61 protein-coding genes and 2 tRNA genes (2 of these 63 cut by a window edge) are annotated in these 55,523 nt (G+C 55.7%); 27 read left to right on the top strand and 36 right to left on the bottom strand.

Going from position 1 to position 55,523, the window contains the following annotated elements:
- From ABLV76_RS08965 to ABLV76_RS08930, 8 genes are all read left to right on the top strand, one after another.
- Nucleotides 1-658, top strand: the 3' portion of a protein-coding gene (locus ABLV76_RS08965; protein ID WP_017899903.1) for a biotin-independent malonate decarboxylase subunit beta. Its footprint begins 272 nt before the window's first position; 658 of the gene's 930 nt are visible here — the last part of the coding sequence; the start codon falls outside the window, past its left edge; its stop codon occupies nt 656-658.
- Complete coding sequence (gene mdcE, locus ABLV76_RS08960) at nt 658-1,539, top strand: biotin-independent malonate decarboxylase subunit gamma (protein ID WP_017899904.1); 882 nt, start codon at nt 658-660, stop codon at nt 1,537-1,539. Before ABLV76_RS08965 ends, mdcE begins: the two co-directional genes overlap by 1 nt.
- Before the next feature lie 16 nt (nt 1,540-1,555).
- The gene (locus ABLV76_RS08955) at nt 1,556-2,659 is read left to right on the top strand and encodes a hypothetical protein (RefSeq protein WP_048325837.1); all 1,104 of its coding nucleotides are present in this window, start codon (nt 1,556-1,558) and stop codon (nt 2,657-2,659) included.
- Nucleotides 2,656-3,360: a malonate decarboxylase holo-[acyl-carrier-protein] synthase gene (mdcG, locus tag ABLV76_RS08950; RefSeq protein ID WP_048325840.1), complete on the top strand. Its 705-nt coding sequence runs from the start codon at nt 2,656-2,658 to the stop codon at nt 3,358-3,360. Before ABLV76_RS08955 ends, mdcG begins: the two co-directional genes overlap by 4 nt.
- Before the next feature lies 1 nt (nt 3,361).
- Entirely contained in the window at nt 3,362-3,580 is a 219-nt protein-coding gene (locus tag ABLV76_RS08945) for an acetyl-CoA carboxylase biotin carboxyl carrier protein subunit (protein WP_064187868.1), read from the top strand.
- Between the two features lie 246 nt (nt 3,581-3,826).
- On the top strand, nt 3,827-4,207 hold the full coding sequence (gene madL, locus ABLV76_RS08940; RefSeq protein ID WP_025999210.1) for a malonate transporter subunit MadL: 381 nt from the start codon (nt 3,827-3,829) through the stop codon (nt 4,205-4,207).
- Between the two features lie 19 nt (nt 4,208-4,226).
- The gene (madM, locus tag ABLV76_RS08935; protein ID WP_017899909.1) at nt 4,227-4,997 is read left to right on the top strand and encodes a malonate transporter subunit MadM; all 771 of its coding nucleotides are present in this window, start codon (nt 4,227-4,229) and stop codon (nt 4,995-4,997) included.
- A 44-nt stretch (nt 4,998-5,041) separates the two neighbouring features.
- The gene (locus ABLV76_RS08930; protein ID WP_348878281.1) at nt 5,042-5,473 is read left to right on the top strand and encodes a HutP family protein; all 432 of its coding nucleotides are present in this window, start codon (nt 5,042-5,044) and stop codon (nt 5,471-5,473) included.
- Here the strand turns inward: ABLV76_RS08930 and ABLV76_RS08925 are convergent.
- From ABLV76_RS08925 to ABLV76_RS08865, 13 genes are all read right to left on the bottom strand, one after another.
- Nucleotides 5,436-6,377 (bottom strand): LysR family transcriptional regulator, encoded by a 942-nt coding sequence (locus tag ABLV76_RS08925; protein WP_348878280.1) that lies wholly within the window; start codon nt 6,375-6,377, stop codon nt 5,436-5,438. The genes ABLV76_RS08930 and ABLV76_RS08925 overlap by 38 nt on opposite strands.
- Before the next feature lie 101 nt (nt 6,378-6,478).
- Nucleotides 6,479-7,723 (bottom strand): tryptophan permease, encoded by a 1,245-nt coding sequence (gene mtr / locus ABLV76_RS08920; RefSeq protein WP_004206167.1) that lies wholly within the window; start codon nt 7,721-7,723, stop codon nt 6,479-6,481.
- A 143-nt stretch (nt 7,724-7,866) separates the two neighbouring features.
- A complete protein-coding gene (gene deaD / locus ABLV76_RS08915) occupies nt 7,867-9,798 on the bottom strand; it encodes an ATP-dependent RNA helicase DeaD (protein WP_004206168.1) in 1,932 nt (643 codons plus the stop codon).
- On the bottom strand, nt 9,791-9,871 hold the full coding sequence (gene yrbN, locus ABLV76_RS08910; protein ID WP_085903200.1) for a protein YrbN: 81 nt from the start codon (nt 9,869-9,871) through the stop codon (nt 9,791-9,793). Before yrbN ends, deaD begins: the two co-directional genes overlap by 8 nt.
- A 104-nt stretch (nt 9,872-9,975) precedes the next feature.
- A complete protein-coding gene (nlpI, locus tag ABLV76_RS08905) occupies nt 9,976-10,860 on the bottom strand; it encodes a lipoprotein NlpI (protein WP_004206169.1) in 885 nt (294 codons plus the stop codon).
- Nucleotides 10,861-10,968: 108 nt separating this feature from the next.
- Nucleotides 10,969-13,104 carry a polyribonucleotide nucleotidyltransferase gene (pnp, locus tag ABLV76_RS08900; protein WP_004206170.1) on the bottom strand — a complete coding sequence of 712 codons (2,136 nt, stop codon included), beginning with the start codon at nt 13,102-13,104 and terminating at the stop codon, nt 10,969-10,971.
- Between the two features lie 242 nt (nt 13,105-13,346).
- Nucleotides 13,347-13,616 carry a 30S ribosomal protein S15 gene (gene rpsO, locus ABLV76_RS08895; RefSeq protein ID WP_002918244.1) on the bottom strand — a complete coding sequence of 90 codons (270 nt, stop codon included), beginning with the start codon at nt 13,614-13,616 and terminating at the stop codon, nt 13,347-13,349.
- Between the two features lie 148 nt (nt 13,617-13,764).
- Nucleotides 13,765-14,709, bottom strand: a complete 945-nt coding sequence (gene truB, locus ABLV76_RS08890; RefSeq protein ID WP_043520985.1) for a tRNA pseudouridine(55) synthase TruB — start codon at nt 14,707-14,709, stop codon at nt 13,765-13,767.
- Complete coding sequence (rbfA, locus tag ABLV76_RS08885; protein ID WP_002918248.1) at nt 14,709-15,110, bottom strand: 30S ribosome-binding factor RbfA; 402 nt, start codon at nt 15,108-15,110, stop codon at nt 14,709-14,711. The genes truB and rbfA overlap by 1 nt, the downstream gene beginning before the upstream one ends.
- 102 nt (nt 15,111-15,212) lie before the next feature.
- Nucleotides 15,213-17,903, bottom strand: a complete 2,691-nt coding sequence (gene infB, locus ABLV76_RS08880) for a translation initiation factor IF-2 (RefSeq protein ID WP_004206173.1) — start codon at nt 17,901-17,903, stop codon at nt 15,213-15,215.
- Between the two features lie 24 nt (nt 17,904-17,927).
- Complete coding sequence (nusA, locus tag ABLV76_RS08875; RefSeq protein WP_002918252.1) at nt 17,928-19,415, bottom strand: transcription termination factor NusA; 1,488 nt, start codon at nt 19,413-19,415, stop codon at nt 17,928-17,930.
- Nucleotides 19,416-19,442: 27 nt separating this feature from the next.
- On the bottom strand, nt 19,443-19,895 hold the full coding sequence (rimP, locus tag ABLV76_RS08870; RefSeq protein ID WP_002918364.1) for a ribosome maturation factor RimP: 453 nt from the start codon (nt 19,893-19,895) through the stop codon (nt 19,443-19,445).
- Nucleotides 19,896-20,103: 208 nt separating this feature from the next.
- A tRNA-Met gene (locus tag ABLV76_RS08865) sits at nt 20,104-20,180 on the bottom strand.
- A gap of 307 nt (nt 20,181-20,487) precedes the next feature.
- On the opposite strand from ABLV76_RS08865, the gene argG reads away from it, so the two are divergent.
- From argG to ABLV76_RS08850, 3 genes are all read left to right on the top strand, one after another.
- Nucleotides 20,488-21,831 (top strand): argininosuccinate synthase, encoded by a 1,344-nt coding sequence (gene argG, locus ABLV76_RS08860; protein ID WP_004144895.1) that lies wholly within the window; start codon nt 20,488-20,490, stop codon nt 21,829-21,831.
- Between the two features lie 173 nt (nt 21,832-22,004).
- Complete coding sequence (locus ABLV76_RS08855; RefSeq protein WP_004206175.1) at nt 22,005-22,634, top strand: winged helix-turn-helix transcriptional regulator; 630 nt, start codon at nt 22,005-22,007, stop codon at nt 22,632-22,634.
- A gap of 353 nt (nt 22,635-22,987) precedes the next feature.
- Complete coding sequence (locus tag ABLV76_RS08850) at nt 22,988-23,539, top strand: YfaZ family outer membrane protein (protein WP_032456656.1); 552 nt, start codon at nt 22,988-22,990, stop codon at nt 23,537-23,539.
- A 41-nt stretch (nt 23,540-23,580) separates the two neighbouring features.
- Here the strand turns inward: ABLV76_RS08850 and ABLV76_RS08845 are convergent, their stop codons facing one another.
- From ABLV76_RS08845 to rlmE, 7 genes are all read right to left on the bottom strand, one after another.
- Nucleotides 23,581-23,829: a hypothetical protein gene (locus tag ABLV76_RS08845; protein WP_072206933.1), complete on the bottom strand. Its 249-nt coding sequence runs from the start codon at nt 23,827-23,829 to the stop codon at nt 23,581-23,583.
- 297 nt (nt 23,830-24,126) lie between these two features.
- Nucleotides 24,127-24,213: transfer RNA gene (locus ABLV76_RS08840), tRNA-Leu, on the bottom strand.
- A 9-nt stretch (nt 24,214-24,222) separates the two neighbouring features.
- Complete coding sequence (secG, locus tag ABLV76_RS08835; RefSeq protein ID WP_002918369.1) at nt 24,223-24,552, bottom strand: preprotein translocase subunit SecG; 330 nt, start codon at nt 24,550-24,552, stop codon at nt 24,223-24,225.
- 229 nt (nt 24,553-24,781) lie between these two features.
- Entirely contained in the window at nt 24,782-26,119 is a 1,338-nt protein-coding gene (gene glmM / locus ABLV76_RS08830) for a phosphoglucosamine mutase (protein ID WP_004206179.1), read from the bottom strand.
- The gene (gene folP / locus ABLV76_RS08825) at nt 26,112-26,960 is read right to left on the bottom strand and encodes a dihydropteroate synthase (RefSeq protein WP_004206182.1); all 849 of its coding nucleotides are present in this window, start codon (nt 26,958-26,960) and stop codon (nt 26,112-26,114) included. The genes glmM and folP overlap by 8 nt, the downstream gene beginning before the upstream one ends.
- A gap of 96 nt (nt 26,961-27,056) precedes the next feature.
- Nucleotides 27,057-28,991, bottom strand: coding sequence for an ATP-dependent zinc metalloprotease FtsH (gene ftsH, locus ABLV76_RS08820; protein WP_004206183.1), 1,935 nt, complete (start codon nt 28,989-28,991; stop codon nt 27,057-27,059).
- 99 nt (nt 28,992-29,090) lie between these two features.
- Complete coding sequence (rlmE, locus tag ABLV76_RS08815) at nt 29,091-29,720, bottom strand: 23S rRNA (uridine(2552)-2'-O)-methyltransferase RlmE (RefSeq protein ID WP_002918373.1); 630 nt, start codon at nt 29,718-29,720, stop codon at nt 29,091-29,093.
- Between the two features lie 122 nt (nt 29,721-29,842).
- On the opposite strand from rlmE, the gene yhbY reads away from it, so the two are divergent.
- The gene (yhbY, locus tag ABLV76_RS08810; protein WP_002918374.1) at nt 29,843-30,136 is read left to right on the top strand and encodes a ribosome assembly RNA-binding protein YhbY; all 294 of its coding nucleotides are present in this window, start codon (nt 29,843-29,845) and stop codon (nt 30,134-30,136) included.
- A gap of 152 nt (nt 30,137-30,288) precedes the next feature.
- Here yhbY and greA read toward each other — a convergent pair whose 3' ends face one another.
- Entirely contained in the window at nt 30,289-30,765 is a 477-nt protein-coding gene (gene greA, locus ABLV76_RS08805) for a transcription elongation factor GreA (protein ID WP_002918375.1), read from the bottom strand.
- Between the two features lie 235 nt (nt 30,766-31,000).
- Between greA and dacB the strand changes: the two genes are divergently transcribed.
- Entirely contained in the window at nt 31,001-32,434 is a 1,434-nt protein-coding gene (gene dacB / locus ABLV76_RS08800) for a serine-type D-Ala-D-Ala carboxypeptidase (protein WP_004206185.1), read from the top strand.
- A 52-nt stretch (nt 32,435-32,486) separates the two neighbouring features.
- On the opposite strand, the gene cgtA is transcribed toward dacB, so the two are convergent.
- The 4 genes from cgtA to rplU form a co-directional block, all read right to left on the bottom strand.
- Nucleotides 32,487-33,665, bottom strand: a complete 1,179-nt coding sequence (gene cgtA, locus ABLV76_RS08795) for an Obg family GTPase CgtA (RefSeq protein WP_004206186.1) — start codon at nt 33,663-33,665, stop codon at nt 32,487-32,489.
- Between the two features lie 15 nt (nt 33,666-33,680).
- A complete protein-coding gene (locus ABLV76_RS08790; protein ID WP_004206187.1) occupies nt 33,681-34,646 on the bottom strand; it encodes a DMT family transporter in 966 nt (321 codons plus the stop codon).
- A 93-nt stretch (nt 34,647-34,739) separates the two neighbouring features.
- Complete coding sequence (rpmA, locus tag ABLV76_RS08785; RefSeq protein WP_002434222.1) at nt 34,740-34,997, bottom strand: 50S ribosomal protein L27; 258 nt, start codon at nt 34,995-34,997, stop codon at nt 34,740-34,742.
- 20 nt (nt 34,998-35,017) lie between these two features.
- Nucleotides 35,018-35,329 carry a 50S ribosomal protein L21 gene (rplU, locus tag ABLV76_RS08780; protein ID WP_002918379.1) on the bottom strand — a complete coding sequence of 104 codons (312 nt, stop codon included), beginning with the start codon at nt 35,327-35,329 and terminating at the stop codon, nt 35,018-35,020.
- 260 nt (nt 35,330-35,589) lie between these two features.
- Between rplU and ispB the strand changes: the two genes are divergently transcribed.
- Both ispB and sfsB read left to right on the top strand, forming a co-directional pair.
- Nucleotides 35,590-36,561, top strand: a complete 972-nt coding sequence (gene ispB, locus ABLV76_RS08775) for an octaprenyl diphosphate synthase (RefSeq protein ID WP_004206188.1) — start codon at nt 35,590-35,592, stop codon at nt 36,559-36,561.
- Between the two features lie 197 nt (nt 36,562-36,758).
- Nucleotides 36,759-37,031, top strand: a complete 273-nt coding sequence (sfsB, locus tag ABLV76_RS08770) for a DNA-binding transcriptional regulator SfsB (protein WP_004206189.1) — start codon at nt 36,759-36,761, stop codon at nt 37,029-37,031.
- A gap of 54 nt (nt 37,032-37,085) precedes the next feature.
- Here sfsB and murA read toward each other — a convergent pair whose 3' ends face one another.
- The 7 genes from murA to mlaF all read right to left on the bottom strand — a co-directional run bounded on the left by murA (nt 37,086) and on the right by mlaF (nt 41,892).
- Nucleotides 37,086-38,345: a UDP-N-acetylglucosamine 1-carboxyvinyltransferase gene (murA, locus tag ABLV76_RS08765; RefSeq protein WP_004206190.1), complete on the bottom strand. Its 1,260-nt coding sequence runs from the start codon at nt 38,343-38,345 to the stop codon at nt 37,086-37,088.
- A gap of 53 nt (nt 38,346-38,398) precedes the next feature.
- Complete coding sequence (ibaG, locus tag ABLV76_RS08760) at nt 38,399-38,653, bottom strand: BolA family iron metabolism protein IbaG (RefSeq protein WP_004144910.1); 255 nt, start codon at nt 38,651-38,653, stop codon at nt 38,399-38,401.
- Nucleotides 38,654-38,789: 136 nt separating this feature from the next.
- Nucleotides 38,790-39,080 carry a lipid asymmetry maintenance protein MlaB gene (mlaB, locus tag ABLV76_RS08755; protein ID WP_004206192.1) on the bottom strand — a complete coding sequence of 97 codons (291 nt, stop codon included), beginning with the start codon at nt 39,078-39,080 and terminating at the stop codon, nt 38,790-38,792.
- Nucleotides 39,080-39,715 (bottom strand): phospholipid-binding protein MlaC, encoded by a 636-nt coding sequence (gene mlaC, locus ABLV76_RS08750; protein WP_004206194.1) that lies wholly within the window; start codon nt 39,713-39,715, stop codon nt 39,080-39,082. The genes mlaB and mlaC overlap by 1 nt, the downstream gene beginning before the upstream one ends.
- 18 nt (nt 39,716-39,733) lie before the next feature.
- On the bottom strand, nt 39,734-40,285 hold the full coding sequence (mlaD, locus tag ABLV76_RS08745) for an outer membrane lipid asymmetry maintenance protein MlaD (protein WP_004206195.1): 552 nt from the start codon (nt 40,283-40,285) through the stop codon (nt 39,734-39,736).
- 4 nt (nt 40,286-40,289) lie between these two features.
- A complete protein-coding gene (gene mlaE / locus ABLV76_RS08740) occupies nt 40,290-41,072 on the bottom strand; it encodes a lipid asymmetry maintenance ABC transporter permease subunit MlaE (protein WP_004150949.1) in 783 nt (260 codons plus the stop codon).
- A gap of 7 nt (nt 41,073-41,079) precedes the next feature.
- Nucleotides 41,080-41,892, bottom strand: coding sequence for a phospholipid ABC transporter ATP-binding protein MlaF (gene mlaF, locus ABLV76_RS08735; RefSeq protein WP_004206196.1), 813 nt, complete (start codon nt 41,890-41,892; stop codon nt 41,080-41,082).
- Nucleotides 41,893-42,101: 209 nt separating this feature from the next.
- Here mlaF and ABLV76_RS08730 point away from each other — a divergent pair, with 209 nt between their 5' ends.
- From ABLV76_RS08730 to npr, 11 genes are all read left to right on the top strand, one after another.
- Complete coding sequence (locus tag ABLV76_RS08730; protein ID WP_004206198.1) at nt 42,102-43,079, top strand: calcium/sodium antiporter; 978 nt, start codon at nt 42,102-42,104, stop codon at nt 43,077-43,079.
- Between the two features lie 14 nt (nt 43,080-43,093).
- Nucleotides 43,094-44,080: an arabinose-5-phosphate isomerase KdsD gene (kdsD, locus tag ABLV76_RS08725; RefSeq protein WP_004206200.1), complete on the top strand. Its 987-nt coding sequence runs from the start codon at nt 43,094-43,096 to the stop codon at nt 44,078-44,080.
- Between the two features lie 14 nt (nt 44,081-44,094).
- Complete coding sequence (gene kdsC / locus ABLV76_RS08720) at nt 44,095-44,661, top strand: 3-deoxy-manno-octulosonate-8-phosphatase KdsC (RefSeq protein WP_023319211.1); 567 nt, start codon at nt 44,095-44,097, stop codon at nt 44,659-44,661.
- Nucleotides 44,658-45,233, top strand: coding sequence for an LPS export ABC transporter periplasmic protein LptC (gene lptC, locus ABLV76_RS08715; RefSeq protein ID WP_004206202.1), 576 nt, complete (start codon nt 44,658-44,660; stop codon nt 45,231-45,233). Before kdsC ends, lptC begins: the two co-directional genes overlap by 4 nt.
- Nucleotides 45,202-45,747: a lipopolysaccharide ABC transporter substrate-binding protein LptA gene (gene lptA, locus ABLV76_RS08710; RefSeq protein WP_102006332.1), complete on the top strand. Its 546-nt coding sequence runs from the start codon at nt 45,202-45,204 to the stop codon at nt 45,745-45,747. Before lptC ends, lptA begins: the two co-directional genes overlap by 32 nt.
- A gap of 6 nt (nt 45,748-45,753) precedes the next feature.
- Nucleotides 45,754-46,479 (top strand): LPS export ABC transporter ATP-binding protein, encoded by a 726-nt coding sequence (lptB, locus tag ABLV76_RS08705; protein WP_004206203.1) that lies wholly within the window; start codon nt 45,754-45,756, stop codon nt 46,477-46,479.
- 47 nt (nt 46,480-46,526) lie between these two features.
- Nucleotides 46,527-47,960, top strand: coding sequence for an RNA polymerase factor sigma-54 (gene rpoN / locus ABLV76_RS08700; protein ID WP_032456660.1), 1,434 nt, complete (start codon nt 46,527-46,529; stop codon nt 47,958-47,960).
- Nucleotides 47,961-47,982: 22 nt separating this feature from the next.
- Nucleotides 47,983-48,270, top strand: coding sequence for a ribosome hibernation promoting factor (gene hpf / locus ABLV76_RS08695; protein ID WP_004206206.1), 288 nt, complete (start codon nt 47,983-47,985; stop codon nt 48,268-48,270).
- A gap of 70 nt (nt 48,271-48,340) precedes the next feature.
- Nucleotides 48,341-48,829: a PTS IIA-like nitrogen regulatory protein PtsN gene (gene ptsN, locus ABLV76_RS08690; RefSeq protein WP_004144926.1), complete on the top strand. Its 489-nt coding sequence runs from the start codon at nt 48,341-48,343 to the stop codon at nt 48,827-48,829.
- A gap of 45 nt (nt 48,830-48,874) precedes the next feature.
- Complete coding sequence (gene rapZ, locus ABLV76_RS08685; RefSeq protein ID WP_004206208.1) at nt 48,875-49,729, top strand: RNase adapter RapZ; 855 nt, start codon at nt 48,875-48,877, stop codon at nt 49,727-49,729.
- Nucleotides 49,726-49,998, top strand: a complete 273-nt coding sequence (gene npr / locus ABLV76_RS08680) for a PTS phosphocarrier protein NPr (RefSeq protein ID WP_002918431.1) — start codon at nt 49,726-49,728, stop codon at nt 49,996-49,998. Before rapZ ends, npr begins: the two co-directional genes overlap by 4 nt.
- A 62-nt stretch (nt 49,999-50,060) precedes the next feature.
- Here the strand turns inward: npr and mtgA are convergent, their stop codons facing one another.
- The 4 genes from mtgA to uxuA form a co-directional block, all read right to left on the bottom strand.
- The gene (mtgA, locus tag ABLV76_RS08675; protein WP_065696777.1) at nt 50,061-50,786 is read right to left on the bottom strand and encodes a monofunctional biosynthetic peptidoglycan transglycosylase; all 726 of its coding nucleotides are present in this window, start codon (nt 50,784-50,786) and stop codon (nt 50,061-50,063) included.
- Nucleotides 50,783-51,436: an isoprenoid biosynthesis glyoxalase ElbB gene (elbB, locus tag ABLV76_RS08670; RefSeq protein ID WP_004206211.1), complete on the bottom strand. Its 654-nt coding sequence runs from the start codon at nt 51,434-51,436 to the stop codon at nt 50,783-50,785. Before elbB ends, mtgA begins: the two co-directional genes overlap by 4 nt.
- A 233-nt stretch (nt 51,437-51,669) precedes the next feature.
- The gene (gene arcB, locus ABLV76_RS08665; RefSeq protein ID WP_023319214.1) at nt 51,670-54,009 is read right to left on the bottom strand and encodes an aerobic respiration two-component sensor histidine kinase ArcB; all 2,340 of its coding nucleotides are present in this window, start codon (nt 54,007-54,009) and stop codon (nt 51,670-51,672) included.
- A 148-nt stretch (nt 54,010-54,157) separates the two neighbouring features.
- On the bottom strand, nt 54,158-55,222 hold the full coding sequence (gene uxuA, locus ABLV76_RS08660) for a mannonate dehydratase (protein ID WP_004206213.1): 1,065 nt from the start codon (nt 55,220-55,222) through the stop codon (nt 54,158-54,160).
- 297 nt (nt 55,223-55,519) lie between these two features.
- Here uxuA and ABLV76_RS08655 point away from each other — a divergent pair, with 297 nt between their 5' ends.
- On the top strand, nt 55,520-55,523 hold the start of the coding sequence (locus ABLV76_RS08655) for a Zn-dependent oxidoreductase (protein ID WP_004206214.1). It continues 1,013 nt past the right edge of the window; only the first 4 of its 1,017 coding nucleotides appear in the window; the start codon lies at nt 55,520-55,522; its stop codon lies beyond the right edge, outside the window.

Below are 55,523 nucleotides of genomic sequence, written 5' to 3'. Positions count from 1 at the left end.
GCTGGCGGACGAACTGGCGGCGCAGACCACCGACCCTGCCCGCCGCCCGATCGTCCTCATCTCCTTTGAAACCGGCGGCGTGCGTCTGCATGAGGCTAACGCCGGACTGCTGGCCCACGCCGAGTGCATGGACATGCTGCAAACCCTGCGCGGTCGCGTACCGGTGGTGGCAATGATTGGCAGCAAGATCGGCTGCTTTGGCGGGATGGGGTTTGTCGCTGCCGCTACCGACGTCATCGTGATGAGCGAATCGGGCCGCCTGGGGCTGACCGGGCCTGAGGTCATCGAACAGGAGATGGGCCGCAGCGAGTTCGACGCTTCTGACCGCGCGCTGGTGTTCCGCACCACCGGCGGTAAGCACAAGTATATCGTCGGCGACTGCAACTATCTGATTGCCGACTCGCTGGCAGCCTTCCACCAGCAGGCCGCGCTGATTGCCGACCTGCCCTGGCCGCAGATTGAAGCCATGCGCCGCATCGGCAGCGAAGCAAAAGTACGCGCCCAGATGGCGCTCACGCAAAAAATCAGCGAGTCAGAGCCATCAGATGCGCGGGATGTCTGGGCGATGGCGGGCAATACCGCGCCCCAGTCTCTGGTGGATATGGATCTCGACACGTTCCTGAGCAACGTTAAACGCCTGCCGGTGGAGGAAGCATAATGGAAAATTTACTCGGCCAGGGCCGCGCCGCTATCGATTTGATTGTTGACGAAAACAGCTTCGAAGAGAACGCGCTGGCGGATCTCGAGCTGCCTTATGAGGATTACGGACCAGGGGCCGTCATCGGCAGCGCCCGCATTAGCGGTGAAGTCTGCACCGTTATTGCTAACGACGCCATGACCTTTAACCCGCGTTTTCCGGTGGTCTACGCCGGGGTTATCGGGCTGGAAGAGGGCTACAAAATGGCGCTGGCGGTCTATCGCACGCTGGCGATGGATAAAGACAAGCCCGTCGGCGAGAAACGTCCGCTGGTGCTGATCGTCGACACTCCCGGCAACGGGCCGGGCAAGCTGGAAGAGATCATCGGCATGAATAAAGCCACCGGTGCCTATCAGCTGGCGCTGGCTGAGGCGCGCCATGCCGGGCACCCGATTATCGCGATGGTTATCGGTCGCGCCATTAGCGGCGCGTTTCTCTGCCACGGTTTACAGGCCGATCATATCCTGAGCCTGACGTCGGAATTTGGCACCATGATCCACGTTATGCCGCTGAGCAGTATCGCGCGTATTACCCGCCAGGACGTGGAGCGTCTGAGCGAACTTTCCCGAACCAATCCGGTCTTCGCGGCCGGGCCGGAGTTCTTCTGGCAACTGGGCGGGGTGGAAGCGCTGATCCAGGCGATCCCGGAGATGAAAGGGACGATCGTTCGCCATATCGCAGAAGTGCGCCAGCAGAAACAGGCGGCTGGCGTCACGGCGACAGGTCCGCAGGGGCGTGGGATCGCAGGCGAAGCGCGCGGCGGCAGAAAAATGCGCAACGTGATTCTGGCGCAGATGCGCGAGGAGTATCGGGCGGTCGCGGCGCGGTATCAACCGGCCTGATTCTGGAGTTCGCGCTATGAACGATCCCATCGCCACACTCGAATGGCTGGTTGACGCCCAGCAGGGTATCCCCACGCTGACGGAGATGCCGCGCCGCACGCTGAGCGATAAAGGCATCGCTGGCCCCACGGCGGCTCACGTTATCGAGGAGATCCATACGCCGTTGAATCTGGCGCTGGTTACCTTTACCACCGGCAGCAGCGCATTTCAAAACATCGTCGGCGTAACGCAGAACGAACTGCCGTTGCGTATCGCGGCGGGTAGGCGTGTGCTGGCGGAATGCGGCGTAACCGCAGGGCAGCATATGGTGGTGACCTACGCGCCGCTGGTGAATGTGTTCACGCGTCAGGCGCTGGACGAGAGCGGTCTGCACTGGTCTTTTTTATCCCGCTCCTGCCGGGACGCGCTGCTGATTGCCCTGTGTCGCCAGCAGCCGGATGTGGTGGTGGGAGAGTCCTCATTTTTACGCGCCACGCTCGAACAGGCGCTAAAGATGAATCTGCAGGCGTATTTACCCAAAACGCTGACGCTGATTACCGCAGGCACGCCCCTTGATGAAGCGCTGGTTCCGCTGTGTGCTTCGCTGGGTTATGGACTGCATGATGTCTACGGTTGCCAGGAATTCGGCTGGCTGATCCTGGACGGCCTTCCGCTGCGGGAAGATATTTCGCTGGTCGCCGCGCCGCAGGGCGGTGACTGGCGGGAAGTTATCGTTGGCGGCCTGCCGACCGGCGACAGCTTTCCCGTGGCGACCAACGGCCATCTGTGTAATGCGCAGGGCAAAATCCAGACCTGGAAGCGTCAGCGCACCACGCCGGAATATGACATGGTGGTGATGGCGACTACCGCCAATCACCGGGAAATTATCGAGCGGACGGCACGGACGATTTTACGTATCAAGGGGCGTGTTTGCCGGGTCAGCGCGCAGTTACAAACCCAGGCCAGCGCCACCCATATCCGCCTTTACCCCGTTACGGTTCCAGGGGAGGAAGCGGCAAAAACCGCGCCGGTCGATATTATCGGTCCGCAGGCCACCGCGCAGTTTGACGCCCTGCTGGCGGCGCAGCGAGATCTTCAGCAACAGGCGAAAAACGATCCGGCATGGAGCAAGCAGCGATGAGTGCCTTGCAACGCCATACTCTGTGCTGGCTGGACAGCGCTGAGCTGCGGCTGATTGCGAGGCAGTTGAACGGCGCGTTTAGCGCCCTCCCCGCCTCATGGCGGGAAGAGGCGCGGGACTATCTGCTCTCCGGATATCTCCCCGGCATTGTGCGCAGAGGCATTCGTGATGAAGTGAGTATTTCCCTGGGATTTTGCTTTCCGCAGCGCTGGCAAGGGCAGCGTTTACGGCTGGCGACGGTGGCTTCATTACAGGCCGTCACGCGCGTGTCAACGCCGGAGCAAACGGCCACCCTGCCTGCCGTCAGCCGTACCAGCGCGACACGTGCCTTTAACGCCCTGCGCCAGGCCTGGCGCGGGCCGGAAACCGGGCTCGGCGTGTGGGGGTCGGTGGCGCTTGAGATGGCGACGCCCTGGCTATGGACGGACAGTCGCTCCGATTTAGATATCCGCATTACGCCCTGGCACGAAATGGCGTTAAGCGATTGTTACTCATTTCTGACTGATATTGCTCAGCAATATTCAGTGCGTATTGATGGGGAAATTAATTTACCCAACGGTTTTTCTATCAATATCCAGGAATGGTTTAGCGGGAGTCTGACCCTGCTGGCTAAAGGTGAGACCGATGTCGAATTAATGACGCGACATGATGTCGCCGGGTTAATAAAACATCTTTCAATGAAATATATTAAAGGAAATTAATATGTCTGAAGTTAAATCAAAAGTACCGGGTGTGGTCGATGAAGTTAAAGCTGCAGTGGGCGACAAAATTGAAAAAGGCCAGCCGGTTGTGATCCTGGAAGCCATGAAAATGAAAATGCCTGTCGCCTCGCCGGAGGCTGGCGTATTAAAGTTACTGGCGGTGAACGCAGGCGATCGCGTAAACCCAGGCATGGTCTTATTTGAAATTGCCGCTGAGTAGACCGTCACGTTTTTAATACTAAATAAATAGTGCGGCATTCCTTTGTGATATAACCATTATGCCTGAGTCATATCAGCGATAAACATTTCGCTGATATGACAGGCAGGGTGTGTACGTATAAATTGACTGTTGACTGTCCGCATCATAAAAACAGACTGTGCTAAAAGCCCTTGTCTTACTTTATTGTCATTTCCCGGTTCGGGTAGCCTCTTATGCTTTTAGTGTGGTTATAGAAAGAGAAACATCATGATTATTTACGGATTGATGTTAATGGGATTATGCATGTTCGCCGGGTTAATTGTCGGCGATCTTTTGGGCTTGCTGCTTGGAATTTCCGCCAATATCGGCGGCGTCGGCTTTGCCATGCTGTTTTTAGTCGTTATTTCCCAGAAGCTGACGGATAAGGGGCTGTTGTCTAAACCTGCCGAACAGGGGGTTGGATTCTGGAACGCGATGTATATCCCTATTGTTGTCGCCATGTCCGCGAACCAGAACGTTGTGGCCGCGCTCAAAGGAGGCCCGGTGGCGCTTATTGCCGGCCTTGGCGCAGTGGTGATTGGTTTTCTGCTGATTAAACCACTGAGCAAAATCGGCAACAAAAGCACGATGGCACGTTCAGCAGACTAACCGGTGGAGAGTATAAAGAATGGAACAATTCACAAAGATTCTTACCAGTAACTTCACCAGCAATGCCCTGGTCACCGCTTTTGTGGTGGTTGGTATTGTCTGCTGGGTTGCGGCCTGGCTTTCAACCCACGTCTTTCGCGGTAAAATTCACAGTTCGGCGATCGCCATTGCCGCGGGTCTGCTGCTGGCCTGGCTAGGCGGCGAACTCACCGGCGGCAAAAAAGGGCTTTCCGACATCACGCTTTTTAGCGGTATTGCGCTGATGGGCGGCGGCATGTTCCGTGATTTTGCCATTATCGCCACCGCCTTTGGCGTGAAGCTTGAGGAGCTGAAAAAAGCGGGCCTCGCGGGCGCGCTGGCGCTGGTCGTCTCTACCGTGCTCTCCTTCTACCTGGGAGCGATTGTTGCCTGGGCCTTCGGCTATACCGATGCGGTCAGCATGGCGACTATCGGCGGCGGCGCAGTGACCTTTATTGTCGGCCCGGTTACCGGCGCGGCGCTTGGCGCAAGCTCGGATGTTATCGCGCTCAGTATCGCTGCCGGAGTGATTAAATCTATCGCCATCATGATTGTTACGCCGCTGGTGGCCAAACCCGCCGGACTGAACTCTCCCGCTGCAGCCATTGTCTACGGCGGGCTAATGGGTTCCACCAGCGGCGTGGCGGCAGGGCTGGCGGCGACTGACCCGAAACTTGTCCCTTATGGCGCAATGACAGCCACCTTCTATACCGGCCTGGGCTGTCTGCTGGCACCCTCTGCGCTCTATCTCTCTTTATCCCCGTTCTTTTAACCGCATGCGCCTGTTGTTTTATGCAACAGGCGCCAGGGAGACTTATGGATTCATTTCAACGTATGAAGCCCGGGCAAATTGCGATGCAGGCCTCACTGTGCACGCAGGAGGAAGAGGAGATTTTTCGGCAAAAGCTACTGGCCGATAAACCCGAACACCGAATCGGCTTTGCGTTTATCAGCGGCACTCCTGACGAACTGCGAAACAAACTTCAGCGCTCCGTCATCGGCTGTGCGTTGAAGAATCAAATCATCACCAGGCAGGAATCGGCCATTTTCACCTTATGCTCACTCCGCCGCCAGGCGCTGACCCACGCGTTAACGAATACTATCAGCGATGATCATATCCGCATGAAAATTGCCTTAGTCAGCACCCCCCGGTGGCTCGCCGTCGCCATGTACGGCGAAGCCCAGGTTTATCAGCGGATTACCCAGGAAATCATGGGGCTTTCTCTACATCGTTATTCTCCAGCATAAGCTGCCTGGCATACATACGGCATTCTGCGAGAAGAGATAGCAGTCCTGGATGATTTTCCTGGCTACGGGGAAAAACAAGCGATATCTCCTGCTCCATACGAAAGGTCTCCTGCAAAGGCAACAGGCGTATACCGCTACGAAAAAGCCCACGCATGCGCCCGGGAATAAGCGTGTAACCCACTCCGGCATTCACCATGCTCATTAACGAAAAAATATCATGCACCCGAAGCGCAATGTCAGGTTCAAATCCAGCGATACGAAACGCTTGCTGGAAACCTCTCCAGGTGGCGAACCCCTCACTCAGGGCGATAAACTTTTTACTCTGTAGCAGGGAGAGGTCAACGGGTACTGATAGAGTATCCGCATCCTGTACGGGAACCGCTAAATAAATGGAATCAGAAAATATCGTCCAGGTTTCAAATAAATGAGAATTATATTCATCGGGCGTTGAAATTAATGCTGCATCAATACTTCCTGCATTTAAAGCTTCTAATAAAACCTTATTAGAATTCATAATAAATTCTATAGAAAGTTCCGGGCGACGATTTTTCAACCCCTGAACAATCTGCGGCGCCGTTTTCAGCACCAGTGAATAGAGCAGACCTAAGCGTAATGCCGGAGAGTGATATCCTGAAGCTTCTCGCGTCATGTAAACACAGCGTTCCATGGCATCCATCACTTCTTTGGCATGCTTTTGCATCACCCAGGCCGCGGGACATGGTTGTAAATTTCGGCCATTATGCGTAAACAGAGCACAGCGTAGATTATCTTCCAGAGAATGAATGGCGCGGTGTACACTGACCGGAGATATTTTCATATTCTCTGCTGCCTTAGAAATATTCATGGTTTCCATATATCCAAGGAAAATTTCCAGTTTACGCAAAGTGATGTCTTGCTCAGGCATATAAACATCCCCTTATTTAAAATGACCTTACCTGATAATAAGAGAATGCTGGGGAATATATATTGAGCCAGATCGGTAATTCTGGCTCAGGTAGATTAAAATTACTGGTAAACCGGCAGCAGATTAACGCTCGACAGAATGTGTACAACCGCATTGCCAAGGCCAAACAGTAGGATCAGCACAATCATCGGTGTTCCGCCCCATACGCGGAACTGTGGGCTGCCGAAGCGTTTACGCGAGGCGCGAGCCAGCAGCGCCGGTACAATCGCCGCCCAGATCGTCGCCGCCAGGCCGGCATAGCCGATGGCGTAGAGGAAGCCATCGGGTTTCACCAGCCCGCCCATCATCGGCGGAATAAAGGTCAGCAGCGCAGTTTTAAAGCGCCCCAGCGCGCTGTCGTCAAAGCCAAACAGATCCGCCAGGTAGTCGAACAGCCCCAGCGTGACGCCAAGGAACGAGCTGGCGACGGCAAAGTTAGAGAACACCACCAGCAGCAGATCCAGGCTCCGGCTGTTCAGCACCCCGCTCAGGGCCTGCACCAGCACATCAATGTTGCCGCCCTTCTGCGCGATGTCGATAAACTGCGGACGCGGGATATTGCCCATCGTCACCAGCAGCCAGACCACGTACAGACCCAGCGCCAGCAGCGTACCGTAGGTTAAGCAGCGGATAATGGTGCGTGGATCTTTGCCGTAGTATTTCATCAGGCTCGGCACATTGCCGTGGTAGCCAAACGAGGCCAGGCAGAACGGCAGCGTCATTAGCAGATATGGCGCATAGGAGGCGTTCTTTTCCGCAACGTTAAACAGCGTCGTCGGCTCGACGTGCCCCAGCAGACTGCCAAAGGTCAGGAAGAAAGTGATCACCTTGGCGCCGAGCACAATAGCCGTCATGCGGCTCACCGCCCTGGTGCTCATCCAGACGATAAATGCCACCAGCAGCGCAAAGCCAAAACCCGCCGCCCGCGCCGGCACGTTCAGCGACATCTCGCTAAACGTATGATGTAGTATCGAGCCGCTGGCTGAAATATAGGCGTAGGTCAGGATATACAGCACAAAGGCGATCGACACGCCGTTGACCAGGTTCCAGCCCTTGCCGAGCAGATCTTTGGTAATGGTGTCGAAGCTGGAGCCGATCCGGTAGTTAAGGTTGGCCTCGAGGATCATCAGACCGGAGTGCAGCATGCAGAACCAGGTGAAAACCAGCGCCGCCAGCGACCAGAAAAACCACGCGCCGGACATCACCACCGGCAGCGAGAACATACCCGCGCCGATAATCGTGCCGCCGATGATCACCACGCCGCCAAACAGGGACGGACGGGTTGCCGTAGTGGTTAGTGTCGCCATTTACCGAAATCTCCAGTCAAAAATACTTTCCCACGATGGGTGTGACGCACTGTACCAGTACACGAGTACAAAAGAAATAAAAAAAGCCCCAATCATGACGATCGGGGCTGTATTATTTAGTTTACGCTAGCGGGCTGCGTTAATTATGCATCGCCACCGAAGCGACGGCGACCGGCAGAGTCATCGCGGCGCGGCGCGGATGCATCGTCACGACGCGGCGCACGGCCTTCACGACGTTCGCCGCTGAAACGACGACCATCACCACGACCACCTTCACGACGCTCGCCACCGAAGCCACGACCGCCTTCACGACGCTCACCGCCGAAGCTACGACCACCTTCACGACGTTCACCACCGCCACGACGTTCGGTGCGCGGCTGCGCATCGCCCAGCAGCTGCATGTTCATCGGCTTGTTCAGGATGCGGGTACGAGTAAAGTGCTGCAGCACTTCGCCCGGCATCCCTTTCGGCAGTTCGATGGTGGAGTGAGAAGCGAACAGCTTGATGTTACCGATGTAGCGGCTGCTGATATCGCCTTCATTAGCGATCGCGCCAACGATATGACGCACTTCAACACCGTCATCGCGACCCACTTCAATGCGATACAGTTCCATATCGCCTACGTCACGACGCTCACGCTTCGGACGATCTTCGCGATCGCCACGCGGAGCGCGATCGTTGCGGTCGCCACGACGCTCGAAGCGATCGTCACGGTCACGGAACTCACGACGCGGACGCATCGGCGCATCCGGCGGCACGATCAGCGAGCGTTCGCCCTGGGCCATTTTCAGCAGCGCGGCAGCCAGCGTTTCCACGTCCAGCTCTTCGCCTTCCGCCGTCGGCTGGATTTTCGCCAGCAGCGCACGGTACTGGTCCAGATCGCTGCTTTCCAGCTGCTGCTGGACTTTCGCGGCGAATTTTTCCAGACGACGTTTGCTCAGCAGCTCTGCGTTCGGCAGCTCCACTTCCGGGATGGTCAGCTTCATCGTACGTTCGATGTTGCGCAGCAGACGACGTTCACGGTTCTCAACGAACAGCAACGCGCGGCCCGCGCGGCCCGCACGACCGGTACGACCGATACGGTGAACGTAGGATTCAGAATCCATCGGGATGTCGTAGTTCACCACCAGGCTGATACGTTCAACGTCCAGACCACGGGCTGCCACGTCAGTCGCAATCAGGATATCCAGACGACCGTCTTTCAGACGCTCCAGGGTCTGCTCACGCAGCGCCTGGTTCATGTCGCCGTTCAGCGCCGCGCTGTTGTAGCCGTTACGCTCCAGCGCTTCAGCCACTTCCAGGGTCGCGTTTTTGGTACGGACGAAGATAATCGCCGCATCAAAATCTTCCGCTTCCAGGAAACGCACCAGCGCTTCGTTTTTACGCATACCGTAGGCAGTCCAGTAGCTCTGGCTGATGTCCGGACGAGTGGTCACGCTGGACTGAATACGCACTTCCTGCGGCTCTTTCATAAAGCGGCGGGTAATGCGACGGATCGCTTCCGGCATGGTGGCGGAGAACAGCGCGGTCTGATGCCCTTCCGGGATCTGCGCCATAATGGTTTCTACGTCTTCGATAAAGCCCATGCGCAGCATTTCATCTGCTTCATCCAGTACCAGACCGCTCAGTTTAGAGAGGTCCAGGGTGCCGCGCTTCAGGTGGTCCAGCAGACGACCCGGGGTACCGACAACGATCTGCGGACCCTGACGCAGGGCGCGCAGCTGCACGTCATAACGCTGGCCGCCGTACAGGGCAACCACGTTTACGCCGCGCATATGTTTAGAGAATTCCGTCATTGCTTCAGCAACCTGTACCGCCAGCTCGCGGGTCGGCGCCAGCACCAGGATCTGTGGTGCTCTCAGCTCAGGATCGATGTTGTTCAGCAGCGGTAAAGAAAACGCTGCGGTTTTACCGCTACCGGTCTGGGCCATACCCAGAACGTCGCGGCCGTCCAGCAGATGCGGAATGCACTCAGCCTGGATCGGAGATGGTTTTTCGTAACCCAGATCGTTAAGCGCTTCAAGGATAGGAGCCTTCAGGCCCAGATCTGCAAAAGTGGTTTCGAATTCAGCCATGTAGTACGTGTGCCTCAAAATTAATGGCGGCCAGTCTACATAACTCATCGTGAAAATTTACGGTAATTTTCATTGAAAAGTGTGAACCGGCTCAAAGTAGGTGTATTAACGAACAACAACGCCCTCACCCGCGAAGGTGATGGCAAGCAAAAAACTATGGGCTGATGTGTTCGTCAGCTATTGCTGGTCCGATTCTGCCAGGTCATCTTGCTCCTGGCCCAAGAGCGATAATTCCAACAATGCGTATCGGTGCTCAACGTAGTTATGTACGTTGTTGGCGACCGCCAGTTTGAACAGTGCCGTAGCGCTGTCCTTGTCCCCCAGACTTAGGTAGTACTTACCTAAATAGAAGTTGGTTTCACTGAGATGCTCAGCGAGCGAGGTGTTATCCGTTGCGTCTGCCTTCAGACGAGTCATCAGCTCTTTTTCGCTAATGTCGCCAAGGTAGAACTCGACAATGTTCCATCCCCATTGCTCTTTGTCCGACTTGTCTAAGCGCTCTCTGAGTGCTTCAAGCGCCCGCTTCTCGTCGAGTTTACGCTCGGCGATATAAAGCCACAGGCTACGGAAAGGATCATTGGGATCGTCTTGATAAAACGCCAGCAGATCATCTTGCGCTAACTTAGCCCGGCCGCCGTAATACAGGGCGATACCGCGGTTCAAGTGCGCGTAGTTGTAAGTTGGATCAAGCTCAAGTACAGAATCAAACGCTTCATAGGCAGCATCAAAATTGCCTGCCTGCGTTAAGTAAATACCTAAGTAATTGAATACTTCAGGCATATCGGGTCGGATTGCCAGCGCTTGTGAAAAATCATTTCGCGCTAATGCCCTCAGACCGAGACTATCATACAACACTCCGCGCTCATATAAAAGCTGTGCGCGTTCGTCATCGGATAAAGCCCGACTGGCAAGAATTTGTTCCATACGTGCCAGAATCACTTCTTGCTGTAAAGTCGGTTGCAATGGTACTGCGAGGACGGCGTCCTTACGCCAGGCGGTGCTACTGCATCCTGCCAGCGTGAGAGCTGTCGCCACGAAACACCAGCGCAAAAAAGGCTTCATTTCCCACTCCCGAAGACAACGATTGGATGAACGTCCTGTTCCCCGGCTGCAAACGAGGCGTCCTGCCCGTAAAACGCCCTCCGCAAAAGCGGAGGGCTAACGGCAACCTTACTCGCCCTGCTCGGCAGCCGGAACTTCCGGCGCTGCGGCAGACGGAGTCTGTTCAGTTGCTTCTTTGATGCTCAGACGGACACGGCCCTGGCGGTCAACTTCCAGAACCTTAACCGGCACTTCCTGACCCATCTGCAGGTAGTCAGTCACTTTCTCAACGCGCTTGTCAGCGATCTGCGAGATGTGAACCAGACCTTCTTTACCGCCGCCGATGGCAACGAACGCGCCAAAGTCAACGATACGGGTCACTTTACCATTGTAGATACGGCCAACTTCGATCTCAGCGGTGATCTCTTCGATACGACGGATAGCATGCTGTGCTTTGTCGCCGTCAGTCGCTGCGATCTTCACAGTACCGTCATCTTCGATTTCGATGGTGGTACCGGTCTCTTCGGTCAGGGCACGGATAACAGAACCGCCTTTACCGATAACGTCTTTGATCTTGTCCGGGTTGATCTTGATGGTATGGATACGCGGTGCGAATTCAGAGATATCGCCGCGCGGCGCGTTAATCGCCTGCTCCATCACGCCCAGGATGTGCAGACGCGCACCTTTAGCCTGGTTCAATGCAACCTGCATAATTTCTTTGGTGATACCTTCAATTTTGATATCCATCTGCAGCGCAGAGATACCGTCGCGGGAGCCCGCTACTTTGAAGTCCATATCGCCAAGGTGGTCTTCGTCACCGAGGATGTCAGACAGCACGACGAAGTTGTCGCCTTCTTTCACCAGGCCCATGGCGATACCCGCCACGGCGGCTTTCACCGGCACACCAGCGTCCATCAGCGCCAGAGAGGCACCGCAGACGGAAGCCATGGAAGAAGAGCCGTTAGATTCGGTGATTTCAGACACCACGCGTACGGTGTACGGGAATTCTTCGATAGTCGGCATCACGGCCAGAACGCCGCGCTTAGCCAGACGACCGTGACCGATTTCACGACGCTTCGGAGACCCCACCATGCCAGTTTCACCTACGGAGTACGGAGGGAAGTTGTAGTGGAACAGGAAGGAGTCGGTACGCTCGCCCATCAGTTCATCGATGTTCTGCGCATCGCGTGCGGTACCCAGCGTCGCGGTAACCAGCGCCTGCGTTTCGCCACGGGTGAACAGTGCGGAACCGTGAGTACGCGGCAGAACGCCGGTACGAACGTCCAGACCACGGATCATATCTTTTTCGCGACCATCGATACGCGGCTCACCGGCCAGCACGCGGCTACGAACCACGTTTTTCTCGATAGCGTGCAGGATTTCACCCAGTTCGTTAGCGTCCAGGGTTTCATCTTCTGCAACCAGCGTAGCGATGGTTTCAGATTTGATCACATCAACCTGAGCGTAACGCTCTTGTTTGTCGGTGATACGGTAAGCATCGCTCAGGCGGGATTCAGCCAGCGCAGCAACGCGCGCGTTCAGCGCTTCGTTGACGGCTTCCGGCTGCCAGTCCCAACGTGGTTTACCGGCTTCTTTCACCAGGTCGTTGATGTTCTGGATAACAATCTGCTGCTGCTCGTGGCCAAAGACCACCGCGCCCAGCATCTGGTCTTCGCTCAGCAGTTCCGCTTCGGATTCCACCATCAGTACGGCCGCTTCGGTACCGGCAACCACCAGATCCAGTTTGCTGGACTTCAGCTCTTCCTGGGTTGGGTTCAGTACGTACTGGTCGTTGATGTAACCCACGCGCGCGGCGCCGATTGGGCCATTGAACGGAATACCAGACAGGGACAGCGCTGCGGAAGCGCCGATCATCGCGACGATATCCGGGTTAACCTGCGGGTTAACGGAAACAACGGTGGCGATAACCTGTACTTCGTTAACGAAGCCTTCCGGGAACAGCGGGCGAACCGGGCGGTCAATCAGACGCGCAATCAGGGTTTCGCCTTCGCTTGGGCGGCCTTCACGACGGAAGAAACCACCCGGGATTTTACCGGCAGCGTAGGTGCGCTCCTGGTAGTTAACCGTCAGCGGGAAAAAGTCCTGGCCTGGCTTCGCTTTTTTCTGGCCCACAACGGTCACGAATACCGCAGTGTCATCCATGCTAACCATCACAGCGGCCGTTGCCTGGCGCGCCATCATGCCGGTTTCCAGGGTCACGGTATGCTGGCCGTACTGGAATTTACGAACGATCGGATTAAGCAAAATTCTATCCTTTTTATCTATAAATCACGCCATATCCACGACATAGCGTCTATTGACCCGATCCTCTGCATCCTCGCGACTAATGACAACCTTTACCCGCCCCTGCGGATGAAGCCTCTCATTAGCCGCGCGAACCTCTGCATGAAGATCATTACTAGCAACAATACATGAGTTTTGAATGAATTGCTGCCGCCCGGTCGAAAAAAGGGGCCGTCAGGCCCCTTTTTCTGAAACTCGCAGAATTAGCGACGCAGACCCAGACGCTCGATCAGCGCGGAGTAACGTGCAACATCTTTACGTTTCAGGTAGTCGAGCAGTTTACGGCGCTGAGAAACCATGCGCAGCAGACCACGACGGCTGTGGTGATCTTTTTTGTGCTCTGCAAAGTGGCCCTGCAGGTGGTTGATCTGTGCAGTCAGCAGTGCAACCTGAACTTCGGTAGAACCGCTGTCGTTTTCGCCACGACCAAACTCAGAAACGATTTTTGCTTTAGCTTCAACGCTTAGAGACATTTTAGAACTCCAGAAATTAAAAGAAAGAAAGGGTGCCGATCTCTAATTCAGCGACCCCTGATGCAACGCCCGAAAATGTTAAAACACTTTAGCGGACGTTAAGCGGCGATATTCTACTCGTAGCAGGCTTTTATCGCAAGAAAAGCGCTTACGCCGGGTATTCCACCACCAGACGACGCGGCGCCACGCGGCCTTCATCGTCAATTTCGCCCATGCCGAGAAACTTGCCGGATTCGCTTTCCATCACCCGCACCAGCCCGTTAAGCGGCGCGCCTGACTGACGTACCGGGTTGCCGTTTTTAAAGTAGACCGCGGAGGTCTCCGGGATGGTCACCAGCGGATAGTCCGAGGCCGGGCTGTCCATCGGCATCAGCAGCGGATCGAGCAACTGCGCGGCAGGAATATCCTGCGCCGCCGCCTGATCGACCAGCGCCTGCAGCTGCTCGAGGGTTACCATCCGCTCAACCGGGTATTTGCTCACCGCCAGGCGACGCAGGAAAATCACGTGCGCGCCGCAGCCGAGCTTCTCACCTAAATCATCGATAATCGTCCGGATGTAGGTGCCTTTCGAGCAGTGGATCTCCAGCTCCAGCACATCGCCTTCGTGGCGGATAAACAGCAGCTCATAGACGGTAATCGGCCGGGATTCCCGCGGGACGTCAATCCCCTGACGGGCATACTCGTACAGCTTCTTGCCCTGATATTTCAGCGCCGAGTACATCGACGGCACCTGCTGCGTCTCGCCGCGGAAGCTGTCCAGCGCCGCCGCCAGCTGTTCGTCGCTAAAGGTCAGCGGGCGCTCTTCCACCACCTGACCGTCGGCATCGGAGGTATCGGTGCGCTGGCCAAGTTTGGCGATCACGCGGTAGCGCTTATCGGAATCCAGCAGGTATTGGGAAAACTTGGTCGCTTCGCCAAGGCAGATCGGCAGCATGCCGGTCGCCAGCGGATCCAGCGCGCCGGTGTGTCCGGCGCGGTTGGCGTTATATATACGCTTTACTTTCTGCAGCACATCGTTGCTGGAGGCGCCCTGAGGCTTATCCAGCAGCAATACGCCGTGCACGTCGCGGCCGCGACGACGAGGACGACTCATCAGTCCTCCTTGCTGTCGTCCGGGTTCACACGACGCTCATCGTCGTGTTTCACCACGCTGGTGACCAGGTTGGACATGCGCATCCCTTCCACCAGTGAGTTGTCGTAGAAGAAGGTCAGCTCCGGCACGATGCGCAGGCGCATCGCTTTCCCCAGCAGAGAGCGGATAAAGCCAGAGGCTTCCTGCAGCGCTTTGATGCCCGCTTTCACCGCGGCTTCATCTTTGTCGTTGAGGAAGGTGACATACACCTTGGCGTAGGCCAGGTCACGGGACATTTCCACACCGGAAACGGTGGTCATCATGCCCAGACGCGGGTCTTTGATTTCACGCTGCAGGATAATCGCAATCTCTTTTTGCATCTCCTGGGCCACGCGCTGCGGGCGACCAAATTCTTTCGCCATAATAAATTCTCCAGAATAAAGACAAAAAAGGGGCCTAAAGCCCCTTTTTAAAATGATTGCCGGGTGGCGCTTCGCTTCCCCGGCGGCTTAGCCATCCGATGATTAATCGATGCTACGCTGGATTTCGATGATTTCGAACACTTCGATCATATCGCCAACGCGAACGTCGTTGTAGTTCTTCACACCGATACCACATTCCATGCCGTTACGGACTTCGTTAACGTCATCTTTGAAGCGGCGCAGGGATTCCAGCTCGCCTTCATAGATAACCACGTTGTCACGCAGCACGCGGATTGGGTTGTGACGTTTGATGGTCCCTTCGGTAACCATACAGCCCGCGATGGCGCCGAATTTCGGCGATTTAAAGACATCGCGCACTTCAGCCAGACCGATGATCTGCTGTTTCAGTTCCGGAGACAGCATACCGCTCATCGCCGCTTTCACTTCGTCGATCAGGTTATAGATGACGGAGTAGTAGCGCAGATCCAGGCTTTCCGCTTCGATAACTTTACGCGCAGAGGCATCGGCACGAACGTTGAAGCCAACCAGAATCGCGTTGGATGCTGCAGCCAGGGTGGCGTCGGTTTCGGTGATACCACCTACGCCGGAACCGATGATCTTCACTTTCACTTCGTCGGTAGACAGTTTCAGTAAGGAATCGGAAATCGCTTCGACAGAACCCTGTACGTCCGCTTTCAGCACGATGTTCACTTCGTGAACTTCGCCTTCGGTCATGTTAGCGAACATGTTTTCCAGTTTAGATTTCTGCTGACGCGCCAGCTTAACTTCACGGAATTTGCCCTGACGATACAGCGCCACTTCACGCGCTTTTTTCTCGTCACGAACCACGGTCACTTCGTCACCGGCAGCCGGCACACCGGACAGGCCGAGGATTTCCACCGGAATGGACGGACCCGCTTCCAGCACTTCGCGACCCAGTTCGTCACGCATCGCACGCACACGGCCGTATTCGAAGCCGCACAGAACGATATCACCCTTGTGCAGAGTACCTTCGCGAACCAGAACGGTAGCAACCGGACCACGACCTTTATCAAGGAAGGATTCGATCACTGCGCCGCTCGCCATCCCGTTACGGACCGCTTTCAGCTCGAGGACTTCAGCCTGCAGCAGGATCGCGTCCAGCAGGTCGTCGATACCGGTACCGGCTTTCGCGGAGACGTGGACGAACTGGCTCTCGCCGCCCCACTCTTCCGGCAGGATGCCGTACTGGGACAGTTCATTCTTCACGCGGTCCGGATCGGCTTCAGGCTTATCGATCTTGTTCACCGCAACTACCACCGGCACCTGCGCCGCTTTGGCGTGCTGGATAGCTTCGATAGTCTGCGGCATCACGCCGTCGTCTGCCGCCACCACCAGAACCACGATATCCGTCGCCTGCGCACCACGAGCACGCATGGAGGTAAACGCGGCGTGGCCCGGGGTATCCAGGAAGGTGATCATGCCGTTGTCGGTTTCTACATGGTAAGCACCGATGTGCTGGGTAATACCACCCGCTTCGCCGGAGGCAACCTTAGTAGAACGAATATAGTCCAGCAGCGAGGTTTTACCGTGGTCAACGTGACCCATGATGGTCACAACCGGTGCGCGCGGTTCAGCCGCCGCGCCGGTGTCACGGTCGCTCATTACCGCTTCTTCCAGCTCGTTTTCACGACGCAGGATAACTTTGTGGCCCATCTCTTCGGCAACCAGCTGTGCGGTTTCCTGGTCGATGACCTGGTTGATGGTCGCCATGGCGCCCAGCTTCATCATCGCTTTGATGACCTGAGAACCTTTCACCGCCATCTTGTTAGCCAGTTCGCCAACGGTGATGGTTTCGCCGATCACCACGTCACGGTTAACGGCCTGCGCCGGCTTCTGGAAGCCCTGCTGCAGAGCAGAACCCTTACGGTGCTTACCGCCTTTACCGCCGCGAACGGCCGCACGGGCTTCTTCACGATCGGCTTTCGATTCAGCGTGTTTGTTGCCTTTCTTCGCCGGACGCGCCGCTTTGCTGCTGCGGCTGCGGCCGCGACCGCCTTCGACTTCACGATCGTTATCATCTTCAGCCTGACGAGCATGCTGTGACGTGGTGACGTGATAGTCGCTGGTGTCTTCCGGGCTGTCTGAAGTTTCAGACCAATTTTTTTCGTTTTCTTCTGCCATACGGCGTGCTTCTTCCGCTACACGGCGCGCTTCTTCTTCAAGTTTGCGGCGTGCTTCTTCTTCCGATTTGCGCTTCAGTTCCGCGGCTTCGTTCTCGCGACGGATCTTTTCAGCCTGGGCGGTTTTGGTCATTTCGTCGGTATGTTGATTGCTCACTTTGTCTTTTTCCGCAGCTTCACGTTTCGCTTTATCAGCGACTTCACGTTTAGCTTGTTCTGCGGCCTCACGTTCAGCTTTTAATTGCGCCTCGCGTTTCGCTGCTTCTTCAGCTTCACGACGGGCCTGCTCTTCCGCTTCACGCTGCGCCTGCTCTTCCGCGGCCAGGCGTTCAGCCTCTTGCGGATCGCGTTTCACAAAGGTGCGTTTCTTGCGGACTTCGATTTGTACCGATTTACTCTTTCCACCGGTACCTGGAATATTCAACGTACTGCGCGTCTTACGCTGTAACGTCAGCTTGTCTGGCGCCGAACCATGCTCACGGTTCAGGTGCGTCAACAAAGTTTGTTTCTCTTGCGAGGTCACAGAATCATCAGCCGTTTTGCGGATGCCTGCGTCAGCAAATTGCTGTATCAGGCGATCCACAGAGGTCTGAATCTCTGAGGCCAGCGCTTTAATAGTCACATCTGTCATGCTGTTCCTTCCTGCTACAGTTTATTACGCTTCGTCGCCGAACCAACAAATGTTGCGAGCGGCCATGATGAGCTCGCCAGCTTTCTCGTCGGTCATCCCTTCGATATCAGCCAGGTCATCAACGCCCTGCTCGGCGAGATCTTCCAGCGTACAAACACCACGGGCAGCCAGTTTGAATGCCAGGGCACGATCCAGACCTTCGAGATTCAACAGATCATCGGCAGGTTTGTTATCTCCCAAGCTTTCTTCCTGAGCCAGCGCCAGCGTAGTCAGTGCGTTTTTCGCACGCTCACGAAGTGCTTCAACGGTGGCTTCATCCAGACCGTCGATTTCCAGCAGTTCTTTCATCGGCACATAGGCCAGCTCTTCCAGCGAGGAGAAGCCTTCTTCAACCAGCACTGTCGCGAAATCTTCATCAATATCGAGATATTTGGTGAAGGTATCGATAGCGGCATGCGCTTCCGCCTGGTGCTTAGCCTGCAGATCGTCAACGGTCATCACGTTGAGTTCCCAGCCGCTAAGCTGCGAGGCCAGGCGGACGTTCTGACCGTTACGGCCAATCGCCTGCGCCAGGTTGCCCGCTTCTACCGCGATATCCATGGTGTGTTTATCTTCATCCACCACGATGGACGCGACGTCTGCCGGCGCCATAGCGTTAATCACGAACTGCGCCGGGTTATCATCCCAGAGGACGATATCGATACGCTCGCCGCCCAGCTCAGTTGAAACCGCCTGCACGCGCGCGCCGCGCATACCGACGCAAGCGCCAACCGGGTCGATACGCTTGTCGTTGGTTTTCACCGCGATTTTGGCACGAGATCCCGGATCGCGAGCCGCCGCTTTGATTTCCAGCACTTCTTCACCGATTTCCGGCACTTCGATGCGGAACAGTTCGATCAGCATCTCAGGTTTGGAACGGGTCACGAACAGCTGGGCGCCACGCGCTTCCGGACGGACTGCGTACAGTACGCCGCGAATGCGGTCGCCCGGGCGGAAGTTCTCACGCGGCAGCATATCTTCACGCAGGATCACGGCTTCAGCGTTGTTGCCCAGATCCAGAGTGATGTTGTCGCGGTTCACTTTTTTCACCACGCCGGTGATGATCTCACCTTCGTGCTCGCGGAACTGATCGACCACCATTGCGCGCTCGGCTTCGCGAACTTTCTGCACGATAACCTGTTTAGCGGTCTGGGTGGTGATGCGGTCGAAAGTGACAGACTCAATCTGATCTTCGACGTAGTCACCGACGTTCATGCTTTCATCTTCGAAACGCGCGGCTTCCAGCGTGATCTCGCGCGTCGGCTGGGTCACTTCTTCTACAACCAGCCAGCGACGGAAAGTGTCGAAATCGCCGCTCTTACGGTCGATTTCAACGCGAACGTCGATCTCTTGTTCGTATTTTTTCTTGGTGGCCGTTGCCAGCGCGCTTTCCAGCGCTTCGAAAATTTTCTCACGCGGCAGCGCTTTTTCGTTGGAAACGGCTTCAACAACAGCCAAAATTTCTTTGTTCATCGGGGCCTTTCACCTCAATCCAGACTGTTAAAAGTGGGGAACCAGGTTCGCCTTCTGGATGTTACTCAGCGCGAACACTTCATCTTTGCCTTCGACGGTTACCGTGATCATTTCACCGTCTACCGCTTTGATAATGCCCTGCCATTTGCGACGGTTCTGAACCGCCATGCGCAGCACCAGCGCAACTTCTTCGCCAGTGAAACGTTGATAGTGTTCGGCGGTGAACATCGGACGGTCGAGACCAGGCGAAGAGACTTCCAGGTTGTAAGCGACAGTGATCGGGTCTTCGACATCCATGACGGCGCTTACCTGGTGGCTCACATCAGCACAATCATCAACGTTGATGCCATCTTCACTATCAATATAGATGCGCAGTGTGGATGTGCGACCGCGAATAAATTCGATGCCGACCAGCTCAAAGCCAAGCGCTTCAACCGGCGCAGTGAGCATCTCTGTCAATTTTTGCTCTAATGTGGACAAACCCACCCCCAAGACATAAAAAAAGGGCGTATAGCCCAGTTATTCTGAAGTCAGATAACAAAAAACCCCGATAAATCGGGGCTTTAGATAACTGAACCCTGAGATCGCCATGGCGATCTGGAACACCTTCCGCAAGAATTCTTTCAAATTCGGCTACGAAGGACACCTAGTCCTCACAGTATATTTGAAAAAGTACTTAATGGGAAAGTGGTTGCGGGGGCCGGATTTGAACCGACGACCTTCGGGTTATGAGCCCGACGAGCTACCAGGCTGCTCCACCCCGCGCCTGAAACGTGGCATATTTTACTCTTTTTGAGCAAAAGACGCAAATACTGCTGGGATTTGGTACCGAAGACGGGACATAAAATCGGGATGAATTGTAACGGCAACTAGTATATTTTGTCAACATGCATTTTAGCGCCCCCGATTGCCGTTTGTGCTGGTATTTCAGGCTTTTTTAACAAAAAGATGATGAAGCCCTTCCTGTCGCCAGTAAAAGATGGTTAAATGAATACTCACAATTAATGCATAAAAATGCAGTTAAGGTTGTTGGGTCGAACTCACCACAGTCTATCGAGCAGGGTTTTATTTTATGACGACGATTCTCAAGCATCTCCCGGTTGGTCAACGTATTGGTATCGCTTTCTCTGGTGGACTGGATACCAGCGCCGCGCTGTTATGGATGCGCAAAAAAGGCGCCGTGCCTTATGCATATACCGCTAACCTGGGTCAACCGGACGAAGACGACTACGATGCTATTCCGCGCCGCGCGAAAGAGTACGGCGCCGAAGGTGCCCGTCTGATCGACTGCCGCAAACAGCTGGTCGCAGAAGGGATCGCCGCGATTCAGTGTGGCGCTTTCCATAACACCACTGGCGGGTTGACCTATTTCAACACCACGCCGCTGGGCCGCGCGGTCACCGGCACCATGCTGGTAGCGGCAATGAAAGAAGACGGCGTTAACATCTGGGGCGATGGCAGCACCTATAAAGGCAACGATATCGAACGTTTCTATCGCTACGGCCTGCTGACCAACGCTGAACTGCAGATCTACAAACCGTGGCTGGACAGCGATTTCATCAATGAACTCGGCGGCCGTCACGAAATGTCCGAATTTATGATCGCCTGCGGCTTTGACTACAAGATGTCGGTCGAGAAAGCCTATTCCACCGACTCCAACATGCTCGGCGCTACCCACGAAGCGAAAGATCTGGAGTTTCTGAATTCCAGCGTCAAGATCGTCAACCCGATTATGGGCGTGAAGTTCTGGGACGAAAACGTGAAGATCCCTGCGGAAGAAGTCACTGTACGCTTTGAGCAGGGCCACCCGGTGGCGCTGAATGGCAAAACCTTCGCCGATGACGTTGAAATGATGCTGGAAGCCAACCGCATCGGCGGTCGTCACGGCCTGGGCATGAGCGACCAGATCGAAAACCGCATTATCGAAGCGAAAAGCCGCGGCATTTATGAAGCCCCGGGGATGGCGCTGCTGCATATCGCCTACGAGCGTCTGCTGACCGGTATTCATAACGAAGATACTATCGAGCAGTATCACGCTCACGGTCGCCAGCTGGGCCGTCTGCTGTATCAGGGGCGCTGGTTCGATTCCCAGGCGCTGATGCTGCGTGATTCGCTGCAGCGCTGGGTCGCCAGCCAGATCACCGGCGAAGTCACCCTTGAGCTGCGTCGCGGCAATGACTACTCGATCCTCAATACGGTATCAGACAACCTGACTTATAAAGCAGAGCGCCTGACCATGGAAAAAGGCGATTCCATGTTTACCGCTGAAGACCGTATCGGCCAGCTGACCATGCGTAATCTGGATATCACCGATACCCGCGAGAAGCTGTTCGGCTACGCGCAGTCTGGCCTGCTGAGCGCCTCCTCAGCGACGGGTTTACCGCAGGTTGAAAATCTGGAAAACAAAGGCAAATAATCGCCTGACGATGTTTACTCTCTCTGCCGGCGGCTCTCCGCCGGCTTTTTATTTTTTGTTACCAGTCAGCAGCAGAAAAATCGAAAAGAGGCATTTTTTCCTTATCACCCGGCCGGCAAAATTGTTGACTATAATAGCCTCAATTGATTAATTCATATCTGGTGATAAACATCATGAATATTAAACCGCCGATCAGGCCGCAAAAGGCCATTGACCGACTGATCGATGTGCTTGAGCCACACGCGACGCCCGTTAACGCGATCGCCAGAAAAAGACTAACGTGGGAATATAAAGGTAAGACCCAACTCTTTATTTTTAAAAAAGGCGAGCTGTCGATTATTCGTAATTCCGACAAGCTATTGATGGTGACCGTCTATGAGCCGCATCTGTTCGGCGTGGCGGAAATGCTGCAGCCCAGCCGCAGCCATAGTCTGCGGGCGGAGGTCTCTTCCGAACTGCTGCGTATCGATTATGACCTGGCGTCGGCGCTATTCCGTCAGCACAACCTGTGGGAAGAAGTCACCAGCCTGCTGGCTTATCATACCTCGTATATGGTATATCGTGACGATCTGGTCCTGCAGCAGCGAACCTATTCGGTGATCCGTAACCATCTGCTGGAAATGATGCTCTTAACCGAAGAGACCCGGCAGCGCGTGTCTATTCTGGAATATATTCAGGACCGGACCCATCTGTCGCGCAGCAGTATTCTCAATGTCTTGTCAGCCTTAAAGAAAGGCGGTTATATTGCCTTTGCCCGCGGCGGTTATTTGCAAAGTATCGCCTCGCTTCCGGAAAAATTCTAACCCGCGCCCGTCACCATCTTTTTGTCGTTATTCACCTTACTGTTGAAAATGTTTAAATTTAAATCAATAAACGCTAACGGTAAAAAAAGAAAAATTTTATGCTGAGTTCCTGAATTTACCGGTGGACAACATGTCCCTGAGATCAACCAGCAGACTGCCACTCACGGCGTTAACCGCCGGGCCTGCATCAGCTCAGGATATGCCACCGGAAATCGGCCAGGCGTGAGCAGCGGCAGCGGGAGTTGACCCCTCTTGTTTGCCGTCTGCAGCGACCATAACGATGAGATCCAAGAACCCGTTAATTTTGCCCGAACGCCCGTATCGGGCTTTTTTTTATCTGAAGGAATTCAACAATGAAGTCTATTGCTCCAAAAATGGTTGCCGTGATGATCGCTTTAGGGGCCAGCAGCGCTGCCTGCGCATCCGTTAACCTGCATGGTGAAGCCGGCGCCGAGTTTACCAATCTGTCCGCCAGCTTTGGTGCCGGGGAACCTGGCATGACGTTCAACACCCAGTGGGCCCACAGCGACAATGACGGGGACAGCGTAGGACTGGGAATGGGTTACAACTTTAACCTCGGGCCCTTTCTGATGACGCTGGGCGGTAAAGGGGTCTATTTGAACCCTAAAGACGGTGATGAAGGTTACGCTATCGCCGCAGGTGGCGGAGCAGAACTCCCACTCGGCCAGTACTTCACGCTCTTCGGTGAGGGTTATTACTCGCCGGACTCGATGTCCAGCGGCGTCGATGATTATGTGGAGGCTAATGCCGGGCTACGCCTTAACGTGCTCCCGTCGCTAAATATCGAAGCTGGCTATCGTTATATCGATATGGCGGGGAAAGATGGCAACCGCGACAACACCCTCGCCGACGGGGCCTATGCCGGGGTTAACTTCCGCTTTTAATCCATGCACAGGGATTGCCTTCCGGCAGTCCCTGTCTCATCTCAGCTGGTCAGCGGCACGCTTTTCAGTACACGGTTGATCTCCTGCAGACCAGCAACATTATTCTCTTTACGGTAAACGTCATTCATGGATGCCATCTGCTCCAGGCGGGTCAACGCGCCATACACCTGATATGCCTCGCTGTGTCTGTCGAACACATCGCGGCGCTCCACATCCTGCAAATAATGGCTTTTCAACGAATGATTAAGGCGACCAATCAGTGCCGTATTGTCCTGGAAATAGCGCGTCACCGCCTGGGCATTGTTCGCCGCAGTCCCCGGCTCACTGTGCGATACCGGTACGGTTAGCGTATTAATCGTCTCCACCGTTTTGGATGGGGATGTTGAACTGCATCCCGCTAAACCGAGCACGCCGGCGACGATAAGCACCCCGATCTTGTTCATTGTGTCACTTCACCTCTGTTAATTTGACGAGGCGACTTTAACGACAGCAAAAGGAGGGGACCAGCGAAGAGATGTTTAATAATAAATGGTCGGTGGGGACAAAAACAAAAAAAGACGCTTTTCAGCGTCTTTCTTCTGGAATATTGGTACCGAGGATGGGACTCGAACCCACAAGCCCGTTAGGGCACTACCACCTCAAGGTAGCGTGTCTACCAATTCCACCACCTCGGTACAGAATACTTAGTGCGGGATATCGCTGGTCGGCTGAGCCGGCGCAGTTGGCTGAGTTTGCTCCGTTTTAGGCGCGCTCAGGTTATCCCACTCACTTCCTTTACTGGTCTTGTTGCTGTTGATGTTACCCAGCGCCAGACTGATGATGAAGAACAGCGCAGCCAGGATGCCGGTCATACGGGTCATGAAGTTACCAGAACCGCTGGACCCAAACAGTGTGCCGGAAGCGCCTGCACCGAAGGAGGCTCCCATATCAGCGCCTTTACCTTGCTGCAGCATAACCAGACCTACGAGGCCAATCGCTACAATAAGGAAAACAACCAAAAGAGCTTCGTACATAATCAACCTGTTCCTTGCGGATTCGCCGCATACCAAGTGCTTCGACCAATAAAGCGGGACGTTTTAACGTTTCCCACTGAAGCGGGTGTGAATACTAACCAAAGCGAATGACCTTCGCAAGGGCAATTTCGACACATTGTATCAACTGCAGAAAAAAACAGCAAAAAGCCGGTATTCGATCATAAAAAAGGCGGCAAGCGCCGCCTTTTTAACCACTTAGCCAGCAAGTTTAGACGCTTTTTACCGCTTCGGCGATGCGATGCGCAAACTCGTGCACCTGATCTTCATGCTCGCCTTCCACCATGACGCGGATCAGCGGCTCCGTACCCGATTTACGCAGCAGGACGCGGCCGCGCTTACCTAATGCCGCTTCCACTTCTGCGGTCACCGCTTTGACATGCTCATTCTCCAGAGGGTTGCCGCTGCCCTCGGTAAAGCGCACATTCACCAGCAGCTGAGGGAACATCTTCATGCCGCTGCACAGGTCATGCAGGCTCATGTGGTTGCGTACCATCGCCGCGACCACCTGCAGACTGGCGACGATGCCATCGCCGGTGGTGGTTTTATCCAGCAGGATCACATGGCCGGAGTTTTCCGCACCGATGCGCCAGCCTTTTTCCTGAAGCATCTCCAGCACATAGCGGTCGCCCACCTTCGCACGGGCAAACGGGATGCCTAGCTGCTTGAGCGCCAGCTCCAGGCCCATATTGCTCATCAGCGTACCGACGGCGCCGCCGCGCAGCTGTCCCTGACGCAGCCCTTCCCGGGCGATGATGTAGAGGATTTGGTCACCATCGACTTTATTGCCTTCATGGTCAACCATGATCACCCGATCGCCATCGCCGTCGTAGGCAATGCCCAGATCGGCTTTTTCCGCCAGCACGCGCGCCTGCAGCGCCCGCACGTCGGTAGCCCCGACCTCTTCGTTGATGTTGAGGCCGTCAGGCTCACAGCCCATCGCGATAACCTGGGCGCCCAGCTCGCGGAATACATTAGGAGCGATGTGGTAGGTCGCGCCATGCGCACAGTCCACCACCACTTTCAGCGTGGAGAGGCTCAGTTCATTGGGAAAGGTGCCTTTACAAAACTCAATGTAGCGCCCCGCGGCATCGACGATACGGCTGGCTTTACCCAGCTCAGCCGAGTCCACACAGGTGAGTTCTTTCTCCATTTCAGCTTCAATCGCCTCTTCCACATCATCTGGCAGCTTGGTGCCCTCAATGGAGAAGAACTTGATGCCGTTGTCGTAGAAAGGGTTATGTGAAGCGGAGATGACGATCCCCGCCTCGGCGCGAAATGCGCGCGTCAGGTAGGCGATCGCCGGCGTCGGCATTGGCCCGGTGAACGATGCAGAGAGTCCCGCTGCCGCCAGCCCGGCTTCCAGCGCCGATTCCAGCATATAGCCCGAAATACGGGTATCCTTGCCGATGATAATTTTACGCGAGCCGTGGCGCGCTAACACTTTACCCGCCGCCCAGCCGAGCTTAAGCACAAATTCCGGAGTGATCGGCGCATCGCCGACGCGGCCACGAATACCATCGGTGCCAAAATACTTGCGGTTACTCATAACGTTTTTTTCCCTTAGCGGCGAGGGTGGCTTCCACCACGCGCAGCGCTTCTACCGTTTCTTTGACATCATGGACGCGGATAATCTGCGCGCCCTGCATTGCTGCTATGACGGCACACGCCAGGCTGCCGTTCAGCCGTTCCGACGGCCCAACGTTCAGCAACTGACCTACCATCGACTTACGCGACATACCGACCAGCAGCGGCAGACCAAAGTGATGAAACTCTCCCAGCCTGGCCAGCAACTGATAATTGTGGGTGAGATTTTTACCGAAACCGAATCCCGGGTCGAGCAGCAATTTTTCTTTTGCGATCCCCGCCTGTTCGCAGCGCACGATGTGTTCATTAAAAAAGCGCTCTACATCGGCGAAGACATCCTCATACTTCGGCGCCTCCTGCATGGTTTTCGGCTGTCCCTGCATATGCATCAGACACACCGGCAACCCGGTTTCCGCCGCAGCCTGCAGCGCGCCGGGTTCGGTCAGCGAACGAATATCGTTAATGATATGCGCCCCCGCTCGGGCCGATTCGCGGATAACCTCCGCTTTGGAGGTGTCCACTGAGATCCACACCTCAAAGCGCTGGGCGATAGCCTCCACCACCGGGATCACCCGCGCAAGCTCCTCTTCCACGCTAACCTCAGCCGCCCCTGGCCGCGTCGATTCACCGCCGATATCAATGATGGTCGCCCCGGCGTTGATCATCAGATTGGCATGCTTCACCGCCTCAATCAGCGAATTATGGGCGCCGCCATCAGAGAAGGAGTCAGGCGTCACATTAAGAATACCCATCACGTGGGGGTGAGAGAGATCGAGGGTTGAGCCCTGGGCTACAAGTTTCATCACAAAATCCCTGAGACAGAAGAGGTTAAAAAAGAAAAACCCCGGAGCGGGCGCCCCGGGGTTTTAAGGTTAAAACAAGACATCAACAGCGGCAGCTTATTTGTCGCCCAGCTGCTCTGACATGGTATTGCCCGGGTTCGGCGTACGCGGTTCATCAACCGGACGCGGCGCACGAGGCGTGCCATTGTTGTCAGAGTTGTTAGAAGAACCTGGTTCTTCCCAACCCGCTGGCGGACGAACATCGCGACGAGCCATCAGGTCGTCAATCTGCGGCGCATCGATGGTCTCATACTTCATGAGCGCATCTTTCATCGCGTGCAGAATATCCATGTTGTCGTTCAGCAACTGGCGAGCACGACCATAGTTACGCTCAATCAGCGATTTCACTTCCTGGTCGATGATACGCGCGGTTTCATCGGACATATGCTTCGCTTTCGCGACGCTGCGGCCGAGGAACACTTCACCCTCTTCTTCCGCATACAGCAGCGGACCGAGTTTGTCGGAGAAGCCCCACTGGGTCACCATGTTACGCGCCAGGTTCGTCGCCACTTTAATGTCGTTGGACGCGCCGGTAGAAACATGTTCCGGACCGTAGATAATCTCTTCCGCCAGACGACCGCCGTACAAGGTGGAGATCTGACTTTCCAGTTTCTGACGGCTGGCGCTGATCGCATCGCCTTCCGGCAGGAAGAAGGTCACACCCAGCGCACGACCGCGCGGGATAATCGTCACTTTGTGTACCGGATCGTGCTCCGGCACCAGGCGACCGATAATCGCGTGGCCCGCTTCGTGGTAAGCGGTAGACTCTTTCTGCGCTTCCGTCATCACCATGGAGCGGCGTTCCGCACCCATCATGATTTTGTCTTTCGCTTTTTCGAACTCAACCATCGAGACGACGCGTTTGTTGCCGCGGGCAGCAAACAGGGCCGCTTCGTTGACCAGGTTGGCCAGGTCGGCACCGGAGAAGCCAGGGGTACCGCGAGCAATGATTGCCGCATCGATATCCGGCGCCAGCGGAACGCGACGCATATGCACTTTCAGGATCTGCTCACGACCGCGAACATCCGGCAGGCCAACCACCACCTGGCGGTCAAAACGGCCCGGACGCAACAGCGCGGGGTCAAGAACGTCCGGACGGTTAGTCGCCGCGATAACGATAATGCCTTCGTTACCTTCAAAGCCGTCCATCTCAACCAGCATCTGGTTCAGGGTCTGCTCACGTTCATCGTGGCCACCGCCAAGACCGGCGCCACGCTGGCGGCCGACGGCGTCGATTTCATCGATGAAGATGATGCAAGGCGCTGCTTTCTTAGCCTGTTCGAACATGTCACGCACACGAGATGCACCAACACCGACGAACATTTCTACGAAGTCAGAACCGGAAATAGTAAAGAACGGCACTTTTGCTTCGCCAGCGATCGCTTTCGCCAGCAACGTTTTACCGGTACCCGGAGGACCGACCATCAGGACGCCTTTCGGGATCTTACCGCCCAGTTTCTGGAAGCGGCTCGGCTCACGCAGGTATTCCACCAGTTCGCCGACTTCCTCTTTCGCTTCGTCACACCCGGCAACGTCAGCAAAAGTGGTTTTGATCTGATCTTCCGTCAGCATACGGGCTTTGCTTTTGCCGAAGGACATCGCGCCCTTCCCGCCGCCGCCCTGCATTTGCCGCATAAAAAAGATCCAGACGCCGATCAACAGCAGCATAGGGAACCAGGAGATGAAGATGGAAGCCAGCAGGCTTGGCTCTTCTGGTGGTTCACCAACCACTTTGACGTTTTTAGTCAACAGGTTATCGAGCAGCTTCGGATCGTTAACCGGAATGTAAGTCGTGTAACGGTTACTATCTTTCTTGGTAACGTTGATCTCACGTCCGTTGATACGCGCTTCGCGAACCTGGTCCTGATTGACCTCTTGCAGGAAGGTAGAATAATCCACCTTGCGGCCATTCGACTCGCTGGGCCCAAAGCTCTGGAATACTGACATCAGCACAACGGCAATGACCAGCCAGAGTATTAGGTTTTTCGCCATGTCACTCAAGGGATTAACCTCTTATTACAACTGTGTTAAAAACAGCGTCAGGATACTCTATATCCAGTTTCTTTCAAACTTTCGTTTGAAATCTGCCGGTTATGGTTTACGCCCGGTCGCTACAATATACACTTCACGCGAACGAGCGCGGGAAGAGTCCGGCTTACGAACTTTGACCTTCGTAAACAGGGAGCGAATTTCTCGAAGATACTCATCGAAGCCTTCGCCCTGGAACACCTTCACTACAAAACTACCACCTGGCGCTAATACATCACGAGACATTTCAAGCGCCAGTTCTACCAGATACATAGCCCGGGGAATATCCACCGCCGGTGTTCCGCACATATTCGGCGCCATATCGGACATGACCACTTGTACTTTACTGTCGCCCACTCGCTCAAGTAACGCTTTCAGGACTAATTCATCACGAAAATCGCCCTGAAGGAAGTCCACACCAACAATTGGATCCATTGGTAAAAGATCGCAAGCGATGATGCGGCCGCTGTTGCCGATCTGCGTGACCGCATACTGCGACCAGCCACCGGGAGCAGCACCGAGGTCAACTACCGTCATCCCCGGCTTAAAAATTTTGTCACTTTGCTGTATTTCATCAAGTTTAAACCAGGCACGGGAACGTAACCCCTTTTTCTGTGCCTGTTGAACATATTTATCGCTAAAGTGTTCCTGAAGCCAGCGGCTTGAGCTGGCAGAACGCTTTTTACCTGTCATTTAACATTCCCGTTCGGGTTCATCGTACTTTACTGCGTAAAAATCGACGCGGTAGTTTGGCGATATATGGGAGATGGCGGTAGAATGACCCGTTTTCAATCCCAACGTAAGCAAAAAATACGATGAATCTGAGTACTAAACAAAAACAGCACCTGAAAGGTCTGGCACATCCGCTCAAGCCGGTAGTTATGCTTGGCAACAATGGTTTGACCGAAGGGGTACTGGCCGAGATCGAACAAGCGTTAGGGCACCATGAACTCATCAAGGTGAAGATCGCCTCAGAAGATCGCGAAACTAAAGCCTTGATCGTGGAAGCCATCGTGCGCGAAACCGGCGCCTGTAACGTACAGGTCATCGGTAAAACGCTGGTTCTGTACCGCCCAACGCCAGAGCGTAAAATCTCGCTGCCACGCTAAGAATATCCTCAATCCCGACACAACTTTGTGTAAAACGAGGGATTTCTGTGGCCAGGCGAGCAAAATGCCATGCTCGTGACGTTGATAAAAGGCCGCTATGCGGCCTTTTTCCTTTCTTTACAATCTATAAACATCGTAGCGGGAAATACGCCTTACAGGTATTCAACCTTGGTAATTTCGTATTCCACTTCCCCACCCGGTGTGCGGATAGTCACGACGTCATCCTGCTCTTTACCGATCAGACCACGGGCAATCGGCGAGTTCACGGAGATCAGATTCTGCTTAAAATCAGCTTCGTCATCGCCCACGATACGGTAGGTCTGCTCCTCGTCAGTATCGAGGTTCAGCACACTGACGGTTGAACCAAAAATCACCCGGCCATTGTTCGGCATTTTGGTGATATCGATAACCTGCGCGTTGGACAGTTTCGCTTCGATGTCCTTGATACGCCCTTCGCAGAAGCCCTGCTGTTCACGCGCGGCGTGATACTCGGCATTCTCTTTCAGATCGCCGTGTTCACGGGCCTCAGCAATAGCGGCAATGATTTCAGGACGACGCACAGACTTCAGATAATCCAGTTCTTCGCGCAGTTTTTCAGCGCCACGTAAGGTCATCGGAATCGCTTGCATTAGTTATACCTCTTTATCATTCCTTCAGGGAACGGATAGCCCCGCTCCGCCACCTGTCCTGTACACGGGCAGGACACGAGCAAAAAGAAACCGACCCGGGAAACACTCCCCAGGTCAGCAGCAATTTTTCATTTGATAGGTATTTTAACCCGAAGTTCATTATGGGTCATCGTTTACTTTACTGGGCGTTGCACCGTAGTATGACGGCCTGGCTTCAGGTTGTTAGCGCGAGATTATGCGATTTCCCAGATTTATCATCGGATTGACTGCCGGTATAGCGCTTAGCGCTCAGGCGGCGAATATTGACGAGTACATCACCCAGCTTCCCGCCGGTGCGAACCTTGCCTTTATGGCGCAAAAGGTCGGCGCGTCGACGCCGGAAATCGACTATCACAGCCAGCAAATGGCACTTCCAGCCAGTACGCAAAAGGTCATCACCGCGCTGGCGGCGCTGCTGCAACTGGGGCCCGATTTTCGCTTCACCACCACGCTGGAAACCAAAGGCTCACTGGACGGCGGCGTGCTGAAAGGCGATCTGATCGCCCGCTTCGGCGGCGACCCAACGCTGAAGCGGCAGGATATTCGCAACATGGTGGCGACGCTAAAAAAAGCTGGCGTGCAGCGTATCGACGGCAATGTGCTTATCGATACCTCGGTCTTCGCCAGCCATGATAAAGCGCCGGGGTGGCCGTGGAACGACATGACGCAATGCTTCAGCGCTCCGCCTGCGGCGGCGATTGTCGACCGCAACTGCTTCTCGGTCTCGCTGTATAGCGCGCAGAAGCCGGGCGATCTCGCCTTCATTCGCGTCGCCTCCTATTATCCGGTCACCATGTTCAGTCAGGTTCGCACCCTGGCGCGCGGCTCATCGGAAGCCCAGTATTGCGAACTGGACGTGGTGCCGGGCGACCTCAACCGCTATACCCTCACCGGCTGCCTGCCGCAGCGTAGCGAACCGCTGCCGCTGGCCTTTGCGATACAGGATGGTGCCAGCTATGCCGGGGCGATCCTTAAAGCGGAGCTGAAGCAGGCGGGGATCGCCTATAGCGGCACGCTGCTGCGTCAGACACTGGCCAATGAGCCCGGTACGGTATTAGCCACCACCCAGTCGGCGCCGCTGCACGATCTGCTGCGGATCATGCTGAAGAAATCCGACAACATGATTGCGGATACCGTTTTTCGTACCATCGGTCATGCCCGGTTCGGCGTACCAGGGACCTGGCGGGCAGGATCCGATGCCGTACGTCAGATCCTGCGTCAACAGGCTGGTGTTGATCTTGGCAACACCATCATCGCCGACGGCTCTGGCCTGTCGCGCCACAACCTGATCGCCCCGGCGACCATGATGCAGGTGTTGCAGTATATCGCCCAGCACGACACCGAGCTCAACTTCATCTCTATGCTGCCGCTGGCGGGCCATGACGGCTCGCTGCAGTATCGCGCCGGCCTCCATCAGGCGGGCGTCGATGGCAAAGTCTCGGCGAAAACTGGGTCACTGCAGGGGGTTTATAACCTTGCGGGCTTCATCACTACCGCCAGCGGGCAAAAGGTGGCCTTCGTGCAATACCTCTCCGGCTACGCCGTGGAGCCAGCCGATCAGCGTAATCGCCGCATACCGTTGGTGCGCTTTGAAAGCCGGCTTTATAAGGATCTGTACCAGAACAACTAAAAACAAAAGGGCCGCATCAGATGCGGCCCTTTTTGATCCAAAGAAGTCAGGATTAGCGTTTGTAGATGAATTCGACGCCTTCTTCGTCGTCTTCGTCCCAGTCGTCATCCCAGTCTTCGTCATCTTCCACTTCGGCTTCGGCCTCTTCAAGCTGCTGACGGTGATAGTCGTCCCACATAAACTCGACTTTCTCCGGCTTCTGCTCTTCTTCCGCCTGCACGATGGGGTTTTCGATGATGAAGGTCATCACGTCCCAGCACAGATCTTTCACGCCCTGCTGGCTGGCGGCGGAGATCAGGTAGAATTTCTCTTCCCAACCCAGCGCTTCAGCAATCGCCTTCGCTTTAGCTTCGGCTTCCGCTTTGTCCATCAGGTCAATCTTGTTAAAGACTAACCAGCGCGGTTTGGAGGCCAGCTTCTCGCTGTATTTCTCCAGCTCGCCGATGATGATGCGCGCGTTCTCAACCGGATCGGAACCGTCGATAGGCTCGATGTCAATCAAGTGCAGCAATACGCGGCAGCGCTCAAGGTGCTTGAGGAAGCGGATACCGAGGCCTGCGCCTTCCGCTGCGCCTTCAATCAGCCCCGGGATATCGGCGACCACAAAGCTCTTCTCGTTGTCCATACGCACCACGCCCAGGCTTGGCACCAGGGTGGTAAACGGATAGTCAGCCACTTTTGGCTTGGCGGCGGAGACCGCACGGATGAAGGTGGATTTACCGGCGTTCGGCATCCCCAGCATTCCGACGTCCGCCAGCAGCATCAGCTCCAGCTGCAGGTCGCGCTTATCACCCGGCGTACCCATGGTCTTCTGACGCGGCGTACGGTTAACGGATGATTTAAAACGGGTGTTGCCCAGACCGTGCCAGCCGCCCTTCGCCACCATCAGACGCTGACCGTGTTTGGTCATATCGCCCATGGTCTCGCCGGTGCCCTGGTCAATAACCCGGGTCCCGACCGGCACTTTTACCGTCACGTCTTTACCACGCTTACCGGTACAGTCGCGGCTCTGGCCATTCTGCCCGCGTTCGGCGCGGAAAGATTTTTCAAAACGGTAGTCGATCAGGGTATTCAGGTTCTCGTCCGCTTCCAGCCAGACATCGCCGCCGTCACCGCCATCGCCGCCGTCCGGGCCGCCTTTCGGAATATATTTTTCGCGGCGGAAGCTTACGCAACCATTGCCGCCGTCACCTGCTACGACCAGGATCGTTGCTTCATCTACAAACTTCATTTTACTCTCCGTAAATCATTCGCCTGAGCGGGGCAGCGGTACTACCGCCTCTCGCTTACGCCAACGTCCCCAAAGACGATGACCGATGGCGGAATACATCGCGCCCGCAACCACGACAAACGCACCGAGATAACCAATCAGGTTTAACATCGGTCTGGCGAAAACATCGGGCCAGGCCATTGATAATAAATCAGAAAACAGTAGCGTAAACAGTGGCGTCAAGGTGATTAACGCGCTGACCTGCGCCGCCTGCCAGCGCGCCATGGCTTCCGCCAGCGCCCCGTAGCCGACCAGGGTATTTAGCCCGCAAAAAATCAGGCATGCCAGTTGCCAGCTGCTTAACCGGGATATCACCCCAGGCTCAGCGAGCGGCAGTAATGCAATCGTACATAAAGTGTACAGCAAAAATAGTATCTGCTGCGATGCCAGACGGCGCAATAACACCTTTTGCGCGACGCCGTAGCTTACCCACACCGTGGCGGCAGCAACGCCGAAAATTACCCCCCACGTGTAGTCCGTCAGGCGGGTAAAGATTTCAATCAGGCTGGTGTTGAAGAACATCACCAGCCCGCTGAGCAGCATCAACGCGCCCACCACCTGGGTGCCGCGCATGCGCTCTTTCAGAATCACGACGCTAGCCACCATCATGCCCACCGGCGATAGCTGGCCGATGACCTGAGAAGCCGTGGGGCTGAGATACTGCAGGGAAGAACTGAACAGAATGAAGTTACCGAACAGACCGCCGGTGGCAATCGCTAATAAGACCAGCCAGCGCGGCTTGCGAAAAATCCGCAGCGGCGGCAGTTTGCCTTTGATCGCGAGGATCGCGCCAAGGCCAATACTGGCCATCAGGAAGCGATAAAACACCACCGTTGGCGGCGCCATCACCTCAAGAACCTGCTTCATTGCAATCGGCAACGCTCCCCAACACATCGCGGTGGTAAGCGCCAGAATAATGCCAATCCCAGCCTGCTGCTTCATGCCTGTTTCCCTGCAAAAATTTTCCGGTAGACGAATGTAAAAAGCCCCGCAACGTGTTGCGGGGCTTTCATCCGTTACCGGGACGCGAAAAACTTATTCAGCAACGATGCTGATGAATTTACGGTTTTTCGGGCCTTTAACTTCGAACTTGACTTTACCGTCAGTCAAAGCGAACAGAGTGTGGTCACGGCCGCAACCAACGTTGGTGCCAGCGTGGAATTTGGTACCACGTTGACGAACGATGATGCTACCTGCCAGAACTGCTTCACCGCCGAAACGTTTTACGCCCAGACGTTTAGCTTCTGAATCGCGACCGTTACGAGTCGAGCCGCCAGCCTTTTTATGTGCCATTTAAATCTACTCCTCAGGTCTTAGGCGCTGATGCCAGTGATTTTCACATCAGTGAACCACTGACGATGGCCCTGCTGCTTACGATAGTGTTTACGACGACGAAACTTAACGATTTTAACTTTCTCGCCACGACCGTGAGCAACAACTTCAGCTTTGATTACGCCGCCCTCAACGAAAGGAACGCCGATCTTGATTTCTTCACCGTTTGCGATCATCAGCACTTCAGCGAACTCAACAGCTTCGCCAGTTGCGATGTCCAGCTTTTCCAGGCGAACGGTCTGACCTTCGCTTACTCGGTGTTGTTTACCACCACTTTGGAAAACCGCGTACATATAAAACTCCGCTTCCGCGCACCTCTTCGTGTGATTCAGAGTGCGCTATAAATATTCACAATAGGGCGCGAATATTACGCAAAACGCGAGCCTTTGACAAGAGCGATTAGCGATCAATGCAGAAAAAAAACACAACTTTCACGACAACGTTTATCTACGGCAATTTTTCAGTACAATCATATCTTCTTTTAATTCTGTCTTAATCCTTCTGTGATCCCACCTGGATTCATGGTAACAGGACATTTGGCCCGGCTTTTGCGATGAATTTAGAAAAAATCAATGAGTTAACCGCGCAAGATATGGCGGGTGTCAATGCGACGATTCTTGAGCAACTCAACTCCGATGTTCAGCTTATCAATCAGTTAGGCTATTACATCGTCAGCGGCGGCGGCAAACGCATTCGCCCGATGATTGCTGTGCTCGCCGCGCGCGCGGTGGGTTATCAGGGGAGCGCGCATGTCACCATTGCTGCGCTGATTGAATTTATTCATACCGCCACCCTGCTGCATGACGACGTCGTCGATGAGTCTGATATGCGTCGCGGCAAAGCCACGGCAAATGCGGCGTTTGGCAATGCCGCCAGCGTGCTGGTCGGCGATTTTATCTATACCCGCGCCTTTCAGATGATGACCCAGCTGGGCTCGCTGAAGATCCTCGAGGTCATGTCGGAAGCGGTGAACGTTATTGCCGAAGGCGAAGTGCTGCAGCTGATGAACGTCAATGACCCGGATATCACGGAAGAGAACTACATGCGCGTCATCTACAGCAAGACGGCGCGTCTGTTTGAGGCAGCCTCGCAGTGTGCGGGACTATTGGCCGACTGCACTGCCGAAGAAGAGCGCGCGTTGCAGGATTATGGCCGCTATCTCGGCACCGCTTTCCAGCTGATCGACGATTTACTCGATTACAGCTCCGACGGAGAGCGGCTCGGTAAAAACGTCGGTGACGACCTCAACGAAGGCAAACCGACGCTACCGCTGCTACACGCCATGCACCATGGTACCGCCGATCAATCGGCGATGATCCGCGGGGCTATCGAGCAGGGCAACGGCCGCCATCTGCTGGATGCCGTCCTGGAAACGATGGCTGCCTGCGGTTCGCTGGAGTGGACGCAGAAACGTGCTGAAGAAGAAGCTGACAAAGCGATTGCCGCGCTGCAGATTCTCCCGGACACCCCCTGGCGTGAAGCCTTGATCGGGCTGGCGCATATCGCGGTTCAGCGCGATCATTAATCCCCTCTCCCTTCCCGCGCAGTGCGCGGGAAAGTTCCAGTAAAAACCCATTCCCTACCGTAAATTTCCCGATATCTTGATACATTCTGAATATTCCGACGCTTTAACAGAACTTGTTAGAACCTTACCTGGTGCGCGGGTATAGTGTCTCCGTTGCCCATATGGGCCGTTCAGGATCTTTATCACCAGGAGAATTTATGGATAAGTTCATCGACTGGCATCCCGCAGATATTGTTGCTGGATTACGTAAACGGGGAACATCGCTGGCGGCAGAGTCGCGACGGCACGGTCTGAGTTCTTCAACGCTGGCGAACGCCCTGACCCGCCCCTGGCCGAAAGGCGAATTAATCATCGCCACGGCGCTGGATACACAGCCATGGGTCATCTGGCCGTCACGCTACCATGATCCGGTAACGCATGAGTTTATCGACAGAACGCAGATGATGCGTCAGAAGAAGATGGACAAGTGATGTGATTATGCGACAAGGACCCGGGAGAGACGCCCGGGCCCTGTCAGGACGCGATTACTCGCCTTTCACGCGCTGAATATTGGCACCCAGCGCCTGCAGTTTATCTTCAATACGCTCATAGCCACGATCGATATGATAGATGCGATCGACGATGGTGGTTCCCTCAGCGATACAACCTGCCAGCACGAGGCTCGCCGAAGCACGCAAATCGGTCGCCATCACCTGCGCGCCCGAAAGCTGCTTCACGCCATGACAGATCGCGGTATTGCTCTCGATCTCCGCGTGAGCACCCATACGGATCAGTTCCGGAATGTGCATAAAGCGGTTTTCAAAGATCGTTTCGGTGATCACGCCGGTCCCTTCCGCGACCAGGTTGAGCAGCGTGAACTGGGCCTGCATATCGGTCGGGAAGCCCGGATGCGGCGCGGTACGCACGTTAACCGCTTTCGGACGGTTGCCGTGCATATCAAGGCTGATCCAGTCTTCGCCCGTTTCGATGTCCGCTCCGGCGTCGCGCAGCTTCGCCAGTACGGCATCGAGGGTATCTGGTTGCGCGTTACGGCAGAGGATCTTGCCGCCGGAAATGGCTGCGGCCACCAGGAAGGTCCCGGTTTCAATACGGTCCGGCAGCACACGGTAAACGCCGCCGCCCAGACGCTGCACGCCTTCGATGGTGATGCGATCGGTACCCTGGCCGCTGATTTTTGCGCCCAGCGCGTTAAGGAAGTTCGCGGTATCGACGATCTCCGGCTCGCGAGCGGCGTTTTCGATAATCGTCGTCCCCTCGGCGAGGGTCGCTGCGCTCATGATAGTGACGGTGGCGCCGACGCTCACTTTATCCATCACGATATGCGCGCCTTTCAGACGACCATTGACCGAAGCTTTTACATAACCTTCTTCCAGTTTGATCTCGGCGCCCAGCTGTTCCAGGCCGCTAATATGCAGATCGACCGGACGCGCGCCGATGGCGCAGCCGCCAGGCAGAGAGACTTGTCCCTGACCGAAACGCGCCACCAGCGGGCCCAGCGCCCAGATAGAGGCGCGCATGGTTTTCACCAGATCGTACGGAGCACAGAATACATCGACCGGGCCGGCGTCAATCCACACCGAACCATTGCGCTCTACCTTCGCGCCCAGCTGACTCAGCAGCTTCATGGTGGTATCGATGTCTTTGAGCTTAGGTACGTTCTGGATCTCTACCGGCTCTTCGGCAAGCAGCGCGGAAAAGAGGATTGGCAGGGCGGCGTTTTTTGCACCGGAGATGGTGACTTCGCCCTGAAGGCGAGTCGGCCCCTGAACACGGAATTTATCCATTGATTCTGTTCTCTATTAAAAATTCACATACGCTGCAGGGGATCCCCCACAGCTTAGAAGCCATTTAGTTTGCGGTCTCGCGCCCACTCCTGCGGAGTAAAGGCCTTGATCGACAGCGCATGGATGCGGTTGTCAGCAATATATTCCATCAGCGGCGCGTAGACGCTCTGCTGCTTTTTAACCCGACTCATGCCATCGAACATCTCACCCACAGCAATAACCTGAAAGTGGCTGCCATCGCCAGAGACGTGGACTTCCTGGAGGGGGAGTGCGTTCATCAGCACGGTCTGAATTTCATGATTTTCCATGGGCTCAAATTTATCTGATAGTGAAAACAGCCCAACATCTTAGAGGAAAGTGGCGCGGTCTTAAACAAGCAAAAAGCCCCGGCGAAAAGATTGCCGGGGCTTTCGGAATAGCTTCAGCGCTAAGACACTGAAAAGATTATGGGATCATATCGACAGGCAGGTTGTAAAGACCGACCAGCGTTTGCAGATTTTCGCTCTTGCCGATCAGCTGCGCTTCCCGGCCCTGGCGGCGAATCAGCGCTACAAAATGCATTAACAGCGCCAGGCCCGCCGTGTCCACGCGCGTGGTCTGACTGAGATCGATGATCGCTGTCCCCGCCGTCGCCTGGGCGCGTGCCTCCCAGAGCGGGACCAGCAGATCCTGGTCCAGCTCTCCGTGCAGCGCCAGCGTCTCGCCATCACGAGTCCAGCTCAGCTGCCCGCTCATTATTTTTTCTGTTCCAGGGTGATCGGCTGAGCGGAGATCGCTTTGAGCTGCGCGGTCAGGCCATCAACGCCCTTGGTACGCAGCAGGTCGCTCCACTCGTTTTGTTTGGTGGTGATCATGCTGACCCCTTCCGCAATCATATCGTAGGCCTGCCAGTTGCCGGTCTGGGTATTTTTACGCCACTGGAAGTCGAGACGTACCGGCGGACGGCCGTTCGGGTCGATGATAGTGACGCGGATCGGAATGATGGTCGCGCTGCCCAGCGGCTGTTCCGGGGCAATCTGGTAGGTCTGACCATGGTACATTGCCAACGCCTGGCCATAGGCCTGCTTCAGGTATTCACGGAAGGCGGCAAAATAAGCTTCACGCTGCGCCGGGGTAGCTTCTTTGTAATAGCGGCCCAGCACCAGCGCGCCGGCATACTTCACCTGCACATAAGGCAGAAGCTCCTGGTCGACGATGTCGCGCAGATAGTTAGGGTTGGCCTTGATCTTCGGCTGTTCATTCTTCAGGCGATCGAAGGTTTTCTGCGCCGCTTCATTCATCAGCTTATACGGATTGGACTGGTCTGCCGCCTGGGCGGCGGTCAGCGGGGCAATCACCAGCATGGCGACCATGAGTAAGCGTTTAAACATATCGTGTTTCTCCTGAAATTAATGCGTCGTGCCGGCTGCCGGCGTCGCGTCAGTATGACCTTCTGCCTCGGCCTTATCATTGCCAGAATTCTGATTGTCACCGCCCTTACTGTTATAAAGGAACTGACCAATCAGATCTTCCAGCACCATAGCGGACTTGGTGTCCTGGATAGTACCGCCGTCTTTAAGAATAGTCGTCCCGAGGTCCGGGTCTTCAAAACCGACGTTCAGCGCCAGATACTGCTCGCCCAGCAGGCCAGAGGTGCGGATCGCCAGCGAACTGGTATCCGGGATATGGTTGTAGCGCTCATCAATATCGAGCTCCACGCGCGGCAGATAGGTTTTCGGGTCGAGGGTGATGTCCGCCACGCGGCCAACAACCACACCGCCGATGCGCACCGGCGAGCGTGCTTTCAGGCCGCCGATATTATCGAAGGTCGCGTAAAGACGGTAAGTCGGCTCGGTACGTAGCGAGGTGACGTTCGCCGCCTTCAGGCAGACAAACAGCGCCGCCAGCAGCGCCACCAGTAAGAACACCCCTACCCAGATTTCATTTTTTTTCGTTTGCATGAACTCAATTCCCAAACATCAGCGCAGTCAGCACAAAATCCAGCCCCAGAACCGCCAGCGACGCATGCACCACGGTGCGCGTAGTCGCCCGGCTAATCCCGGCGGAAGTGGGGATAGCGTCATAACCATTGAATAACGCAATCCAGGTTACCGTAATGGCGAATACCAGGCTCTTAATCAGGCAGTTCACCAGATCCATTCGCCAGTCGACGGCATTTTGCATCGCGGTCCAGAAAAAACCACCATCAATGCCTTTCCAGCTCACGCCCACCAGCGCTCCACCCCAGATCCCCACCGCAACGAAGATAATCGTCAGCAGCGGCAGCGAAATGACGCCGGCCCAGAAACGGGGAGAAATGACGCGGCGCAGCGGATCCACCGCCATCATCTCCATACTGGAGAGCTGTTCCGTGGCCCGCATCAGGCCAATCTCGGCGGTCAGCGCCGACCCGGCGCGACCGGCAAACAGCAGCGCGGCGACCACCGGCCCCAGCTCGCGCAGCAGCGACAGCGCCACCAGCATGCCAAGACTGGTCTCTGCGCTGTAGGTGGTTAAGACCAGATACCCCTGCAGCCCGAGCACCATACCGATAAACAGGCCCGATACAATGATAATCAGCATCGACAGAACGCCGACGTTGTAGAGCTGACGAACCAGCAGCGGCGCGTGCTTGCGAAACTCTGGCTTGCCGACAACGGCGTTGAACAGCATTAATCCGGCGCGTCCAAAGGTCGCGGTGGTTTTAATACCGCGATGGCCTAGCGCGGCCAGCGCATTAAACAGCATCAGTCGCTCAACTCCCTATGCCTAATAAATCATGGTGATAGTCGCCAGCCGGATAACGGAACGGCACCGGGCCGTCGGCAATACCATCAATGAACTGACGAACCCGAGGGTCAGCATTCTCACGTAGCGACTGGGCGCTGCCGTGGGCGACAATCTTTTTATCCGCCACGATATACGCATAGTCCGCAATGCTCAGCACCTCAGGCACATCGTGCGAAACCACGATGCAGGTGACACCCAGCGTGCTGTTGAGTTCAGAAATCAGCTTCACCAGCACGCCCATGGTGATGGGATCCTGCCCGACGAACGGTTCGTCGAACATAATGAGATCCGGCTCCAGGGCAATGGCCCTCGCCAGGGCGGCGCGGCGCGCCATGCCGCCGGAAAGCTCAGAGGGCATTAACTTCGCCGCACCGCGCAGCCCTACCGCCTCCAGCTTCATCATCACCGTCGTATGCAGCAGCGCAGGCGGCAGATGCGTATGTTCGCGCAGCGGGTAGGCGACGTTGTCAAAGACATTGAGGTCGGTGAACAGCGCCCCGGACTGGAACAGCATGCTCATCCGCTTACGCACCGTGTACAGACGCGAACGGGTCATCTGCGGCACGTTCTCGCCATCGAACAGGATCTCTCCCCTGTCCGGCGGGATCTGTCCGCCGATCAGGCGTAACAGGGTAGTCTTGCCGATCCCCGAAGGTCCCATAATCGCAGTAATTTTACCGCGTGGCACCGACAGCGAGATGTCGTCGAAGATCACGCGATCGCCGCGAGAAAAGCGGATACCGCGCACTTCAACTAAATTCGCCTGAGTTTGGCTCATAAAATCATCCTTACTAAGCACCTGATGGGCAAGCATCGCCCTTTCTTACGCCACAATCACAACATTTTTACAGAATCTTACCTGCACAGGTTAGCGAAAGCTGGCATTTGTTTTACTTTTGGCACGCATAAAGTCAAAATTAAGAATTCGTTACGCTGCGTAGGGATAACCCAGCGAGGCGACGATTATACCTGAAGAAAGGACTTTAGATGCTCTTAGCGACGGCTCTGTTAATTATTGGTTTATTGCTGGTTGTCTACAGTGCCGATCGTCTGGTCTATGCCGCCTCCATCCTCTGTCGCATGTTGGGGATCCCGCCGCTGATCATCGGTATGACGGTGGTGAGTATTGGCACTTGCCTGCCAGAGATCATGGTTTCCACCGCGGCCTCGCTGCATGGACAGACCGATCTGGCGGTGGGCACCGCGCTCGGCTCCAACATTACTAATATTCTCCTGATCCTCGGTCTGGCTGCCTTACTCAGGCCATTTACCGTGCATTCTGATATTCTGCGCCGCGAATTACCGCTAATGTTGCTGGTCAGCGTACTGGCAGGGCTGGTGCTCTATGATGGTCAACTGTCCCGTCTCGATGGCCTGTTTTTACTGGCGCTGGCGCTGCTATGGCTGCTGTTCACCATCAAAATCGCCCGTCTGGCGGAACGCCAGGGAAGCGATAGCCTGACCCGTGAACAGCTGGCCGAACTGCCGCGTGAAGGGTCGCTGCCGGTCGCTCTGCTGTGGTTAGGGGTGGCGATGATCGTCATGCCGATGGCCACCCGCATGGTGGTAGATAACAGTACGGTGCTGGCAAACTATTTTGCCATCAGTGAACTGACCGTCGGCCTGACGGTAGTGGCGATAGGCACCAGCCTGCCGGAGCTGGCCACCGCCATCGCCGGGGCGCGCAAAGGGGAAGATGACATTGCCATCGGTAATATCATCGGCGCAAATATCCTCAATATTGCGCTGGTGCTGGGTTTGCCGGCGCTGATCGCGCCGGGAGCCTTTGCGGCGGAAGCCTTTACCCGCGACTATGGCGTGATGTTGCTGGTCAGCCTGATCTTCGCCGTGCTGTGCTGGCGCCGCCAGCAGCAGCCGGGACGACTGGTTGGCGCGCTGCTGGTCGGCGGTTTTGTGGTTTGGTTGGCGATGCTGTTCTGGACAGCGCCGCTCTTCGTTGAATGACTCGGGATAACATCATGTCGCAAATAGATTTGCCCACGGATTTTGACTTTCAACAGGCAGGCCGTCAGGTGCTGGAAATTGAACGTGAAGGTCTGGCCCAGCTCGATCAGTATATAAATGACGATTTCACCCGCGCCTGCGAAACGATTTTCCGCTGCGGCGGGAAGGTCGTGGTGATGGGGATGGGCAAATCCGGCCATATCGGCCGCAAAATGGCGGCAACCTTCGCCAGTACCGGCACGTCGGCATTTTTTGTCCACCCAGGCGAAGCCGCGCACGGCGATTTGGGCATGGTTACGCCGCAGGACGTGGTGATTGCGTTGTCGAACTCCGGCGAATCGAACGAAATCCTCGCGCTGATCCCGGTCCTGAAACGCCAGCAGGTGAAGCTTATCTGCATTACCAGCCGGCCTGAAAGCAGCATGGCGCGCGCGGCGGATATCCATCTGTGCGTGAAAGTGCCGAAGGAGGCCTGTCCGTTAGGGCTGGCGCCCACCTCCAGCACCACCGCCGCGCTGGTGATGGGCGATGCCCTCGCCGTCGCCCTGCTGGAAGCCCGCGGCTTTACCGCTGAGGATTTCGCTCTCTCGCATCCGGGTGGCGCACTCGGTCGTAAGCTGTTGCTGCGCGTCAATGATATTATGCATACCGGTGATGAGATCCCGCACGTCGGCCTGCAGGCCACCCTGCGCGATGCGCTGCTGGAAATCACCCGTAAAAATTTAGGTATGACCGCTATCTGCGATGACGACATGAACATCATCGGTATCTTTACCGACGGTGACCTGCGCCGGGTCTTCGACACCGGCGTTGATATGCGCGATGCCAGCATTGCCGACGTCATGACCCGGGGAGGGATCCGTATCCGTCCCGGCACCCTGGCGGTGGATGCGCTAAACCTGATGCAATCCCGTCATATTACCTGCGTGCTGGTTGCCGATGGCGACCATCTGCTGGGTGTGGTACATATGCACGATCTCCTGCGCGCGGGCGTAGTGTAAGTAAGGAAAAAATAATGAATAATGCTGATGCTCAGTTAGCGACCTGCTATGGGCCGGTAAGCCAGACGTTTCTCGATCGCGCGGCTAAGATCCGTTTACTGATCCTCGATGTCGACGGTGTATTATCCGACGGGCTTATCTATATGGGTAATCACGGCGAGGAGCTGAAAGCGTTCAACGTCCGCGATGGCTATGGTATCCGCTGCGCGCTGACCTCTGGCATTGAAGTGGCGATTATTACCGGACGAAAAGCTAAACTGGTAGAAGATCGCTGTCAGACGCTGGGCATCACGCATTTGTATCAGGGGCAGTCGGACAAGCTGCTGGCGTTCCGCGATCTCACTGACAAACTGGGCGTGCGGCCAGAGGAAGTCGCCTACATCGGCGACGATCTGATTGACTGGCCGGTGATGGCCGAAGTGGGGCTTAGCGTCGCCGTCGCGGATGCGCATCCGCTGCTGCTGCCGCGCGCCGATTACATCACCCGGATTAATGGCGGACGCGGCGCGGTACGCGAAGTCTGCGATTTGTTACTATTGGCGCAGGGCAAGCTGGATGAGGCCAAAGGGCAATCAATATGAGTAAAACCAGACGTTGGGTTATCATTTTACTGTCGCTGCTCGCGCTGATCCTCATCGGCCTGAATCTGGCGAATACGGACGACACGGCCCAGCAGGAGGTCAATCCCAACGACCCGACGTATAAAAGCGAACACACTGACACCGTGGTGTACAGTCCGGAAGGCGCCCTGAGCTATCGGCTGATTGCCGAGCATGTGGAGTATTTTTCCGATCAGGAGGTCTCCTGGTTTACCAAACCAGTGATGACCACCTTTGATACCAATAAGGTGCCGACCTGGTCAGTCAGAGCAGATAAAGCGAAGCTGACAAATGACCGGATGCTCTATCTTTACGGGCACGTTGAGGTGAATGCGCTCGCGCCTGACTCTCAACTGCGCAAAATTACGACGGATAACGCCCAGATAAATCTGGTAACGCAGGACGTTACCTCTGATGACATGGTGACGTTATACGGCACCACATTTAATTCCAGCGGCCTGAAAATGCGTGGAAACCTTCGCAGCAAAAATGCCGAGCTGATTGAAAAGGTGAGAACCTCTTATGAAATTCAGAACAAACAAACTCAGCCTTAAGATTGCGCTCGCCGGCGCGTTACTGGCCGCCAGCCTGCCGGCCCTCGCCAAGACGGGCGATACCGATCAGCCGATCCATATCGAATCCGATCAGCAGTCGCTGGATATGCAGGGCAATGTCGTCACCTTCACCGGTAACGTGGTCGTGACTCAGGGGACGATCAAAATTAACGCTGATAAAGTGGTGGTCACCCGTCCGGGCAATGAAAAAGGCAAAGAGGTGATCGAAGGTTTCGGTAAACCGGCCACCTTCTACCAGATGCAGGATAACGGCAAACCGGTAAAAGGCCGGGCGTCGAAAATGCGCTATGAGCTGCAGAACGATTACGTCGTGCTGACCGGCAACGCGTACCTTGAACAGCTCGACAGCAACATCAAGGGCGACAAGATCACCTATCTGGTGAAAGAGCAAAAAATGCAGGCCTTCAGCGACAAAGGTCGACGCGTCACCACCGTTCTGGTGCCGTCCGAGCTGCAGGACAAAAGCGGCAACCAGCAAAAGAAGAGTAACTAATCCGTTATGGCAACCTTAACTGCGAAGAATCTCGCTAAAGCGTATAAAGGCCGCCGCGTGGTGGAAGATGTCAGTCTCACCGTTAACTCGGGGGAGATTGTCGGCTTGCTTGGCCCCAACGGCGCCGGTAAAACCACCACCTTCTACATGGTGGTCGGGATTGTGCCGCGCGACGCGGGCAATATTATCATTGATGACGAAGACATCAGCCTGCTGCCGCTGCACGCGCGCGCGCGCCGGGGGATCGGCTATCTGCCGCAGGAAGCCTCGATTTTCCGTCGCCTGAGCGTTTATGACAACCTGATGGCGGTCCTGCAGATCCGTGACGATTTGAGCAGCGAGCAGCGGGAAGATCGCGCCAAAGAGCTGATGGAAGAGTTTCATATTGAGCACCTGCGTGACAGCCTCGGTCAGGCGCTCTCCGGTGGTGAACGCCGCCGCGTCGAAATCGCCCGCGCGCTGGCGGCCAACCCGAAATTTATTCTTCTGGATGAACCCTTTGCCGGCGTGGATCCGATCTCGGTTATCGACATCAAACGCATCATTGAGCATTTGCGCGACAGCGGCCTCGGCGTACTGATTACCGACCATAACGTCAGAGAGACTCTCGCGGTCTGCGAACGCGCGTATATTGTCAGTCAGGGACACCTTATCGCTCATGGTACACCGCAGCAGATCCTCGAAGATGAGCAGGTTAAGCGCGTGTATCTTGGGGAAGACTTCAGACTCTGATAGGGTAGAGGTTACAGACGTTTTAGCCGGAGATATTTACCCTGAACATGAAGCAAGGTTTGCAATTAAGGCTTAGCCAACAGCTTGCCATGACGCCGCAACTGCAGCAGGCGATTCGTTTGCTGCAGTTGTCCACGTTAGAACTCCAGCAAGAGCTCCAGCAAGCGCTGGAAAGTAACCCGTTGCTTGAGCAAACCGATCTTCACGACGAGGTAGAGGCGAAAGAGGTGGAGGACCGCGAGTCTCTCGATACCGTCGACGCACTTGAGCAAAAAGAGATGCCCGACGAGCTTCCTCTCGATGCCAGCTGGGATGAAATCTATACCGCCGGTACGCCGTCAGGCAACGGCGTGGACTACCAGGACGACGAACTCCCCGTTTATCAAGGCGAGACCACCCAGACGCTGCAGGATTACCTGATGTGGCAGGTCGAGCTGACGCCCTTCACCGATACCGACCGCGCCATCGCCACCTCCATTGTCGACGCCGTCGACGATACGGGCTACCTCACCGTTCAGATTGAAGATATCGTCGACAGCATCGGCGATGAGGAGATCGGCCTCGAAGAAGTGGAAGCCGTCCTGAAGCGCATCCAGCGTTTTGATCCGGTTGGCGTCGCGGCGAAAGATCTGCGCGACTGTCTGCTGATCCAGCTCTCGCAATTCGCCAAAGAGACGCCTTGGCTGGAAGAGGCCCGGCTGATTATCAGCAATCATCTCGATCTTCTGGCCAACCATGATTTCCGCACCCTGATGCGGGTGACCCGGCTGAAAGAAGAGGTGCTGAAAGAGGCGGTGAACCTGATCCAGTCCCTGGATCCCCGTCCCGGCCAGTCCATTCAAACCAGCGAACCGGAATATGTCATTCCCGACGTGCTGGTGCGCAAGGTCAGCGGCCGCTGGACCGTGGAGCTCAACGCCGACAGCATTCCACGGCTGAAAATTAATCAGCAGTATGCGGCAATGGGCAACAGCGCCCGCAATGACGCCGACGGCCAGTTCATTCGCAGCAATCTGCAGGAAGCCCGCTGGCTGATTAAAAGTCTGGAAAGCCGCAACGATACCCTGCTGCGCGTGAGCCGCTGCATCGTAGAACAACAGCAGGCTTTTTTCGAACAGGGTGAAGAGTATATGAAGCCGATGGTGCTGGCCGATATCGCCCAGGCCGTCGAGATGCATGAATCGACGATTTCCCGTGTCACCACGCAAAAATATCTGCACAGTCCGCGCGGTATTTTTGAACTGAAGTATTTCTTCTCCAGCCATGTCAATACCGAAGGCGGCGGCGAAGCCTCGTCGACGGCGATTCGCGCGCTGGTGAAGAAACTCATCGCCGCGGAAAATCCCGCGAAGCCGTTGAGCGACAGTAAGCTCACCTCCATGCTGTCCGAGCAGGGTATCATGGTCGCGCGCCGCACTGTCGCGAAGTACAGAGAGTCTTTATCCATCCCGCCGTCAAACCAGCGTAAACAACTGGTCTGACACAACCGATAAGGAAGACACTATGCAGCTCAACATTACAGGACACAACGTCGAGATCACTCCCGCGATGCGCGACTTCGTCACGGCGAAGTTCAGCAAGCTGGAACAATTTTTCGACCGGATCAATCAGGTCTATATTGTGTTAAAAGTAGAGAAAGTGACGCAAATTGCGGACGCGAATCTGCATGTCAACGGTGGCGAAATCCATGCCAGTGCGGAAGGGCAGGATATGTATGCAGCTGTCGATGGTCTTATCGACAAGCTGGCAAGGCAGTTAACGAAGCATAAAGATAAACTAAAACAACACTAATTGTCCGGGCCCCCCTGCGTCAGCCGCCAGGTAACATCGGCGACGGGCGCGGGGGCGCTCAGGTGAAATTATGATGAACAACGATTCGGCTCTACAACTGAGCAACGTCCTGAACCAGGAATGTACCCGTAGCCAGGTTCACTGCCAGAGCAAGAAGCGTGCTCTGGAAATCATTAGCGAACTGGCCGCCAAACAGTTAAGTTTGCCGCCGCAGGTGGTGTTCGAAGCGATCCTCACCCGCGAAAAAATGGGCAGTACCGGGATTGGCAATGGTATCGCCATTCCCCACGGAAAACTGGAAGAGGATACGCTGCGTGCTGTCGGCGTTTTTGTCCAGCTGGAAACCCCCATCGCCTTCGACGCGATCGACAATCAGCCTGTCGACCTGCTGTTCGCGCTGCTGGTGCCGGCCGATCAGACAAAAACCCACCTGCATACGCTCTCCCTGGTGGCCAAACGGCTGGCCGACAAAGCGATTTGTCGTCGCCTGCGCGCGGCGCAGAGCGATGAAGAGTTGTATGAGATCATCACCGAAGCAGGAAGCAGCGATGACGCATAACGGCAGTCGCACCTTATCCTTTATCGTACTGAGGAGAAACGGTACATGGTACTGATGATCGTCAGCGGCCGCTCGGGCTCGGGTAAATCCGTCGCTCTGCGAGCGCTGGAAGATATGGGCTTTTACTGCGTGGATAACCTGCCGGTCGTGCTGCTGCCCGATCTGGCACGGTCGCTGGCTGACCGCAATATTTCGGCGGCCGTCAGCATCGACGTGCGGAACATGCCGGAATCACCGGAGATCTTCGAGCAGGCGATGAAAAACCTGCCGGAGTGCTTTTCGCCGCAGCTGCTGTTTCTCGATGCCGATCGCAACACGCTGATCCGTCGATACAGCGACACCCGTCGCCTGCATCCGCTGTCGAGCAAGAATTTGTCGCTGGAAAGCGCCATCGATGAAGAGAGCGATCTGCTGGAGCCCCTGCGCTCGCGGGCCGATCTGATTGTCGATACCTCGGAGATGTCGGTTCACGAGCTGGCGGAAATGTTACGCACCCGGCTGCTGGGTAAACGAGAACGCGAACTGACCATGGTCTTCGAATCCTTCGGCTTTAAGCACGGTATCCCGATCGATGCCGATTACGTCTTTGACGTGCGCTTTCTGCCAAACCCGCACTGGGATCCGAAGCTGCGTCCCATGACCGGTCTGGATAAGCCGGTGGCCGCCTTCCTCGATCGGCACACCGAAGTGCACAACTTTATTTACCAGACCCGGAGCTATCTTGAGCTATGGTTACCGATGCTGGAGACCAACAATCGCAGCTATCTGACGGTGGCCATTGGCTGCACCGGCGGTAAACATCGTTCGGTTTATATTGCTGAACAACTGGCTGACTACTTCCGCTCGCGCGGTAAAAACGTGCAGTCTCGTCATCGGACGCTGGAAAAACGTAAATCATGACCGTAAAGCAGACCGTTGAAATCACCAATAAGCTGGGCATGCACGCCCGCCCGGCGATGAAGCTGTTCGAACTGATGCAGAATTTCGATGCCGAGGTGTTGCTGCGCAACGATGAAGGCACGGAGGCGGAAGCCAACAGCGTCATTGCCCTGCTGATGCTGGACTCGGCGAAAGGACGGCAGATAGAGGTGGAGGCCAGCGGTCCGCAGGAAGTGGAAGCCCTCGCCGCGGTGATTGCCCTGTTTAATGCCGGGTTTGACGAAGACTAAAGGTGACGCTTCCCGGCGACGGAGACTGGCGACGGTACCAGCCCCGGCGCCGGATTTACCCGCTAATAGAGCTTATGCTCACGCATGAACCCTTCCCCACCCAGTTGTCGCATCTGGCGTAAGATCCAGGCCTGGCGGTTGCGCACATAGCCCGAAGGCGCGTCGGCGCGATAGCGGATCGGGTTTGGCAGCACCGCGGCCAGCAGAGCCGCTTCCCCCGGCGTCAACTGGCTGGCGGGCTTATGAAAATAGCGCTGGGCGGCCGCTTCCACACCAAAAATCCCCTCGCCAAACTCGGCAATATTCAGGTAGACGGTCAGGATCCGCTTTTTACTCCACACGGTTTCCATGCCGACGGTCAATCCGGCCTCCAGCCCCTTGCGAAGCCAGCTACGACCATCCCACAAAAACAGGTTTTTCGCCGTCTGCTGCGACAGCGTTGACGCGCCGCGGATGCGGGTATCGTGACGCTCATTGTGCGCCAGCGCCTTTTCGATTGCCGAGACGTCAAACCCCCAGTGTTCCGGGAACTTCTGATCTTCGGCGGCAATCACCGCCAGCCCCATCCACGGGGAGATCTTATCCATGGCGACCCAGTCGGAGTACGCCAGATAGTGGACATCGCCGGACAGCCAGGCGCTTATCTGCCGCTCAAGCATGACTGCCGAAAAGGGCACCGGCAGCACGCTAAACAGCGCGATACCCCCGCCCCAGAAGACGGCGGCGATCAGCAGCAGACGCAGCGCCAGTCGTTTGAGCAGCGCGAAGGGCGCAATGCGGAGCTTCATGCGCTCAGCGCCAGCACGCGGGCGACCAGTTTTTCGATCCCAGTGGCGGCTTGCACAATATTCTCCGCCAGCATATACGCCGGGGTGGTGACCACTTTATTCTCTTCATCCACCACGATGTCGTCGACCGGGCAAGGCACATGCTCCGCCCCCATCTCCTCCACCACATCGGCGGTGTCGAGATCGGTCCCGATAGTCATCCGCAGCGGAAACGCAAAGATCTTCGGCAGCAGCGCCGGAGCGATGCACATAAAGCCCAGCGGCTTGCCGGCCTGATGCATCGCCAGCGCCAGGGCCCGCAGATCGTGGTCCACCTCGCATTTGCTGCCCTCGGCAGCGAAGCTGCTTAAGTTTTTCGCCGCGCCGAAGCCGCCGGGGACGATCAGCGCGTCCAGCGTCTCCTCACGCGCTTGCGCCAGCGGCAGGATGTCGCCGCGGGCGATGCGCGCCGCTTCCACCAGCACGTTGCGCTGCTCCGTCAACGGTTCACCCGTCAGATGGTTGATGACGTCGCGCTGCGGTTTATCGGGCGCAAAGCAGACCGCCTGCGCGCCGTTGCGCGCGATCGCCAGCAGGGTAATCACTGCCTCATGAATTTCACTGCCGTCGTACACGCCGCAGCCGCTCAGTACCACACCAATTTTTTTCATCGCCTTCGCTCCTCCATGCAACTCGCTGAAACCAGTCAAAAATGTCGATTTACTCGCTATGCTTCACATATTTTACTGATTCATGTAACAAATTAGTTAAGCTTTGCTATCTTAATGAGCGAGCAATCCACTTCTCAGGTTGCGCCACGTAACAACATCACTCAAATCACACTGGCTCAACCACCAGTTCCCTGGTGTTGGCGCAGTATTCGCGCACCCCGGTCTGTCCGGGGTCATTTTTTCCCGGCCTTCGCCACCCATGCCTTCAGAATCGCCACGTCGTTTTGCCACTCGGATTTCATCTCTTCAACCCATTCAGCGACATTATCAGACCAGGCAGGCAGGTCCGGCGTCTGGATCTGCTGACCCAGCTGCTGGATGTGGCGCAGGCCAATAGAACCCGCAGCCCCTTTGATCTTATGCCCCTCTTCGACGATCCCTTTTTGATCGCGGGCGGTGAGATTAGACTCAAGGACGGACATATAGCCCGGCATCATCTTCTCAAACACCGCGAGGCCATCGTTGATAAGCTTCGGTCCCACCAGTTCGATGTATTGCTCCAGCATATCGGTATCCAGCACCGCGTCGGCTTTATGCAGATCGGCCGCCGGCGCTTCCTGCGCCTCCTCTTCCGGCGCATCCCAGAATTTTTTGATCATGGCCGTCAGCGCCGGCACCGATAGCGGCTTGCTCAGCACATCGTCCATGCCGGCATCAAGATACTCTTTCTTATTCTTCAGCACGTTGGCGGTCAGGGCTACCAGCGGCGGCAGCTCATCCGCGGCAAAATTCTGTTTTAGCTGACGAGAGATATCCAGACCCGTCATATCCGGCAGCTGGATATCCAGCAGCACCAGGTCGTACTCGCCAGGCTCAAACATCTCCAGCGCGGCTTTACCGGTCATCGCGACATCCACGCTGTTGCCCAACTTTTCCAGCACCGAGCGCGCCACGATGACGTTGAGCTCAATATCTTCTACCAGCAGCACGTTGAGCGCCGGTAATGGCATGTCGTCTTCCGCCAGGGTATCTTCCACTTCTTCCGCAATGGCAGGCGCATGGACGGTGAGCGTAAAGGTCGCTCCTTTACCCGGCTGGCTGGTGACGCTGATATCGCCGCCCATATTGCGCGCCAGGCGGCGCGATACGGCGAGGCCAATCCCGGTGCCGGTGGCTGGTTTGCCGCCGTGGCTGTCTTTGACCTGGTAATACATGGCGAATATTTTGTCCTGTTCCGCTTCAGGAATACCAATCCCGGAGTCTTCCACTTCGAAGTGCAGGATATCGCCTTCGTCATAGCGCACGCGGACGTTCACCCCACCGCCCTGTGGGGTAAATTTCACGGCGTTGCTGATAAGATTCCACAGGATCTGCCGCAGGCGGGTGCCGTCGGTGATCACCTTGTGCGGCAGCGGCAGGCTCGGCTCCAGCACAAAGCGCAGCCCCTTCTGCTGCGCCTGCAGACCCGAAAGGTTTTCAAGGTCGGCAAGGAAGCTGGTGAAGTCCACCGGCTGGTTATCGAGCTGTACCTTACGGCGCTCCATTTTATCCATGTCGATAATATCATTGAAGATATTCCCCAGCGTCACCGCCGAGACATGGATGGTTTTCAGGTATTTTTCCTGCTCGCTGGTCAGTTCGGTATCCAGCAAAATTCGGCTCAGCCCGACGATCCCGTTCAGCGGGGTACGCAGCTCATGGCTGATGGTGGAGATGAAGGTGGTTTTATCCCGGCTGGCGCGTTCGAGGGCGTCCTGATAGCGTTTTCGTTCGGTGATATCGCGCCCGAAGCCCATCAGGCCGCGACGCTTACCGACGCGATCGTAGTACGGGACCTTGCGGATTTCGAAGCACGCTTTACGGCCATCGGGATAGTCCAGCCATTGCTCATAGGTCAGCGATACATTGTGGCGGAACACCTTCTCATCGGTTTCCAGCACCTTTTCCGCTGCTTCTTCGCTATAGACGTCCTGTGGTTTGAGGTGGATCAGCTGTTTCTCGCTTTTGCCGGTCAGCAGCTCCATCGCCCGGTTACAGCCGGAAAACTCTTTATCCTCATTGCGGTAAAAGACCAGGTCCGGGGAGGCGTCGAGGAAAGAGCGCAAAAAGGAGGATTGCTGTTCGAGCTGGATCTGCGTCTCTTCACGCTCTTTCATCTCGATCTTCAGCTGCTCAAGGGTGGTCTCACGCTCGGCTTCCGCCTTTTCACGTTCGCCAATCTCCTGATTCAACTGCGCGATATTGTCTTTCAGCTGCACATTCAGCTTCAGATCGCGCTCGCGCATCTCCTCCAGCTTCTCCACCAGCCGCGAAAGACGCTGGCGGGACTCTTCGAGTTGCTCCACCACCACCGAGAGAAAGTAGACCGCCCACGGGGTGATGAGCAGACCGAAGAAGATAGAGCGGATAACGTCGATGCTTTCAACCTGGCCATGCAGCACCATGGTGACCGCCATCTGTACCACGATGGCCAGCACCACCAGCGCAAGAGCCAACAGCATTGAAAAGCGGACCAGACCCAGCTTCATCATCAGGTCGACATAATACTGCGCCAGCATACGAATTTGCTTCATAGGGGATTCCTTCACGACAACTCCGCACAATAATACTCAATTCTGAGCAATGCGCTGTAAGTTGTGCAAAAAATGCGGGAAGGAGCCGATATGACGGCTGGTCGCCAAGGCGAACCAGCCGCTAAAAAGAGGCATGGTCAGGAGGAGGCTAGCGCTTGCTTAGCGCCTCCCAGAGACCTTTGAGGTAGGTCACCCCGAGTGCGCGATCGTATAAACCATAGCCCGGGCGTCCGGTCTCTCCCCAGATAAAGCGGCCATGATCCGGGCGTATATAGCCGTCGAAGCCGTTGTCGTGCAACGCTTGCATCACCTTGTACATATCCAGGGAGCCGTATTCTGACGGATGGGCGCACTCGTAAAAGTCTTTATCCTGCATCAGTTTAATATTGCGGACGTGGGCAAAATGGATCCGCTTGCGGCGGGTAAACTCAGCCAGAATAGCGTATACGTCGTTATCCGGATCTTCGGCAATCGAGCCGGTGCAGAGGGTAATGCCGTTGGCGGGTGAATCGACAGCCCGGCAGATCCAGTCCAGATCGTCGCGGTTTTTGACCACCCGCGGCAGGCCAAATATCGAGTACGGCGGATCGTCAGGATGGATCGCCATTTTCACGCCCACCTCTTCGCAAACCGGGATCACCGCCTGCAGAAAATAGACCAGGTTCTCCCGCAGCTTGTGGTCATCCACCGCGCTATATTTGGCAAACAGGGTCTGCACTTCCGCCAGCCGTTCCGGCTCCCAGCCCGGCAACGCGAAGCCGTTTGAATTCTCCAGGACCTCCTTCACCACGTCTTCCAGCCGCTTATCGATATCTTTCTTCTCAAAAGCCATCGTTAACGAGCCATCCGGCAGGACGTAGTTCATATCCGTCTTCATCCAGTCAAACACCGGCATGAAGTTATAGCAGATGACTTTGACGCCGAAGCGGGCAAGGTGGCGAATGGTCTGCTGATAGTTGGCAATATAGCGGTCACGGGAAGGGAGGCCGATTTTGATGTCGTCATGGATGTTGACGCTCTCTATCACCTCCATTTTCAGGCCAGCGGTATGGGCCTGGCTGACCAGACGCTCAATTTTATCCTCCGGCCATACCTCGCCGACCGCGACGTCATAGAGCGCGCCGACCACTCCCTCCACGCCGGGCACCTGGCGTATATGCTCTAATGAAACCTTATCTTCCTCTGGTCCAAACCAGCGCATTGTCATCTGCATCGTCATCACCTGCTCAACATAGTTTAATTTCACCCTACTACCATACCAGTAATCATAATTGATTGAGCCTTAACTGTCGTGATGACGATCACATTCCTGCTGACCGGCTCGTCGGTAAGGTCGCTTTCGCGGCATTCATAATTTTTCTCAATTTATTTCAATAGATTAATCATTCCCGGGCTTTTTCTGACGACCTTCGCCAAATGTGATCCAGAGCTAGTTATGATCAATTGCATACTTGTATGGTAATAAAAATAACGCTATTTGTTCAGAAAACAGACAAGGGAAGAAACAGAAATGA

Source organism: Klebsiella sp. GB_Kp047 (genome assembly GCF_040065235.1).
Classification (GTDB): domain Bacteria; phylum Pseudomonadota; class Gammaproteobacteria; order Enterobacterales; family Enterobacteriaceae; genus Klebsiella; species Klebsiella quasipneumoniae.
This window is presented reverse-complemented; position numbering and strand designations above follow the sequence as displayed.

What these genes read in the sequence shown, in the direction of transcription:
- mdcE (WP_017899904.1), top strand. Translation starts at nt 658, where the DNA reads ATGGAAAATTTACTCGGCCAGGGCCGCGCCGCTATCGATTTGATTGTT.
- ABLV76_RS08955 (WP_048325837.1), top strand. Translation starts at nt 1,556, where the DNA reads ATGAACGATCCCATCGCCACACTCGAATGGCTGGTTGACGCCCAGCAG.
- mdcG (WP_048325840.1), top strand. Translation starts at nt 2,656, where the DNA reads ATGAGTGCCTTGCAACGCCATACTCTGTGCTGGCTGGACAGCGCTGAG.
- ABLV76_RS08945 (WP_064187868.1), top strand. Translation starts at nt 3,362, where the DNA reads ATGTCTGAAGTTAAATCAAAAGTACCGGGTGTGGTCGATGAAGTTAAA.
- madL (WP_025999210.1), top strand. Translation starts at nt 3,827, where the DNA reads ATGATTATTTACGGATTGATGTTAATGGGATTATGCATGTTCGCCGGG.
- madM (WP_017899909.1), top strand. Translation starts at nt 4,227, where the DNA reads ATGGAACAATTCACAAAGATTCTTACCAGTAACTTCACCAGCAATGCC.
- ABLV76_RS08930 (WP_348878281.1), top strand. Translation starts at nt 5,042, where the DNA reads ATGGATTCATTTCAACGTATGAAGCCCGGGCAAATTGCGATGCAGGCC.
- ABLV76_RS08925 (WP_348878280.1), bottom strand. Translation starts at nt 6,377, where the DNA reads ATGCCTGAGCAAGACATCACTTTGCGTAAACTGGAAATTTTCCTTGGA.
- mtr (WP_004206167.1), bottom strand. Translation starts at nt 7,723, where the DNA reads ATGGCGACACTAACCACTACGGCAACCCGTCCGTCCCTGTTTGGCGGC.
- deaD (WP_004206168.1), bottom strand. Translation starts at nt 9,798, where the DNA reads ATGGCTGAATTCGAAACCACTTTTGCAGATCTGGGCCTGAAGGCTCCT.
- yrbN (WP_085903200.1), bottom strand. Translation starts at nt 9,871, where the DNA reads ATGAAAATTACCGTAAATTTTCACGATGAGTTATGTAGACTGGCCGCC.
- nlpI (WP_004206169.1), bottom strand. Translation starts at nt 10,860, where the DNA reads ATGAAGCCTTTTTTGCGCTGGTGTTTCGTGGCGACAGCTCTCACGCTG.
- rpsO (WP_002918244.1), bottom strand. Translation starts at nt 13,616, where the DNA reads ATGTCTCTAAGCGTTGAAGCTAAAGCAAAAATCGTTTCTGAGTTTGGT.
- truB (WP_043520985.1), bottom strand. Translation starts at nt 14,709, where the DNA reads ATGAGTCGTCCTCGTCGTCGCGGCCGCGACGTGCACGGCGTATTGCTG.
- rbfA (WP_002918248.1), bottom strand. Translation starts at nt 15,110, where the DNA reads ATGGCGAAAGAATTTGGTCGCCCGCAGCGCGTGGCCCAGGAGATGCAA.
- infB (WP_004206173.1), bottom strand. Translation starts at nt 17,903, where the DNA reads ATGACAGATGTGACTATTAAAGCGCTGGCCTCAGAGATTCAGACCTCT.
- nusA (WP_002918252.1), bottom strand. Translation starts at nt 19,415, where the DNA reads ATGAACAAAGAAATTTTGGCTGTTGTTGAAGCCGTTTCCAACGAAAAA.
- argG (WP_004144895.1), top strand. Translation starts at nt 20,488, where the DNA reads ATGACGACGATTCTCAAGCATCTCCCGGTTGGTCAACGTATTGGTATC.
- ABLV76_RS08855 (WP_004206175.1), top strand. Translation starts at nt 22,005, where the DNA reads ATGAATATTAAACCGCCGATCAGGCCGCAAAAGGCCATTGACCGACTG.
- ABLV76_RS08850 (WP_032456656.1), top strand. Translation starts at nt 22,988, where the DNA reads ATGAAGTCTATTGCTCCAAAAATGGTTGCCGTGATGATCGCTTTAGGG.
- secG (WP_002918369.1), bottom strand. Translation starts at nt 24,552, where the DNA reads ATGTACGAAGCTCTTTTGGTTGTTTTCCTTATTGTAGCGATTGGCCTC.
- glmM (WP_004206179.1), bottom strand. Translation starts at nt 26,119, where the DNA reads ATGAGTAACCGCAAGTATTTTGGCACCGATGGTATTCGTGGCCGCGTC.
- folP (WP_004206182.1), bottom strand. Translation starts at nt 26,960, where the DNA reads ATGAAACTTGTAGCCCAGGGCTCAACCCTCGATCTCTCTCACCCCCAC.
- ftsH (WP_004206183.1), bottom strand. Translation starts at nt 28,991, where the DNA reads ATGGCGAAAAACCTAATACTCTGGCTGGTCATTGCCGTTGTGCTGATG.
- rlmE (WP_002918373.1), bottom strand. Translation starts at nt 29,720, where the DNA reads ATGACAGGTAAAAAGCGTTCTGCCAGCTCAAGCCGCTGGCTTCAGGAA.
- yhbY (WP_002918374.1), top strand. Translation starts at nt 29,843, where the DNA reads ATGAATCTGAGTACTAAACAAAAACAGCACCTGAAAGGTCTGGCACAT.
- greA (WP_002918375.1), bottom strand. Translation starts at nt 30,765, where the DNA reads ATGCAAGCGATTCCGATGACCTTACGTGGCGCTGAAAAACTGCGCGAA.
- dacB (WP_004206185.1), top strand. Translation starts at nt 31,001, where the DNA reads ATGCGATTTCCCAGATTTATCATCGGATTGACTGCCGGTATAGCGCTT.
- cgtA (WP_004206186.1), bottom strand. Translation starts at nt 33,665, where the DNA reads ATGAAGTTTGTAGATGAAGCAACGATCCTGGTCGTAGCAGGTGACGGC.
- ABLV76_RS08790 (WP_004206187.1), bottom strand. Translation starts at nt 34,646, where the DNA reads ATGAAGCAGCAGGCTGGGATTGGCATTATTCTGGCGCTTACCACCGCG.
- rpmA (WP_002434222.1), bottom strand. Translation starts at nt 34,997, where the DNA reads ATGGCACATAAAAAGGCTGGCGGCTCGACTCGTAACGGTCGCGATTCA.
- rplU (WP_002918379.1), bottom strand. Translation starts at nt 35,329, where the DNA reads ATGTACGCGGTTTTCCAAAGTGGTGGTAAACAACACCGAGTAAGCGAA.
- ispB (WP_004206188.1), top strand. Translation starts at nt 35,590, where the DNA reads ATGAATTTAGAAAAAATCAATGAGTTAACCGCGCAAGATATGGCGGGT.
- sfsB (WP_004206189.1), top strand. Translation starts at nt 36,759, where the DNA reads ATGGATAAGTTCATCGACTGGCATCCCGCAGATATTGTTGCTGGATTA.
- murA (WP_004206190.1), bottom strand. Translation starts at nt 38,345, where the DNA reads ATGGATAAATTCCGTGTTCAGGGGCCGACTCGCCTTCAGGGCGAAGTC.
- ibaG (WP_004144910.1), bottom strand. Translation starts at nt 38,653, where the DNA reads ATGGAAAATCATGAAATTCAGACCGTGCTGATGAACGCACTCCCCCTC.
- mlaB (WP_004206192.1), bottom strand. Translation starts at nt 39,080, where the DNA reads ATGAGCGGGCAGCTGAGCTGGACTCGTGATGGCGAGACGCTGGCGCTG.
- mlaC (WP_004206194.1), bottom strand. Translation starts at nt 39,715, where the DNA reads ATGTTTAAACGCTTACTCATGGTCGCCATGCTGGTGATTGCCCCGCTG.
- mlaD (WP_004206195.1), bottom strand. Translation starts at nt 40,285, where the DNA reads ATGCAAACGAAAAAAAATGAAATCTGGGTAGGGGTGTTCTTACTGGTG.
- mlaE (WP_004150949.1), bottom strand. Translation starts at nt 41,072, where the DNA reads ATGCTGTTTAATGCGCTGGCCGCGCTAGGCCATCGCGGTATTAAAACC.
- mlaF (WP_004206196.1), bottom strand. Translation starts at nt 41,892, where the DNA reads ATGAGCCAAACTCAGGCGAATTTAGTTGAAGTGCGCGGTATCCGCTTT.
- ABLV76_RS08730 (WP_004206198.1), top strand. Translation starts at nt 42,102, where the DNA reads ATGCTCTTAGCGACGGCTCTGTTAATTATTGGTTTATTGCTGGTTGTC.
- kdsD (WP_004206200.1), top strand. Translation starts at nt 43,094, where the DNA reads ATGTCGCAAATAGATTTGCCCACGGATTTTGACTTTCAACAGGCAGGC.
- kdsC (WP_023319211.1), top strand. Translation starts at nt 44,095, where the DNA reads ATGAATAATGCTGATGCTCAGTTAGCGACCTGCTATGGGCCGGTAAGC.
- lptC (WP_004206202.1), top strand. Translation starts at nt 44,658, where the DNA reads ATGAGTAAAACCAGACGTTGGGTTATCATTTTACTGTCGCTGCTCGCG.
- lptA (WP_102006332.1), top strand. Translation starts at nt 45,202, where the DNA reads ATGAAATTCAGAACAAACAAACTCAGCCTTAAGATTGCGCTCGCCGGC.
- lptB (WP_004206203.1), top strand. Translation starts at nt 45,754, where the DNA reads ATGGCAACCTTAACTGCGAAGAATCTCGCTAAAGCGTATAAAGGCCGC.
- rpoN (WP_032456660.1), top strand. Translation starts at nt 46,527, where the DNA reads ATGAAGCAAGGTTTGCAATTAAGGCTTAGCCAACAGCTTGCCATGACG.
- hpf (WP_004206206.1), top strand. Translation starts at nt 47,983, where the DNA reads ATGCAGCTCAACATTACAGGACACAACGTCGAGATCACTCCCGCGATG.
- ptsN (WP_004144926.1), top strand. Translation starts at nt 48,341, where the DNA reads ATGATGAACAACGATTCGGCTCTACAACTGAGCAACGTCCTGAACCAG.
- rapZ (WP_004206208.1), top strand. Translation starts at nt 48,875, where the DNA reads ATGGTACTGATGATCGTCAGCGGCCGCTCGGGCTCGGGTAAATCCGTC.
- npr (WP_002918431.1), top strand. Translation starts at nt 49,726, where the DNA reads ATGACCGTAAAGCAGACCGTTGAAATCACCAATAAGCTGGGCATGCAC.
- mtgA (WP_065696777.1), bottom strand. Translation starts at nt 50,786, where the DNA reads ATGAAGCTCCGCATTGCGCCCTTCGCGCTGCTCAAACGACTGGCGCTG.
- elbB (WP_004206211.1), bottom strand. Translation starts at nt 51,436, where the DNA reads ATGAAAAAAATTGGTGTGGTACTGAGCGGCTGCGGCGTGTACGACGGC.
- arcB (WP_023319214.1), bottom strand. Translation starts at nt 54,009, where the DNA reads ATGAAGCAAATTCGTATGCTGGCGCAGTATTATGTCGACCTGATGATG.
- uxuA (WP_004206213.1), bottom strand. Translation starts at nt 55,222, where the DNA reads ATGCAGATGACAATGCGCTGGTTTGGACCAGAGGAAGATAAGGTTTCA.